Source organism: Nocardia sp. AB354 (genome assembly GCF_049538315.1).
GTDB classification, from domain to species: Bacteria; Actinomycetota; Actinomycetes; order Mycobacteriales; family Mycobacteriaceae; genus Nocardia; species Nocardia nova.
The window spans coordinates 56,234-113,904 of the sequence record NZ_JBMVFU010000002.1 but is presented as its reverse complement, the minus strand read 5'-3'; the positions used below and the strand labels follow the sequence as shown (position 1 = coordinate 113,904).

Sequence of the window (57,671 nt, the reverse complement as noted above, 5' to 3'; positions counted from 1 at the left end):
ACGGTGTAGCGGCCCATCCGGCCGAAGACGACCGCACCGACGGAATCCGCCCTCGGATCGATGGCGAACGCCGGTGTCCTGCGTAAGTCGGCCCGCTGCACGAGATCTCGCAATTGCCGCGCCAGTTCGTCGGACGACTCGGGATCCACCGGCAGCAACCGGCCACGTCGGCACCGCCACATCGGGCCCAGCACGAACAGCGCCGCGGCGAGAGCGAACACCACCGCGAGGGCCGATATCACCGTCACCGGATCGCTGTGGGAACCCACCCCGTGAGCCGCGTCGCACGAGGCGACGAATGCCGCACGCGTCATCATCGCTGCGGGTATATACGGCTCGGTCGGATCGTATCCCACTGCGAGACGGCACAACTGGAACCAGGTGTACCACTCGTCGCCCTCGCGTAACTGCACCAGGGTGGTCGACAGCAGCGTCAGGCTGTCGACCGTGACGAAGGCGAGCAGCAACGCGAACCTGACCGCGGTGCCTGCGGCGAAGAATCCGGTGTCTATAGGTACCGCGTCCGGACCCGCGGCGGCCTCCCCCTCCTCGGCACGCACGGTCAACTCGGTGTGCTCGAATCGCGGTCGGGTTCGGCCGAGGGCTCGGCGAGCTCGGGCATCGCGTCGACGACCAGACGGCCGGCCACCGAATCGGCAAGCAGCCGAGCACGATCGGCGTCCATGCCGCTGCGCAGTGCGGAATCCAGCACCCGCGCCCGCACCTCCGCGATCTGTTCGGGCTCGAGCGGAGGCAATACCGTCACGGCCTTCGCGCGGCCGAGCCGCTTGCGCAACCAGCGCCGCGCCGCCTGGCCACCGCTGCTGATCGCCCCCTCCGTGAACTGCTCCGCCGACTTGGTGAGCACGATCCACAGCACCGGGCTCGCCAGCACAGCGACCTCGTCGATGCCGAAACCGAGCAGATCACCACCACTTCTGCGGCGCGCGAGCAGACGCGCCGCGCGGTCGTCACCCAATTGCCGCAGTCGATCCACCACCGGCAGCTCGTCGGGAGCTACCTCCGCGACGACATCCCGAACCACGGCACCGATCGGAATCGAACCGACGGGCACCGTGTCCCCTACCGCGTCCATCGAATCGCCCTCCCCGCCCGCTCGAACGCGGGATTCTCCGAAATACCTTCCCCCGCAGCGGCAGAACCAAACGGAGGATCTCCGGGTGTCACGGTAACCGGTCCGCGATCTCCGCACACGAAATATCTCCAACCGCTGTGCGCGACGCCGCGCCGACCGGCAGCCGCAGCGCCGTTATTTCCCCGTGAATACCGCGAGGTCGGCGTTCTCGTCGTTCGCATCGCCGCGGGTGAAGGCGGCGATCGCGAAGCCGGGGCCGAAGGAGGCCGAGGCGACCTCGGTGCCGTCGTCCGACCATCCCCATTTCGTGCCGATGATCGCGGGAAGATGCGCGGTGCCCCAGTTCTGCGCCGTACCGTCGGCGGCGATCGGGCTCGCGGTGGCCATCCACCGCAGCATGGGCGAACCGGGATCGGTGCGTTGCTTGGCGGCGAGGAATTCGGCTACGTCCCGGGCGCTGGTGTAGGAGTCGCCCCAGAACGAACCGCGTCTGGTGTCGGCCGATCCGAACTCCGCGGCGGTGGCGTCGATGGCGTGGGGGTACTTGGTGTCCAGCTCACTGGCGGCGGCACTGTCGGAGAGCTGGATCGCGCGCTGCGCCGCCCGCCGATCCGAGCCGGAACCGTCGCCGTGGCGCAGCACGTAGTCGACCAGATACAGCTTGATGATCGACAGGGCGGGCCGGATCTCGTCGAAATTCTCTGTGCCGGCGCCGGTTCCGGGGCTCAGTGCGGCCACAGCGAACGAGGTGCGCGGGTTCATCGGAATCGGATCGGATTGCGCGGGTGCCGGACCCGCCGTCGCGACGCCGCCCGCTGTCAACAGAGCCAGCACGAGCGCCACAAGAGTTGTTCGCACGAGTGAGTTCTCCCTCTTGGTCTGGCCACCTTCGGTCCGGCCGCGGGCTTCGCCGCGTCGGCCGGGAGGTCGGTGCCGGTGGTGTCGAGCAAGATCACTTCACGTTCGGGCTGAACCGCGGGGCTGCGCATCGATTCCACTACAGTCGGCGGCGGGCTGGGGCCACGCCACGCCGGAGGCGAGTCCGCTCCGGCGCGCCTGCGGCGAATCGTCGCGCGCGAACCGCACAATCGCTGGTCATGGCGATGGGACGCAGAGCCGCACTCGCGTTGCTGGCCGGACTGCCCCTGCTGGCGCCGGGGACGGCACGAGCGCAGTCGGCGCTACCGGGGATCGGCGCCGATCCCCAGCGGGTGCCCACGCGGTACACCATGACGGCGTTTCGCACCGACAGTGACACCACCGTGGCCGTATACGAGTCGGCGGATGCGACGGTGTTCACGCCGGTCGCCGAACGCGCGTTCACACCGCGCACCGGATTGGCTCGCGATCCGAGCGTGCTGCTGCATACCGACGGCTGGTACTACCTCACCTACACCGAAGCCCCCGATGCGACCTCGATCGGCCTGGCGCGCAGCCGCGACCGGATCGCGTGGACGGAGCTGGCCTCGGTCCCGATGCTGGTGCCGGGCCGCCTGGAAGGGGCGTGGGCCCCGGAGTGGTATGCCGATGCGGCGGGCCGAGTCGGCATCATCGTGTCGCTGACCTGGGGGCACGGCTTCACCCCGCACCTGCTGATACCGGCGGGCGCGGGACTTTCCGCCTGGGCGCCGCCGATACCGCTGCTCGGCGTCGGCCCGAGCGGTCCGGGTTCACTGGGCTACATCGACACGCAGCTGGTGCGGTGGAACGGGCGGGTGTACGCGTTCGTGAAGAACGAGGACACCAAACTCGTCGAACTGGCGGTCGCGGACAACCCCTTGGGCCCGTATTCCTTTGTGGCCAAAGGTGATTGGGCCGGATGGGGCGGCCCGCGGGAAGGTCCGTCGGTGGTGCCGCTGCCCGACGGCGGGCATCGCATCTATCTCGACGCCTACACCGAGGACCGCTATCTCTACAGCGACAGCTACGACGGATTTCGCACCTGGTCGGCGCCGGCGGAGCTCCCCGGCCTCTCCGGTGTCGTCCGGCACGGCACGGTGCTGGCCGAATTCGGTTCCGCCCCATGAGATCTGCGGGCCGGCCGAATCACTCGTCGTCGTCCGGCGCCCAGTTCTCGGCGGTTTCCCCGGTGGTGAGGAAGATGGTGCGGCGTCCCACTTCCACAGCATTGTCGGCGAAGCGCTCGTAATACCGTCCCAGCAGCGTGAGATCGACCGCGGCCGTGATGCCGTGCGCCCAATCGTGGTCCAGCACCGCGGCCAGCAGTTGCTCGTGCAGATGGTCCAGCGCGTCGTCCTGGGCGTCGAGACCGGCCGCGTCGTAGGGGTCGCCGGTTTCGAGCACCGCCGCGGCGCTCGTGGCGATGGCGCAGGCGGTGGAGCCGAGACGCTCGACCAACGGCCGCACCGGTTCGGGAACGACGTGCTCGGGATGGCGCCGGCGCGCGCTGGTGGCGATATGCCCGGCCAGCGCGCCCATGCGCTGGAGATGGCCGGTGAGCTGGATAGCGGTCACCACCCGCCGCAACTCGCTGGCGACCGGGGCCTGCAAGGCCAGCAGGCGCAGCGCTTCCTGTTCGGTCTGCTGCGCCATCTCCTCGACCCGGCCGACGACGTCCAGCGCGGCCTCGGCCTGTTCGATATCGGCGTTCACCACCGCGTAGGTGGCCGCCGAAATGGCCGTCCGGTCCTGTTCACACATCGCATGCAACAACTCGGCGAGCTGCCGCAGATTCGCGTGATAGTCCGAGCGCATATCCCGATTCAACCCCAGTGGGACGCACATTGCGAATTTCGTGCCGGACCGCCCGATCGCTGCGAAATAACCGGAATTCGCGTTCCGGACATTCGATCGCAATCTGCCACTCACCCCAGCCGGTAGTTGTAACTCGCGTAGCGGTGCGAATCCGCACCCGCTTCCTCCCAGCTGTAGCTGTAGGTCCCCACATGCCCCAGTCGGAACGAGCTGTCGGCCATGATCGAGTAGCCGCTGCGCCGCGCTCGCTCACAGAACGCGTAGTCCTCGCCCAAATACCAGGTGTGCTCACCGTCGGGTACCAGCATGGGCAGGAAATACGGGACGGTCGGGCGGTCGAACCGCAGATTGCACACCGGAAGTTGTTCGTGTTCGGCGACGGTTTCGTAGACGTCGCGGTGGGTGAACAGGAATCCGGTGGCGGCGTATTTGATCTCCAGCAATCCCCCGCCCTCACCGAACAGGATGCTCCGGGTTCCGGGCAACACATGGCAGGCCAGGCCGCGCACACCCTTCTTCGCATAGATCCCGCACACGATCGGCAGATCGTGTGCGCGCAACCGGTCCACCGAATCCACATCGAACGCGATATCGGAATCGATCCACATCAGCCCTTCGAATCCGTCGCGCAACGCGTCGGTGGCCATCTGACTGCGTCCCTGATCGATCGCCGCGAATCCCGTGACGGTCCGGACCTCGTAACCACGCTGCTCCAGCCGGGCCAGATTGCGGGCGAAATCCGGTGCGATCGATCCGTGGGTCGGGACCAGGACAACACAGCGCGAGGGCTCCATGCCCGCAGCCTGCCATGCGCGCGAGGGGACCGCTCGGCGTGGGAAGCGCCCGATCGCCGGATCGCGGCCCTCGTCCCGCCCCCCTACGCGGGCAGCGGGTTCTGCCCCAGAAAGCGGTGTCCGTCGGCTGCCCCGGTGCGGACCGCGGTGAATCCGTAGTCGATCAGACGTTGTTCGTACTCGTGCAGCGCGGAACGCCGATCCTTCCCTGCCACAACGGATTCGAGAGTCTCGGCCAGGTCGGCCGCGTCGCGTAGTGCGACGCAGGCGCCGGATCCCGCCGCCGGACTCATGGCGTGCACGGCATCACCCACCAGGGTGATCGGCGTGGTCGGCCACGCCGGAATCGGCACGCTGGTTCGCAGCGGGAGGGCGAACATACCGGCCGGGTCGCAGGCGTCGACGATCGCGCGAATGCGTGGATGCCAGGTCCGGACCGCGGCGGAGACGAGATCTTTCAGGCGGCCGCCGTCGAGGTCGCGCAGGGACGTTTCCACGGCACCGAACCACTCGGCGCGAGCGCCGAACGAACAGGTCATGTAGTCCGGAACGGACGGCAGGTTCGCGGCCGGCACGAGGCGGGCCGCCGCGGTCGCCGGGTCCTCGGGGAATTCGACGGGCGCGACGCCGACGAAATTCCGGTCCGGGCCGGCGATCATGGTGAAGATGCCGAACATGCTGTCGTCGAACAAGTTCCGCGTCCGCGCGTTCAGCGCGATCGCACCGTAGAGCTGGCGCACACCGGTGTCGACGATCCGGGCATGCGGCAGATACTGCCGGCGCACAACGGAATTGATCCCATCGGCGCCGACCAGTATGTCGGCGCGAACACTGTCGCCGTCGGCCAGACGAACATCGATCCGATCGCCCTCGGTGCGGTATCCGACGACCGCCTTGCCGAAGACGACGCGGTCGTCGATACCGGTGAGCAGGATGCGGCGCAGCGTCAGGCGGTCGACCGCGTAGGCCGGTTCCGCCGAATCCTGGGCGAACCGTTCACCGAGTTCGGTGTCCAGCACCGTGAATCGGGGTTTCGGGGTGCCCGTGGTGGCGTCGAACAGTGCACACAGCGACGCGGGCAGCACCTGGTGCAGCGCACGTCGTGCCGCGGCGTCCAGATGCAGCCGGTAGCCCTGACGCCGGGTATCCACTGCGGAATCACGTTCGTACACAACGACATCGATGCCCCGGCGGCGCAACCCGTGCGCCAAGGCCAGCCCGCCCAGCCCGGCTCCGGCGACAACAACAGTGAACTTCGACATGACCGAGTCCCTTCGCATGCAACATCATCGGAAGGGACGTACAGGTCACACCTGCGGAAGGTGCGGTGTTCAACGGTTCGCGTCACCGGGACTAACCCATACCCGGCCGGGTCTTCGCACGTCCGGAAGTCAGTCTACGCGGGTGTGGCCCCGCGCAGTCCGGCATCGGCCGCCGCGGCGGTGAGCGGTTCCAGGCCGAAGGCTTCGACCGGCCCGAGGGCGCCGGTGCCGACGAGACCACCGGCGAGCGTGGTGTGCGCGCCCCAGGCGAGGATCGCGGCGGTGAAGTCGTAGGGGTCGACGCCGGCCAGGGTGGCGGAGGACAGGATTCGGCCCGTGGCGTCGCGGGTTTCGGCGACCGCCCAGGTGCGCGTCCGGGCCCGGGTGGCCGCATCGGGCCCCCCGGTCGAACCCTTGACCAGGGCATTCAAGGCACTCTCGGCCATGCGCTTCACGGGCGCCACCCGGGCGACGGTGTCCGTGACGAGGGAGGTCGCCTGCAGCACACGGGCGGCGCCGCCGGGCATGCCGAGATAGACGTCGACCTCGCGCAGGTTCGGATGGGCGCGGTGCAGAACGAGGTGTTCCGACCCCGGAATCGAGGCGCCCGTGAGCGCGCGGCCCTCCACCTCGAAGGTGTGCGTCCGGGCCCCGGTTCGCTCCGGCACGATGTCACCGTCGCGAAGGGCGAGGCCGCGCTCGAACAACATGCCGACCATGGATGCGCGGGTGCCGCCGCTGGTGCCGGGGCTGGCGATGAAGTAGCCGACGTCGACGCGGGCGGCGTCCGGCGCGTCGCGCAGCGCGAGGGCGGCGGCCAGATTGCCTGGGACGTAATCGAATCCGAAGGCCGTCAGCAGGGCGACACCCGCCTGGCGCGCGTCGGCGTCGCGATCGAAGACCCGGCGGATGAACGGGCCTTCGCCGGTCGAGTCGAAGTAGTGCGCACCCGCCTCGAGTGCCGCCTCCAGCGCCGGGCCGCCGTACCGCAGGAACGGTCCCACCGTCGTCACCAGCACGTCCCCGCGATCGAGCAGGGCGCGCACCGATGCGGGATCGGCTACGTCGGCCACCGCGGTCTCGACGCCGCCGAGATCGGCCGCGAGCTGCTGTAGCGCGGTGGCGTTACGAGCGGCCAATACCGGCTCGGCGCCGCGATCGAGCAGGGCTCGAGCGGTGAGGCGGCCGGTATATCCGGTAGCGCCGAACAACACGATCTTTGCCATTGCCATCCCCTGTGTCCTGTTGGTCGCCGGCGGTTCGTGCCGGTTCGTCTCGACGTCGGCACCGTAACCGACGATAGGGCCGTCGAGCCGCATCCGGCCACGGTGGCATATCTAGTCGCCGGGGGCGGCCTGGTCCCGGAACCGTGCCAGCGACTCCCACGACCAGGTGAGCGTCCCGTCGGCGAGGGCGGCGACAACGCCTTCCAGCCACCGTATTTCGGCCTCGGTGACCGCACGCTGATATTCGTCCTCGAGCATGGTGACACGCGGCAGGCCGAACCGCGTGGCCTGCGCGAGGCCGGTCTCGAGCTCGGAATGCTCGGCGCGCAACGCTTTCAGCCGGCGCTCCAGTTCTTCGCGGGCCGCGTCGGGACCGAGGAGCATCAGAAACGACAGGGCGGCCGGGAATTCGGGAAATTCGTTGCGGGGCACGGCGAGCATGTCCGTGAGCCAGGCCGTGCAGGCATCGCGGCCCGCGTCGGTGATCTCGTAGACCGTGCGTTCCGGATACTGCTGGTCGCGACCGGTGGTGCGAACCGCCACCAGACCGGCGTCCTGCAGGCGCGCGATCGTCTTGTACAGCTGGGCGCGCTGCCCGACATTGACGACCTTGTCCTTCCCCCACTCCTTGATGCGGCGCTGGATGGCGTACGGATGCATCGGCTCCAGGTGCAGGATGCCGAGCACCGCCATGGCGAGCGGAGATCGCTTGAACCGGTCGGAGGTGGGCATGTCACCCATCCTACTAGGTGCCGCCAGACTAGTTTTTGAAAGACTAGTTGCTTCGATACTAGTTTGTGTGTCACTATTGAGAGGCAGGCGAACCCGACCACTGAGATCCGGAAGGACCAGAACAATGACCCTCACGACCGACACCGTCCGCATTCACGCCGATCACGAAACCGCCAAGCGTCTCGGCGATTGGACCCACGCCACCGCCTTCGAGGTGAAGGCCCGCTACGCGAGCGTCGTCATCGACCTGCGCTCGCCGTGGATCGAGGGCGAGGACCCGATCGTGGTCCATGCCGACGTGGACCACGCCATGGTGAAGCTGCTGGTTCCCGACGACGCGGTCGTCGAGCACAGCGACCTGGAGTGGACCGGGCGTGGCCGGGTGAAGGATTTCGCCCGGCCGCAGGATGCCGCCGGCCGAGTCGTCCGGTTGACCGGAACCAGCACCAAGAGCGAGTTCCGCGTTCACCGCGGCGGTATCGCGATCCTCTCGGCACTGTTCAGCCGCGAGTTCTTCGACGACGCCCAGCAGGCACATCGGCAGGGACGCACCCCGACCCTCGCCGACCCGGCCAACGCGCCGCGATGACCGAGGACCGCGCCGGGCGGCGGCAAACGCCCGGCGCGGATCGTCAGCGCGTGAGCGGTTCGATCCGCGCCAATGTGCGTGCGCTGCCGTCGACTTCGAGCTGCACATGCAGCGCGCCCGCATCCCGCCACGCGCGGATCAGCACCTCGTCGGCGCCCATCACCGGCCCGGCGTGTTCGAGAATCACCCGATAGGGCGGCGCCGGTGCGTCGGGGAACCGCGCGAGCGCCTCCTCCACAGCCTCCCAATGGACCGCGTTGTTCACGTGCCCGTAGCGGTCCACATCGGTGACCCGCAGCGGAAACGGACGGAATTCGGCGTCGTCACCGGCCCCCTCCCGCAAGGCGGCCCGCCACCGCAGGCGGTGCTCGACGGTGGCGGCGCGCATCGGCGCCATGAAGCGCTCGGTCATCCGCGCCGGCCGACCGGCCTCGATATCGACGTGAATGAGGAACATCTCGGTCTCGATCAGGCCGCCGTTCTCACTGCGCACCTGGATGCGCATGTTGCACCACCGATTCGACAGGGCGGACGGCCAGCGCCGCAGATGCACCCGATCCCCGAATTCGATGGGCCGCAGCACGTCGATCACGGTCCGCCGCACGATCCACCCCGGATGCAGATCGCCGTCCTCGACCACTTGCAGGTGGTCGTAGCCGATGTCCTGCAGATACCGCGCCACCGCATCGAGCCGCAGCCGCTGGTCCCCATCGGTGTCCCCCAGCCGCACCGGCCACTGTTCGTGAAACGCCCGGCTCTCGTCCGGACACGGCGACAGCGGAAACGCGATCTCGGCCAACCGATCGACAGCGGCACCCATGAACGCTCCTTTTCCCGGGGACCGCGCCAGCGTAGCGATCGAGCCCGGACCCCCGGCGTCAACACGGCGGCACAGGCGCACGGCGACCCCACCTGATCGATCGACGCTACCGACCGGACTGCTGTGTCATCGGTCCGGCCGGGGTTCGCCGAGTTCCTCCGCGAGGATGGGTATGCCGAGGTTGCAGGCGTGGATGCCGAGGACGCTGACCATCTGGAGGACCGTCAGGATCTGTTCGGGTGGCACACCCAAGTCCAGTGCGGCGCGGATGTGGCGGCGCACGCCCGGGGCGTACATGTGGGTGCAGGACGCGTCGATCGCGATGCTCAGCAATTCGACGAATTCCGGTGCAAAGATGTGGCGCGCGATCGGTGTGTCGTTCATGGCCATGAACCGTTCGGTCCATTCCGGGTCCCATTCGTAGAGCTGATCCCACAGCGGGTTCCAGCTTCCGCCGGCCCGCATGCCGTCGACGACCGGCGTGGAAACCGGTGCGGGCGAATCGAACACGATGCCTCCTGAGATGTGGTCGAAGAATCCGGCGGACGACTACTTGGCGGGTGCGGGCTGTGCCGGGTCCTTGCAGTAGGGCAGCTCGGGCGGGCACGGCCCCAGCACCGTCGAGAAGTACTGGATGGCGGAGAACAGCGTGATGGGACCACCGGCCAGGATGAGACCGGCCATCGATCCCACGGCGCCGAGCGTGGCGGCGCCCAGGACACAGCCGGCGACGGTGGCTCCGACGAACGGCGCCAGGAGCACGATCACCGGACTGGAGATCGCCGCGCCGACGGCGCCGCCGACCAGGCAGCCGATTCCGCCGCCGATGACCGCGCCCAGGACCGCGCTGACTCCGGCCGCGATGGCGACCCGCTGACCGAACGCGCCCAGCGCCTGTGAATCGCGTGGCGTGAACGATTCCGCCGCCTGCCGGACCGAGACGACATCGCGACGCGCCTGGGTGGGCCGCCCGTCACCGCGGTCCGGGGTGAGTGTCGCGGTGGAGCCGTCGATGCGGGCTGTGATCGGATACGCGATGTCGTCGACGGCGAAGGTCAGCGGTACGGCGGCGACCGGCCGATCCGCACGGTCGGTGAGAATCAATTGATCCGCAACCACTTTCAGCTTGCCGTCCGAAGTCGTCACCAGGGCAGAATCCGCCTGGCGGCCGATCTCGTAGTGCACCGCGGTGCGGTCCGGTTCCGCATGAGCGGTGCCGGTGGTGACGGCGGCGGCGGTGATCCCGAGCGCCGTGATCAGTGCGGGTGTCGTGAATTTCATCGGTTTCCTCATCATCGGTTGTGAACAGCGGCGAGTGTGCGCAGCCCGGCCGGGTACAGGCAGCGACCGGCCACCAGCGCGGCGATCGCGACGAGATAGGCGAGCGGGGCGAGTCGTAGTGCGGCGCTCAGGCCGTAGTGGTCGGCGAGCACGCCGACGACGAAGGGGCCCAAGGCCATTCCGAGTAGACTGTTGGACAGCGTCAGCGTTCCCATCGCGGAGGCGCGGACCGACGAATGGGTCAGGTTGGCCACCATCGCGGCGGTGGGCCCGGAGGAACCGCCGGAGAACCACGCACCGACGCCGATCAGAATCAGTTGTGCCGCACCGTGTTCGATGCTGAATCCGACCGTCAGGCAGATCAGCGAGATCGAGCAGAACACGATGGCGGCGAGCCATTTGCGCGACAGGTCGCGGCGGCCGATCCGGTCGGTGACGATGCCGCAGCACACCATTCCGGCGCCGACCAGCAGGACGACACCCGCCGCGGCGACGGCTGCGGTATCCGCCGCCAAACCGTAGACCCGATTGAAGAAGCTCGGCGTCCACGCCAGCAGCACCGCGGCGGCGAACAGCTGCACGCCCCCACCGACGTAGGCGCACAGCACCGCCGGGTTGGTGAACAGCGACGAGACGGGAGCCCGGAATTCGGTGTGCGTCGCGGGTTCGACCGATTCCGCGTCGGCGTGCCGAGCGAGTTTCCGCTCGTCGACCAGCGCGGCGAACAGCGCCGCGAGCAGCAGGCCCACGACCGCCATGGTGACGAACGACCACCGCCATCCCAGGTGTACCGCGATCGCGCCGCCGGCCGCGACACCCAGCACCGAACCGAACGAACCCCCGGCCATGAAGGCACCGCTCAGCGCGGCATGCACCCGCGGCGCGAACACGCCGAGGACCACCGCGATCCCGACACTGCCGTAGGCCGCCTCCCCGACGCCGACCAGGAATCGCGCGCCGAGCATCTGGTGATAGTTCGACGCGAGCGCGCACAGCAGGGTGGCGATACTCCACAGCGTCGCCATCAGCACCAGGCTGCGCACCCGGCCCCAGCGATCGGCCAGCAGCGAGAGCGGGAACGTCAACAGGCCCACCATGAGCGCCACCACGCTGTTCAGTGATCCGAGTTGTGAATCCGTCAGGCCCCATTCGGTTTTCAGGAGCGGAAAGACCGCGCTGAGGACCTGGCGGGACATGTAGTCGGCGAGCAACAGCCCGAAGGCGAGGGCGAAGACCAGCCAGGGGTAGCGCCGCGTACGGCCGGTCGATACGGCCGAGGCCTGCGCGGCGGGAAGCTCAGGGGTGGTGCTCAACTGCATGGGTGCTCCTACGAACGCGGCGGGCGACGCCCGCCGGAGCTGGGGAAGGTGCGGGCGCTGAGGCGCCGAAACGCTCGAGCCCTGTGGCCGACCGGCAACATCGGGCGGCCACCTCGCTGTGATGGAGACAACAGTAGGGGCGCCGGTCCTATCGTGCTTTACTCTCGGGGACACGGATGCGAACAATCTGGGACAGCGAGGCGCTGATGAAACCCCTGGCGCGATACGCGGCCTTGAACGACTACGTGGATCTCGGCCGGTCTCTCGGGCTCGATCCCGCCCGGTTGCTGCGCGAGGCCGGACTCGATCCGGCCGGCCTGAGCCTGCAGGACCGGTGGGTGCCCGCCGCGGCCGTCACCGAACTCCTCGAGCGTTCGGCCGCGGAATCCGGCCGGCAGGATTTCGGACTGCTGCTCGCGGAACGGCGGCGACTGTCCAATCTGGGCCCGCTGAGTCTGGTGATTCGCGAGGAACCCGATGTGCGCAGCGCCCTCGAACTGATGGTGCGCCATCAGCACACCTACAACGAATCGCTGCACATACGCCTCACCGAACGCAACGGGATCGCCCACGTCCGTTTGAGTCTGGATATCGGCGAGCACCGCAGCACCCGCCAGGCCACCGAACTGGCGATGGGAGCGCTGCAGGGAATTCTGCGCGCATTCCTCGGAGCGGGCTGGCAACCGGCGGAAACCACCTTCACCCATTCCGCGCCGCGGGATCGCACCACGCATCTGCGATTGTTCGGACCCCAGTTGACATTCGATCACGAATTCACCGGAATCACGCTCTACACAAGCGATCTCGATACCCCGAACCCGATGTCGGACCCGCTGCTGCGCCCGTACACGCAACAATTGCTCGGCGCCGTGGACAGCGGCCACGAAGCGGCGATGCGCGACCGGGTCCAGGAACTCGTCGAAATGCTGCTACCGACCGGCCGCTGCTCCGCCGACCAGGTCGCGCGCAGTCTGGGCGTGGACCGTCGTACCGTCCACCGCCGCCTGGCGGACGAGGGCTGCACCTACTCGGAGATCGTGAACACCACCCGGCTGGATCTGGCCCGCCGGGTGGTGGGAAATCAAGGCCGTTCCCTCACCGAGATCGCGGATATGCTCGGTTTCTCCAGCCCCGCCAGTTTCACTCGCTGGTTCCGCAGCCATCACGGACGCAGCCCGAGCCAATGGCGTCGGGCTGCGTCGAAAGACAGTGGCGGACAGAGCGAAACAGGTCGATGATCCGAACTCGCGCACCATCGCGAGATCGAGAACGGTCAGTGTCCGCCGATGTCGGTGAGTACGGGCGCGCCGGTCGCGGCGACGACGTCGTCCTCGGTCACGCCCGGTGCGCATTCGCGCAACACCAGACCGGAAGCGGTGACGTCGAGGACCGCCAGATCGGTGATGACGCGATGGACCACGCCCACGCCGGTCAGCGGTAATGTGCAGCGGTCCACCAGTTTCGGGGCGCCGGATTTGTCGGTGTGCTCCATCAGCACGATCACCCGGCCGGCGCCGTGCACCAGATCCATCGCCCCGCCCATGCCCTTGACCATGTGGCCCGGCACCATCCAATTGGCGAGGTCACCGGTGGCCGAAACCTGCATGCCGCCGAGAATCGCGGTATCGATGTGACCACCCCGGATCATCCCGAAACTGGTCGCGGAATCGAAAAAAGAGGCGCCGGGAAGCACCGTGACGGTCTCCTTGCCGGCATTGATCAGATTCGCGTCGACCTCGGCCTCGACCGGATAGGGCCCGGTGCCGAGGATGCCGTTCTCCGAATGCAGGGTGACCCGGATATCGGCGGGCAGGTGGTCGGGAATCAGCGTGGGCAGGCCGATGCCGAGATTGACGTATTCACCCGGACGCAATTCTCGCGCGGCCCGCGCCGCCATCGCGGAGCGATCCCATCCGGAACGGGCGATGACGCCGCTCATTTCCTCTCCTCGCTCCGTACGGTCCGCTTCTCGATGTGCCCCCGGGCCGGGCCGGTGGGCACGATGCGATCGACGAAGATGCCGGGCAGGTGAATCCCGTCCGGGTCGAGATCGCCTGCGGGAACGATTGTTTCGACCTCGGCGATACAAATCCGGCCCGCCGCCGCGACCAGCGGATTGAAGTTGCGCGCCGATTTGTCGAAGACCAGATTGCCGGCGGTGTCGCCGATGAGCGCGTGCACCAGGGCGAAGTCGGTGGTGATCGCCTCCTCCAGCACATAGGGTTTCGGCCCGGCAGGCCCCGCGAAGGTGGCCACCGGCTTCGGCGGCGACGCGACCGCCACGCTGCCGTTCGGCCCGAAGCGCCACGGCATTCCGCCGTCGGCGATCAGCGTGCCGACGCCGGCCGGTGTGTAGAAGGCGGGGATACCCGCTCCGCCGGCGCGCAGCCGTTCGGCGAGAGTGCCCTGCGGAGTGAGCTCGACTTCGAGTTCGCCCGACAGATACTGCCGGGCGAATTCCGCGTTCTCACCGACATAGGAGGCGGTGACGCGGCGTACTCGCTTGTCCGCCAGCAGAATTCCCAAGCCGTACGCCGTCGTGCCGCAATTGTTGGACACGACGGCGAGCTCGTCGGCTCCGGCGGCGGCGACCGCCTCGATCAACGTCTCCGGGATGCCGCACAGCCCGAACCCGCCCACCGCCAGTGACGATCCGGAGGAGATGTCGGCGACCGCTGCCGCCGCCGACATGATCACCTCGGTCATCGCGCCTCCCGCCCGACCGCGGACGGGCGGGCCAGATCGACGGCCGCCCGCAGCAGTTCCCCGGCGCGGTCCCAGGTTCCGAAACCCGACGCCGGATTGAGATGTCCGACATCGCCCAGGTCGACCAGCCGGCTGCCCCATGCCTCCGCCATACCGGCCACCCGCCGGAAGGATGCCAGCGGATCGGTGGTGCTCGCCGCGACGATGCTCGGAAACGGCAGCCGGCGCCGCGGAATCGGCAACCAGCCGTCGGCGTCCAGTTGCTCGGTCGTCGGATAGCCGGGAGGAAAGGGCTTTTCGATATCGGCCGGAGTGGCCAGCAGCGCACTGTGAACATCGCGGGTCGGTTGTTGTGCCCAGTGCACGGTGATCATCACGCCTGCACTGTGGGCCACCAGTACCACCGGCCCGGCCACGTCCGACAGCACCCGATCCAGGGCTTGTACCCGCGCCGCGAGGCCGATTCCGTCCTGCTCGAGCGGTGGCACGATACGTACCCGCTCCAGCGTCGCGGCGAGTTTCGTCTGCCAGTGATCGGGAACGTGATCACGCAGGCCGGGCACGATCACCACGGTCGGGTCGAGGGCAGTGTGCACTGTGCTGCAACTCCTTTCTGCAAGTCGGTGTGGCCGAGCACGGAGGCCCGGCGAGCGGAGCCGGTGGACCGCCCGACGGAGTACGCCCACTCAGGCGTGGTGGGTGAAGCCGACCTGGCCGGGCCTGCGGTTGGGGGCGTAGCCGAGCCGGGCGAGGGTTTCGTCGGCATCGGCGTAGGTGGTGCCGATCTTGTAGATCTCACGCGCATCCTTGGCGGTGGCGACCTCGCGGCCCAGTTCACCGGCGATGCGGACAAGCTGCTGGATCTGCTGCACCGAGGTGAACTTCTCCCCCTTGCGCCCCCAGATGGTGTCCTCGTTACCGCAGCGCGTGTGCAGTCCCATGGCGAGCGCCATCGCATTGACCGGCAGCACCGAGCGCATCAGCGTCTCGAGGGTCAGGCAAGCCCCGTCGGGGACGCGCTGAATGAAATTCATGATGTTGTAGGGATTCGGTCCGTCGAAGCCGCCCCCGATGCCGACCCATGTCAGATTCAGCGGACCCGTGTACACGCCGCGACGGATCAGCCGCTCGACCGTCTCGAGCTGCGGAATGCTCGACAGCTGGAAATGCGGCTGGATCCCCGCGCCCTGCAGGCGACGCAGATGTTCGGCCACCCACGCCGGTCCGGCCGGGACGGTCATCTCCCGGTAGGCCTCGGCCAGTTCCGGCCGCTGCATCGAGGTGCCGGCGATATCGTCGGCGGTCATCAACTCCATGATGTTCATCTGGCTGGTGTTGATCGCGATCGTCACCTGATCCGGCTTCGGATCGAGTTCGGCCAGCATGTGGCGGGTGTCGTCGGACAGCCACTTCGCCTCGGCGCCTTCACCTTCCGGCGCGAACGAAATCGATCCGCCCACCTGCAGGATCATCTCGGGGACGGCCTCGCGCAGCCCGGCCAGCAGCTCGTTGAACTTCGACAGGCGCTTGGAACCCTTGCCGTCGAGTTCACGCACGTGGATGTGCAGCACGGTGGCGCCGGCCTCGTAGCAGTCGACGGCTTGCTGGATATGTTCCTCCATGGTCAGCGGCAGATCCTCGCGGAAATCGTCGGGCTCCCATTCCGGCCCGTACGGCGCGCTGGTGATGACCAGCTTCTCCTGGTTCTCCGGGAACAAGGCGTCGTCGTGGAAATGCATGGCTGTACTCCGATCGAAATAGGCTGCTGTATCGAAATAGACTGTGGTTCAGTGACTTCAGAAGGGCTTGTCGCCGATGATTCCGGCGCGCTCCATCTTGCGAACGTCGGGGAAGTAGTCCTGCACGGCGTAATGCTGGGTGCAGCGGTTGTCCCAGATGGCGAAGCTGTTCTCGGTCCACCGCCAGCGGACCTGATATTCGGGAACGCTCGCCTGCCGGACGAGGTAGTTCAGCAGTTCCGATGCGCCGGGGGCGTAGTCGATGCCGAACCGCACATTCTCCGGCGTGTGGTAATTGACGAAATGTGTGGTGAACGCGTTGACGAACAACACCTTCTCGCCGGTTTCCGGGTGTGTGCGCACGACCGGGTGTTCCGCATCCGGGAACTGTTCGTGCAGCCGCAGGCGTTCGTCGTCCGGACGCATCGCGCCGAAGCTCGCCTCGATGGAATGACGGGCGCGCAAGCCCGCGATCCGCGAGCGCACCGATTCGGGCAGGCGGCGATACGCCTCGGCCATATTCACCCAGATGGTGTCGCCGCCGACGGCCGGCGTTTCGACGCAGCGCAGCACACATCCCATGGGCGGAGCCTCCCGCCAGGTCGCGTCGCAGTGGAAGGCGTTCTCGTAGTGTTCCGGCGCGCTGTCGAGGTCCTTGTAGATGCGAACCAGGCCGGGATGTTCGGGGTCGCTGCCCAGGACGGGGTGGTCCTCCAGTGGCCCGAAACGCTCTGCGAGCGCGACATGTTCGGCGCGACTGATGTTCTGATCGCGGAAGAACAGCACCTTGTACTCGAGCAGCAATTGCTTCAGGGCGGCGAACAGAGCGTCGTCGCGCGCCACCTCGGCCAGGTCCAGATCGAACAATTCCGCGCCGATGGTGCAGGTGAGCGGACGCACTCCGAACGGCGCGGAGCGCGCCGAAAGATGCACGGGGGCAATGCTTGTCATGACTGTCCTTCCCGGCCCACGGTGAAGACCGACGAGCCGATGCTCGTGCCCTGTTCCAGATCGCGGTGCGCGGCCACCGCGTCCGCGAGTTCGTAGCGCTGATTGATGTCGATGCGGATGCGTCCCGCCGCGACGTGGGCGAACAGCTCGCCGGCCAGTTCGGCGCGCTCGGCCGGGTCGGCGATGTAATCGGCCAGGGCCGGCCGGGTCACGAACAACGACCCCTTGACGGCCAGGCTCATGGCGTCGATCGGCGGCACCGGACCCGAGGCCGTGCCGAAACACACCAGCAGCCCGCGTCGCGCCAGCGAATTCAGCGAGGAGTCGAAGGTCGTCTTGCCGATGCTGTCGTAGACGACCCGGACCCCGGCGCCGCCGGTGAGTTCACGCACGCGCTCGGCGACATCCTCGCGGGTGTACACGATCACGTGATCGCACCCGTGGTCCCGCGCGATCTCGGCCTTCCTGTCGGAGGAGACGGTGCCGATCACGGTGATACCCAACAGCTTTGCCCATTGGGTGAAGATCAGGCCGACCCCGCCCGCGGCGGCGTGCAGCAACACCGCATCGCCCGGACGCAGCGGGTGGATGCGGCGCAGCAGATACGCCGCCGTGAGGCCGCGCATGGTCATCGCCGCCGCGGTGTCGAAGCCGATGCCGTCCGGAAGTGCGATCAGATGTTCGGCCGGCATCACCCGCTCCGTGCTGTAGGCCCCCAGCGGACTGCCCGTATAGGTCACCCGGTCGCCCGGAGCGAAGTCGGTGACCCCCGGGCCCACCGACTCGATCACACCCGCGCCCTCCACGCCCATGCCCGCGGGCAGCGGCGCCGGGTACAGCCCGGTTCGGAAATAGGTGTCGGCGAAGTTCAGGCCCACGGCACGGTGGCTAATCCGCACCTCGTTCGGCCCCGGATCGCCGACTTCCACGCGCTCCCACCGCAGCACCTCGGGCGCTCCGGTCTCGTAGTAACGAAAGGCTTGTGGCACAGGACATCTCCTCTTCCGACAGGACCGGAGCATCGACGCCGCGAGGGCTCGCGATCCACGGTCCGCACTGTCTCGGTGCGTCCGGTCGGGCGGTTCGCTCGCCGCCGAGTCCGGCACCGGGTGATGCGTTCAACGGTAGGCGCAGACAGGCGCAAATACTTACCACACCGGGACTTGGAACTTAACATCTCGGGACATCAGTAGTCGGTCCACACGGTAATAGCCAGACGCAGGCGACGCCACCGCGCCGATGTCCGCGCCGCTGGTTTCGTTTGCGGGAGCGGGGAATCCTCCCATCAGAGCGACCCGGTTGCCCGAGACGACTCCGGCATCCGGCTGATTTCGATGGATCGACCGATGGGAGCCGGACCATGAATGTTCGACGCGCCGCGGCCGGAGCCGCACTCGCCGCCGCCACCCTTTCCGCGGTGCCGGCCGCCGCCTTTGCCGACGACCCCGGAGTTCCCCGCAACGGGATCCTTCCGGCCGGGACGTACCACATCACCCAGCACCCCGACAATATGATCGGCTCACCCGTGCACAACTGCGACCTGCAGGTCTTCGTCGACGGTGCGACCGTGACGCTGGTGTGCGGGAATTCCTCGAAGACCGGCCGCCAGAACGCCGCCGGCCCCGATGAGACCTACGTGACGTTCGAGGGGATGCCGACGGGTTTGGACCTGCGCGCCGTCGACGCACCGCAGGGTTATTGGGAAGGCACCGTGAATGCCGCCGCGACCTCGATCGACGCCCCGTATTCGCTCGCGGGATTCACCTTGCAGCGACGCTGATCGCACCATCGCTCCCGGCGGCATGTCACACCGCGGCCCGCCGCATCGTCACACCGGCATGGACATCGCGTATTACATCGTCGGCGCAGCGGCCGCACTGTGGATCGGCTTCTCCGGCTACTCACTGTTCAACAAGAGCGAATTCGTCGTGGAACCGCTGAATCAATACGGCGTGCCGCGAAGCTGGTGGAACTGGCTCGCCCTGGCCAAATCCGCCGGGGCGCTGGGACTCGTCGTGGGCTTCTTCGTCCCGGTGATCGGGGTGGCCGCGGCCGTGGGATTGATTCTGTATTTCCTCGGCGCGATGGCAACCACGGTACGAGCCCATTCCTCCGGAACCACGATCTTCCCGGCGCTGTATCTGATCCCGGCCGCCGCGACCCTGGCCCTGCAATTGGCCCGCTGACCCGCATTTTCGGCGCGGGTGCGGTACCGTACCCACTCACGAACATCGATGTTCGTAGAAGTGAGGAGTCGTCGTGGCGGAATTCGAGTATCAGGGGCGGCGCGTGGTGTACGACCGCGCCGGCCACGGCGATCCGGTCGTCTTCCTCCACAATGCGGGCGCCCAGCGGCGGATCTGGGACGAGCAGATGGCCGCGTTGCGGGGCGAATACGAGGTGTTCGCCTTGGACCTGCCCGGCTACGGAGAATCGGAGCAACCGCACGGGTATCGGCTCGCCGATTATGTGGCCATGGTGCGGGCCTTTCTCGACGAGTACCGGCTGAACCGGGTGATACTGGTCGGGAATTGCCTGGGCAGTGCGACGTCGCTGAGTTTCGCGATCGGTGATCCGGCGCGGGTGCGCGGATTGGTGCTGATCAATCCGCTCACCTGGAATACCGTGCGGCACGGAGATCAGGCGCCGCTGATGTGGTTCGACCGGTTCGTGCCGCTCGCGCCGTTGGCCCGGCGGTTCGCGCTGCCGAAACCCCTCGTCGCATGGATCGTCGCCACTCAGCTGGGACCGCGCGGACGCGACCGGAAGTTGCAGAACGACCCACGCCTGCAGTCACATTGGGCCGATCGCGGCCGCCTGCTCGCGCTCGACCGGCTGGTACAGGACTTTCCCGCTTTCGCCGCACTCGACGACTTCACTCCGGGCCCCGAGTTCCCGCCGATCTGCACCGTCTGGGGCCGGCGCAATCGGATCCTCTCGGCCGCCGCCGGCGCCCGGCTCGACGAAACATTGCGCCCCCGTGAGCGTCTCGTGCTCAGCGACTGCGGACATCTGCCGATGGTCGAGGATCCGGAAACGGTCACCTCGGCGATCACCACCTTCCTGGCCGGGCTTCCGGCCACGACGGAGAAACTGTCTCGCTGAGCGAGACGCCTTCGGACGCTTCCGAATCCGCCGCGCTACGGTCCGGCTCCCCGCACGTCGTGCGCGACACCGCACCCGGACCGGGGCCGGGCGTCACGAGCGCCCGGTGGATCGAGACGAGGGGGCGCCCCATGAAGATTCGGATCTCGACGACAGTGGCGATCTGCGCCGCGACACTGGCCGCGGCGGGGACCGCGGCGGCCGATCCGGCCCCGGCGGTGGTCGCCTACCGTGCCGCATCGACCGATACCGGCTCGGTGACAGTCGAATTGACCAACGGCCGCTTCGCCGTCGATCCCGACGGCACCGCGGTCACTGTCCGGGACGATGCGGGCCGCGTGCTCGATGCCCTGCCGCTCGCCTATGCGATCGGCGACCAGCGCATGCCGATCCACGCGCGGATCGGCGGGGATGCGACGACTCTCACGCTGACACCGGAGACCGCGGGCCTGCGCCGCGACGCCCCGACCCCGGTCGCCTCGCCGCTGGAGAATCAACTCGCGATGAACGACCTGGTCAACGCGGTCAGTATCGGCACCTCGGTCGGCGCGCTGATCGGCACGGCGGTGGGCGCGGTCCTCGGCATCGGGCTCGGGATCGCCCTGGCGGGTGCCTCGTGTGCGGTGTTGAGCGTCGGCTGTGTGGTCGCCGTGCTGCCGATCGTCAGCCTCGCGGGAGCCGCGGGCGGCGTCGCGGGACTGGTACTGGGCGGCGGTCCCGCCACCGCGGCGGGGCTCTACCGCTACGTCACCACGCTGCTGGCTCCTCCGGGAACCAGCGAATACGCCCCCGATCTGCGTCGCCGGCCGGGTGTGCCGGATACCGGTCGCTGAGCGTGGGAGGCGCAGATGTCCAGCCGTACGATTGCCGCGCTCACCGCGGCCACCGCGGCCTTGGCCGCATCCGTCACCGTCGCCACCGCGACCGCCGAGCCACCGGCTCCGAGCATCGAAACCACCTCTGGCGCCGTCGTTCTCAGCGGCTTCGCCGCCGGTGCGTTCAGCGCAGGTGACGACGGTTCCGTCCGCGTCACCGTGGGCGGCACTCCCGTCACGACGCTGCCGGCGAGCTTCACCTTGGACGGCACCGCCCACCGCATCGCTACCCGCGTCGGCGACGGCGGGCGCACGCTCACGATGACACCGGATATCGCGAGACGCCCTGCGGCTTCCGCGATGGAGAATCAGTTGGCGCTCGACGATTTCGCGACCGTCATGTCGCGCGGCCCCGTGATCGGGACGGTCGTCGGCACCGTGCTGGGCGCCCTCATCGGCGCCGCGGTCGGAGCGAGTACCTGCCTGGTGGTCGGCCCCGGCTGCCTGGCAACGATTCCGGCGGCCGTCCTGGCGTTCGCGGGTGCGGGCGGTGTCTTCGGGACGGTCCTGGTCGGCGGAGGTGCGCTCGCGGCGGGACTGTGGAACTACCTCACGGTGCTGCAGGCGCCGCCGGGCCGAAGCCCCTACGCCGGCCAGGGCGGAATGCTCGACCCGAACGGCACCGGCGCACCGGACGCTCAACTGCAACTGCCCAGCGGGTCCGCGAACGGCCTCGGCGCCGGATCGGCGTCCGGATCCGGCGGGTGAGCTCGGCGTACCGAATGGATAACGTGGCCCTCGCGCGGCGCGAGTGACTTCTACCATCGGTACATGTCCGAGGTAGCCGCAGCGCAGCTGCCTCTGACGATGCTCGAGCGCGCCACCTTGGTGATGGATCTGTTCCAGGCACCGGATCGCCACCTGACGCTCGGCCAGATCGCCGTCCGGACCCGGCTGCCGCGCGCCACCGTGCATCGGATCGTGCGGCAGCTCATCCAGCTGGAGTGGCTCACCCACAGTGCGGACGGTTATGCGCTGGGCCGGCGCGTCCGCACGTGGAACGCCGACACCGCGCGGCTGTCCCGGTTACGTGCCTGCGCGGCGCCGATTCTGCACGAATTGCTGCTGGCCACCGCGGCCGTCGTCCATCTCGGCGCCCTCGACGGCGGCGAGGTGCTCTACCTCGACAAACTCGGCGGCCGGGCGGCGACGGCGGTGCCCACCCGGGTCGGGACCCGGGTGGCGGCGCATCGCAGCACCCTCGGCCGGGTCGCGCTGGCCCACCTGCCGCCGGAGGACGTCGAGGCGCGGGTGACCGATATCGAGCCCGGCGTCGATCTCCCCGAACTGCACCGCAGGCTGCACCGAATCGTCTGCCACGCAACCGATTACGACGACGACGAATTCGGATCCGGGCTGGCCGCGGTGGCCGTGGCCGTCGACGCGTCGGCGGCCGTGGGTGTCGTCTGTGATCGTCCGGCGGCGCTGCGGCGCATCGCACCGCGGGTGCGGGCGGCGGCCGCCGAGATCCGCGGCGCGCTGACACCGCGGTCGCGACAGGTGAGCGAGCACCATCGCCCACGCCCGTCGCGATGACGGAGTGGTCTCGATTGCGCCGACACGCCTCACCGCCGATAACACACACCGACCGGGCGCGGATCACACGATGACGGCACCGATCGCATCAGGAGAACGCCATGCGCTCCCACACCCGACTCCCGCACAGATCCGGCCATCGGCAGATCCGAGCCACGGACATCCCCCGCGTCATCGCCGTCGCGGTCGGTGTCGCGGTCGCCGTACCCCTCGGCGCCTGCTCGACCGATTCGCCGGCCTCGGAAGGACCGAATACCGCCGAATACCCCTCGACGACGCAGACAGCCGCCGTGAACACCACCGTCGAAACCCACGACGACTCCGGCAGTGTCGAGCGGCCTTCGTCCGGCCGCGCCGAATTCCCCTCTGCCCCAACGTCCGAGCTTCCCGTCGTCTCGCCGTCCGGCCCGACCGCAGGCGACCATCCGCCGGCCGGCACCGCCTTCCCCGGCGAAGCCATCAGCGGCGATGCGGCCGCGCAGTTGCAGCAGTCGGTCGACGCCGGTCACCAGCCGTGGCGGCTGGACGAGGACGCCGTCGCACGTGCCTTCGTCTCCGGACGCTTCGGCTGGTCGCAGCCGGCGATCACCCACGGCGGCCCCTACCTGGCCGTCGCGACCGGGCCGGACGGACAGCGTGTCTCCCTGCAACTGTCCCAGCCCGCCCGCAAGAACAACGGCGGCGTATGGGTCGTCGAATCGGGCATCTGGTTGTAGGGCCCGCGCGGCCCACCACACGGATCCGGCATGCTGGAGGGATGCGTGTGCTGGTGGTCGAGGACGAGCCCCGGCTCGCCGCCACTCTGCGGCGCGGCCTGGAGCTGGAGGGTTTCGTCGTCCAGCACGCTCACACCGGCACCGACGGCCTGTGGTGGGCGAGCGAGGACGACTTCGACGTCATCGTGCTCGACATCATGCTGCCCGAACTGAGCGGCTACGAGGTGTTGCGCCGGCTGCGCGAACGCGACATCACCACCCCGGTGCTGATGCTCACCGCGAAGGACGGCGACTACGACCAGGTCGACGCGCTGGACCTGGGCGCCGACGACTACCTGACCAAACCGTTCTCCTTCGTCGTCCTCACCGCCCGCCTGCGCGCCCTGCTGCGCCGTCGCGCCCCACAGCAGCCCGAAATCCTGGCCGCGGGTGATCTGAGATTGGACCCGCGGCGGCGCTCGGTCACCCGCGCTGATTCCGAATTGTCTTTGACACCAAGGGAATTCGGACTGCTCGAATACTTGTTGCGGCACAAGGGCAGTGCCCGCACCAAAACCGAGATCTTGCGCAACGTCTGGGATGCGCACTACGACGGGCCGGAGAACGTCGTCGAGGTCTATATCGGTTATCTGCGCAAGAAGATCGATACGCCGTTCGGCAGCAACAGCATCGAAACGCTGCGCGGTGTCGGCTATCGGCTGATCGACTCGGAAGTCACCGCCGCACCGGAATGAGTCACCGGTCCGGCGGTCCCGTCACCGGCAGCTCGACAACGAATCGTGCTCCACCCCAAGGTGACTCGTCCACACGCACCACTCCCCCGTGGGCCGCCACGATTTCCGCGACGATCGCCAGCCCGAGGCCCGAACCCCCGGTCGTCCGGGACCGGTCGGCCTCGAGTCGCACGAAACGATCGAAGACCCGCGTGCGGTCGGCCGCGGGAATGCCCGGCCCGTCGTCGTCCACGACGAGGCGGGCGCCCCCCGACGCTCCCGGCGCGATATCGTCGGTGACCGCGATCCGGATCCGTGAACGGGCATGGGCGACCGCGTTGTCGACGATATTGCGCAGCGCCCGCGCCAATCGCTCCGGATCCCCGACGATACGGGTCGGGCGGATATCCGTATCGACCGTTATCCCCGCGCGCAGCCGAGCGGCGACGGCCGCCGCCTGGGCGATGTCGTCGAGATCGACATCGCCCGTACGCAATTCGAGTCCGCGTTCGTCGGCGGCGGCGAGGGTCAGCAGATCGTCGATCAGCCGGCGCATGCGCTCGGCTTCCGGCAGCAGCGTGCCGTCGATCAGCTCCGCGTCCACCGTTTCGGGCCGGTGGCGCGCCAATTCCAGTGCGGCCGTGACCGTGGCGAGCGGACTGCGCAATTCGTGGGAGGCGTCGCCGACGAAACGGCGCTGGGCCCGGTGTCCGGCCTCGACGCGCGCGAGCATATCGTTCATCGTCTCGGCCAGCCGGGCGATCTCGTCGCGCGGCGTCGGCACCGGCACCCGGTCCGAGAGCTGGGTGGCACCGATCCGGGCCACGCGCTCGCGGATCGCCTCCACCGACCGTAACGAGCGGCCGACCAGCAGGTACGTTGCCACGGCGGCGGCCAGCACCACGATCGGCGCTCCCACCGCCAGCAAGGCCCCGACCCGGCCGACCGCCCGCTCGACCGATTCGGTGTCGACCGCGACGAACACCTGGTAGCGGCCCGAGGACGTTTCGGCGACACGGCTCGCGACCCGCAAGTCCTCGTCGTATCCGGGCGAGGCGGACAGTCCGACGGCCCGTCTCGCACCTGCGGGGGCGGTGGCCAGTACTCCGTGCGGATCGTCGAAACCCCAGATCACGGTCCCATCCGGCGCGACGACCTGGGCCGCCGCGACGCGCCCGTCCTCGGCGCGCGGAAGTTCGCGCACCCGAGCCGGGTCGTGTTCGAGCGTCTCCGCGATCTCGCCGGCACGGGCCTGCGCGGCGGCGTCGAGTTCGTCGATCAGCGAACGGTGCAGCAACCAGACCATCGCACCCGCGGCGACGAGCAGCACGACACCGACCGCCAGAGCCGAAACGAGGGCAGACCGGATCCGCACACCCCACCGCGACGGATGTATCCAGCGCCGGAACCGATTCACCCACCCATCATCGACCACGACCGCGGCGAGACCGTCACGATCTCAGCGTGGTCTCAGCGACGGGCGGGCAGAATGCCGCCGTCCCTGTGTCGAGACGGTCGCCGGCTCGCGGCCCGGAAAGGACTACCACGTGACCAACCCGGCACCGGCCCGGACCGTATATAAACTTCCCCAGGTCACGGCGTTGTTCTGGGTTCTGAAGATCGCCGCGACCACCCTGGGAGAGACCGGAGGCGATCTGCTGGCGCAGACCCTGAAGCTGGGCTACGCGGCCGCTTCGCTGCTGTTCCTCGCCATCTTCGTGGTGAGCCTCATCGCCCAGTTGCGGGCCCGCCGCTTCCATCCCGCCCTGTACTGGACGGTGATCGCCGCGACCAGTACGGCCGGCACCACCATGTCCGATCTGATCAACCGCGGGCCGGGTTCGGATACCTCGACCGACGGCGGGCTCGGCTACGGCGCGGGCGCGGCGTTGCTGATCAGCGGCCTGGCGATCGTCTTCGTGATCTGGCGGTTCAGCGGGCAGACCTACGACGTCTCGAATATCCGGACGCTGCGCGGCGAGATGCTGTACTGGGCGGCGATCCTGCTGTCGAACACCCTCGGCACCTCGCTCGGCGACTACCTGTCCGACAGCTCGGGCCTCGGCTACGGCGGCGGCGCGGCGCTGATCGGCACGATCATGGTGGTCATCCTGCTGGCGCACTACTGCACGCCGATCTCGGGTGTCGTCCTGTTCTGGATGGCCTTCATCCTCACCCGGCCGCTCGGCGCCACCGCGGGCGATCTGCTCTCGAAATCGCACAGCAGCGGCGGACTGGGATTCGGAACCTACGGCACCTCGGCGGTCCTGCTGGCCATCCTGGTCGCCGGCATCGCCTACAGCCACGCGAAGGCGGCCAGGACCACACCGGAGAACTCCGTCGACGATCTGATCCGCGCCATCGAGTAAGCCCTGGGAGAACATCGCCCACGGGCTCGTAACCTGGATTCATGCCCCAGCTCGCGACCCTGCCGACCGACACCGGCCTCGATCGTGCGGTGGAGGTGCTGACGGGCCGGCGGATCGTGGTCCTGACCGGGGCCGGCATGTCGACCGACAGCGGTATCCCCGACTATCGCGGGCCGGATTCGCCGCCACGCAATCCGATGACCTATCAGCAGTTCGTCGGTGATCCGGTATTCCGGCAGCGCTACTGGGCACGCAATCACGTCGGCTGGCGGCGGATGGACGCCGCGCGGCCGAATCTCGGCCATCGCGCGCTGTCCCGGCTCGAACATGCGGGGGTGGTCAGCGGACTGATCACGCAGAATGTGGACCTGCTGCACACCAAGGCGGGGCACCGCGCCGTCATCGATCTGCACGGTACCTACGCGCGTGTGCGCTGCCTGTCGTGCCACGGACTGATCTCGCGCATGACACTCGCCGATCGGCTGGAAGCGGCCAACCCCGGCTTCGCCGAACTGGCGACCGCCACGGGTATCGAGGTGGCGCCGGACGCGGACGCCGTGGTCGGCGAGACCGACAGCTTCCGCATGGTCGACTGCACCGACTGCGGTGGCATGTTGAAGCCCGATATCGTCTACTTCGGCGAGAACGTCCCGAAAGATCGGGTGGCCGAGGCATTTTCGATGGTCGACGCGGCCGACGCGATGGTCGTCGCGGGTTCTTCGCTGACGGTCATGTCCGGGCTGCGCTTCGTCCGCCGGGCCGCGAAATCCGGTAAACCCGTCGTGATCGTGAACCGCGGCGCCACGCGAGGGGACGAATTGGCCACCGTCCGTATCGATTCCGGCTGCTCGCCCACCCTCGCGGCGCTCGCCGACGCGCTGACTCCGCCCGCCACCGTCTCGGTATAGAAACGAGTAGCCGGTGGGCCGTGGCCCACCGGCTACTCGCCTACGATGTTCAGTTCCAGCCCGGTTGGGCCTGCCGCTTGACCGACGACGAGTTGGCCAGGATCTCCAGGTCCTCGAGGAACCGTTCGATACTGTCCGACTTCGCCTCCGGTGTCGCCACCTGGTCGCGCACCTTTTCCTCGGTGATCGCCAGCATCGCGGCCGCCAGATCCGTTTCCAGATCGCGCACCATCTGGCGACGCAGCTGGGCGACCTGATCGCGACCCTGCCGTCGCACCCGTTCGACTTCCGCCGCGGCCGCTTCTCGCATCTGCGCCACGATGTACTCGGCGTCGGCGCGCGCGTCGGCGCGAATCTGCTCGAGTTCGGTGTGCGCTTCGGTGATGGCGTTCGCGTACGAGCGCTTGGCCTCTTCCAGCTGTTGCGCGGCGTGATCGCTTTCGGTGAGCTGCTTGGCGATCGCGTCCTGACTCTTCGCCATCAACCTCTTCACCGGCGGGACAACCCATTTCCAGATGATGAAGACGATGACGGCGAAGCCGAACAGCTGACTGAAGAAGACCGGCCAGTCGAAGGTGATCTCGTATCCGCCTGCGGCAAGCACACCGCCGCTGGTGTCAATCATTACGAATCCCTGCCCCTCCTACGACCGGCGGTGCCGGCGTGGCGACTGTCACCGACCACCTGGTCGGCGAGCGATTGGGCCAGCGGCTCGACCTCGAGTCGCAGCTCGGACTTGACGCGGTCGGCCTCGGCGCGCAGATGGGCAGCGGATTCGGCGACGATGCCGTCGACCTCCTGCTGAGCCTGCGTCCGCAGGTCGTCCATGATCGCCCGGCCCTGGGCCCGTGCCTCGTTGCGGATGTCGGCCGCCTCGGTACGGGCTTGTTCCAGCGCCGTCTCATATTTCGCCTGGGCGTCGGCGAAGACCTGTTTCGCCTCTTTGGCGTTGGCGGCGGTCGCCTCCACCCGCTCCTCGCGTTCGGTCAGCACCTTGCGGATCGGCGGAACGACGAAGAACCAGATGACTCCGAGCACGATCAGGAAAATGATCAGCTCGACGAAGAAGGTGCCGTTGGGGATGAGGAAGTTCCCCTCGGCCACCACATCGGTTCGCGCGGACATCTCGCCGATTACTTACCGGGAGTTGCGAATACGAACAGCGCCATGAACGCGAGGTTGATGAAGTACGCGGCCTCGACCAGACCGACGGTCAGGAAGAAGTTACCGCGCAACCGGCCCTCGGCCTCGGGCTGCCGGGTAACGCCGTTGATCAGTGCCGAACCGGCCAGACCGTCACCGATACCCGCGCCGATGGCGCCACCGGCCATGATGAGGCCGCCGCCGATGAGGGCACCCTGGACGATTGCTGGATCTGCTGCCATTTTCTCTTCCTGTTCTCCAACGTTGACCGATCGGTGAGGCCGACCGGGACTGCCGTTCAGTGGTTTTCGTGCTCCAGCGTCATGGACTGGCTGAAGTAGAGGACGGTCAAAAGCGAGAAGATGAACGCCTGAATGGCGCCGACGAACAAGTCGAACAGCTTCCAGATGGCGTTGGGGCCCCACGCGATCCAGTACGGGAACAGCGCGATCACCGCGACCATGACGCCGCCGGCGAACATGTTTCCGAACAATCGCAGCGACAGCGACAACGGCTTGGCGATCTCTTCGATGATGTTGATCAACACCATCGGTCCCCACCCCGTGTGGCCCTTCAGCAACTGTTTCACATGCGTCACCGGACCGCGGCGCCGGACACCCGCCGCGTGGTAGAAGACGAAGACGAACAATGCCAGGGCATAGACGAAATTGACATCGGAGGCCGGCGGGAAGATGAATTCGCCGCGGCCGTACTGCATCGGCAGCACCGATATCCAGTTCGACAGCAGGATGAAGGTGAAAAGCGTCACCGCCAGCGGCAATACGAACGGCGCGATACGCATTCCGATCGCGGACTCCACCTGCCCGCGCATCTGCACGGTGATGGTCTCGAAGAACAACTGCACGCCGTTCGGTACGCCCGAGGTGATCTTCATGCGAAGGAAGAGCGCCAGGGCGATGACTATCACCGCGGCGACCGCCGTCGAGAGGATGGTGTCGACGTTGAACGTCAATCCCCAGAGCTCGGTGGTGGCGTGGTGACCTACTTCGATCTTCGGCTCTTCATCGGCCAGGATCATCGTCGCGATAGTGCTGCTCATGACTGCTGACGGAGCCCTCTCCACTCGGGCACAACGGTATGCAAGACGAGGATCACCTGGAACAACGCGAGTCCGAAGAAGATGCCCACACCGTTCGGGCGCGTCAGGAACGCCACGATGATCGCCAGTACGGTGACGATGATCAGCCGCGCGGCCGTCGACAAGGCCAGCGCCTGCTTATTCGGCGATTCCGAGCGGGTGATGCCGGTGACCGACCGCAATGTCAGTTGCGCGTTCAGCCAACCCAAACCCAGCCCGATACAGATGAAAACACCCAGCATCAACCGATCCAGTGGACCGGTCACCACCAAAGCCAGCACACCGAATGCGGCTACCATGTAGCTCGCACGGCGCAGCCGGAGTTTGTCGATACTCACTGCGACACCACCATCGCCGCCATCCCACCTCGTAGTAGGTCGTGATCGAGGTCAGCTTACACAGACCAACCTTCTTGCGTAGCAACATTTTTGATCTTCATATACTTGATCTTGAATTTTGCACCGGACACTCCGGGACAATTGCCCCAGCCATCGACCGGCTATCACTTTCTACGCCGTACGACCTGCAAATGAGGGCGTATTCCGGAACATTCGGACGCCACGCGCAGCGGCGCGGCAATGGTAAATCAACGGTCAATACTCTGCCGTGAAACAGTAAATCCGTCGGCGCGTCGTAATCGCAATTTGTCTTGAATGCCCGAATTGCCGGGATTTCAATTCGGCGATCTATCGATGCCTTATATATATATGTGCGCCTCGGCGCCCGAACGCGGAGGCGCCGGCGCGGCCGTGACGCCCCGGACACCCCCGGCAGGACCGGCGACAGGGTCCGCCGCGATGTCCTACCGCTCGGTAATCCCGCCCGCGTACCCCGGCTCACTTGCACAAATTTCGCGTTCTACCAGGCATTCCCGGACATTTTACTGCCGAAGGGTTACCGTGTCTGCTGCTGGGTACATCACCCACCGGGTCGCTCCGGCCCGCCCGATGAGGGAAACCGAAGTTCCCGAGAGACGCCTGGTGGTTTCTGGTCTCTCGCCATGCTTGGTCGCAGCTTCACACGTTGAGGAGGCAGTACCATGAGCAGTAACCCGTCAGGCTCGGATTCCGCGGGCCCGTCCGGCTCCAGTCCCGTCGAGTGCGACGACTCCCTGCACTATCCGGAATCGGAGTACTCGGCCTCTTTGTCCAGCGCATCGTTGTCCGGCGCATCGCTGTCCGGCGCTTCCGCGGCCGGCGCCCTGCGCGGCACCACGTTGGAGGACGCTTCACTGGCGGACTCGGAATCCTTGATCTACCGGCTCCACGAACCCGGCGCGTCCTTACACATCGTGATGGTCGCACCGCCGTACTTCGAAGTGCCGCCTGCCGGTTACGGCGGCGTCGAAGCCGTGGTGGCTCAACTGGCGGACGCACTGGTAGCACGCGGGCACCGGGTGACCCTTTTGGGCGCCGGCCGCTCCGGGACTACTGCACGGTTCATCCGGGTATGGGACGACATCCTCGCCGAACGCCTCGGCGATCCGTTCCCGGAGGTGCTCAACGCGCTCAAGGTTCGGCGCATCATCACCGAATTGGCGCAGACCGAACGGATCGACGTCGTTCACGACCACACCTTCGCGGGGCCGCTGAACGCTCCGATGTATTCCGCTCTCGGCATTCCGACCGTCGTCACCGTGCACGGTCCGGTCGACGGGGAAGCGCAGGAGTACTACAGCTCGCTGACCGATACCGCGCAGTTCGTCGCGATCAGCGATCGGCAACGCTCCCTGGCGGAGAATCTCAACTGGGTCGGCCGCGTCTACAACACGGTCCGCCCCGCGGAATGGCCGTTCCAGACCCGCAAACAGGACTTCGGCCTGTTTCTGGGGCGCTACGCCCCCTACAAGGGTCCCGATCTGGCCCTGCACGCCGCCCACGAGGCGGGGATGCCGCTGGTGCTGGCGGCGAAGATGAACGAACCCCCGGAGAAGGCCTACTTCGAGAACGCGGTGCGGCCGCTGCTGCGCGACACCGATTTCGTCTTCGGTGAGGCCGACCAGATCGCGAAGCGGCTGCTGCTCGCCTCGGCGCGCTGCCTGTTGTTCCCGATTCGATGGGAGGAGCCGTTCGGCATCGTGATGATCGAGGCGATGGCCTGCGGCACCCCCGTGGTGGCTCTGCGCGGCGGCGCGGTCGAAGAGGTCGTCGACCACGGGGTCACGGGCATCATCTGCGACGATCCCGCCGAACTGCCGGCGGCCATCGCCGCGGCCGACGAGATCGACCCGGCCGCCTGCCGGCGCCGGGTGGTGGAGAAGTTCTCCGTCGACCAGTTGGGCGCCGGATACGAGGCCGCCTACTACGCGGCGATCGACAAACTCGCCGGCGTCCCGGTACCCGTCGCATCCGACGGCGTTCCCCTGATCCGCCCGCTCTCGGCCGTCGGAAACGGCTGACGCGCAGGCGAATCCACCCGCATCCGGTCCGCTTCGTCGTACGACCGGATGCGGGCGTCCTCGGGAGAAGCGGAGCGAGTCGTCTCGAGAGTCAGCGGGGCAGCCCGCCGAACCGTCCCTCCCACCGCACCAGCACATCGGCCAGAATGCGAGCGAGTTCGCGCTGGTCGTCGTCGGGTAGTCCGGACAGCAATCCGGCCTCGTAGGCCAGCTGTCGCGGCATCAGCCGATCGATCAGCGCGCGGCCGTCCGCGGTCAACGCGATATGGGAGACCCGCCGGTCCCTGGTGTCGGCCCGACGGCCGACCAGCCCGCGCTCTTCCAGCCCCCGCAGCCGCTTGGTCACGGCCGCGGGCGAGGCGAACGTTTCGCGCGCCAGCCGGCCCGGCGTGAGTTCACCGCCGACCCGTCGCAGCGCCAGCAGAATGTCGAATTCCGGTCGAGCCAGTTCTTCGTCGCCGAGCGGGGCGTCGGCGACCTGTTGCAGCAGGGCCGCACAGCGGGTGATGCGGCCGATCACCGCGATCGGACGCAGATCGAGTTCCGGTGCGGCCCGCGCCCACTGCCGCATCACCTCGGCGACGGCATCGTCGGCTACCGCGTTCTCGGCCGCGTTTTCTTTGGCGTCTTCGAGGCCCGGGGAGGGAGAACCGGCCGGGCTCCGGGCGGTCATCACGACACCGCCGCGAAGGTTCTGACCGGCAAGCGATCCAGGAGCTGATGTCCGGTGCGTTCCGCGGCGACGATGCGTTCATCGGGGAGCGGAGCACTCCACCATTCCCCCGCCGCGGTATCGGCGCACGTGCGAACCTCGATCAGGGCGGCGGCGAGCCGGGCCCGATCGGCCGGCGCCGCGGTGCCGGAGTCCACCGCCCGGCGGGCCCGGCCGATCGCGGCATCGAGGTCGCCCAGCGCCGCCGCCACCCGGTCGGTGACCCGGCGATTGGGGATGGCGAAGCAGATCAGGACCGCGACCACCGCACCCACACAGGTGTCGAGCCAGCGATCGAGTCCGAGCTCGGAGGCCGGTCGCGGGGTGGCGAATTCCACCATCGCCAGGGCCATCGGTGTGATGAACACCGAAGCGACCCAATAGTTCCGGGAGATGGTGGCCTCGACGATCACCTGGCAGATCAGCGCCATCACCACCAGCGCGACGGCGCTGTGCGCCCACGGCGCCACCGCCGTGAACAGCGCGACACCCACGAGATTGCCCAGCACGCGTTGCACAGTACGCTGCCACGACTGCGCGGTATTGACGACGATCAGGACCGCGGCGGTCATCACGGCCCAGTACGGACGATTCACGCCCAGCGCCAACGAGATCCAGCCCGCCGCCGCGGCGCCGAGGGTGACGCGGGTGGCGAGCGGCAGTCCGGGCGCGCCGGGCAGGAAGGCGTGGCCCACGCGCCGCAACGCCGCCCCGCGGACGGCACCGTTTCGGCCGAGGCCGATACCGCGAATCTCGGACTCTTCGGCTGCGGCGCAATGGATCCGGGGCACCTCGAGGCCGCTGCGCAGGGCGCGGGCGTACCGGTCGAGGGTGTCGGCGCCGGCGTCGGCGTCGAGTCGGGTTCGATCTCGTGCCGTGGCGAAACCCGATGCCGCGGTGTCATTCTCGGCGTCGGAGGGGTACAGCAGGTATTCGGGACCGGCGGGCCTGGTTGTGGCGGCGAGGGTTTCGGCCCGGGCGAGCAGACCGGCCAGCGCGGCGAGTTGCGCCGTGGTGCGAGCCGTCGCGGGCACCCGGGACAGCGCGGTCCATCCGGCCTGCACGGCGACCGCGGCGTCGTGCCGGGCGCGCGGTACTCCCGCATCGCCGAGTGGCACCCGCAGCAGCCGGGCGGTCGATTCCAGCGCCCGTGCCACGGCCAGGCGTTGCGGCGCGTGCGGACGGACCAGCGCCGGAGCCATACAGACACACCACGCCAGGACGCCGCCCAGCAGGATCAGAGCGAGGTGACCGGGAAGTTGTCCGGCACGCTGCGGGATGAAGGCCGCGCTGGAGACCACGAAGGTGAAGATGATGTTGCCGGGCGGTCCCATCCGGGAGGCGTCGCAGACCAGCTTGTACAGCCCGGCGAGCACCGCGATCACCAGGACCCGCACCGCCGCGGATTCGATCAGCGCCGACGCGGTCAACGCGACCGCGGTGCCGGCGAACATCCCGAGCACCACCCAGGCCAGGGTCCGGCCGCGGGCGGCATACGGCAGGCCGTGCCCGTACAGGGCGCACAGACCGCCGGCGCTGGTATAGAAGGCCAGCTGCACCTGCCCGGTCGCCAGCAGGACGACCTCCGGTCCGCCGATCGCGATCAGCGCGCACAGCGCGGACTGGTACCAGGTGTCGGCGACCGGACGCATCCGGAAGACCCCGCGCAGCGACAGCATCCGCAGCGTGGTGCGGATACCGGCAGCCGAGGAGGACGAGGCACGATGCGACACCCGAGAAGGTTAACAGGTATTTTACTAGGAAACTATATGAGGGCACTCACCCTGCCGCACGGCCGGACATGGGTAGCCGGCTGGGCACCCGACGTTTCGCCGTCGAGCTCGGCGGGGCCGGAGGGCCGGTGACCCTGAACCGAGGCGCCGAGACACAACCGAGCGGCTCGGTTTCCCCGTTGACCCGCACGCGCCCACCATCCGGCCTCGGCGCAATTCGGCGGCATTCGGTCGCCATATTGCGAATGCAGAATGTGCTCGTGAAAAAACGCGCAGCGAGTTATCCGGAACACCGTGCCACACATTGTTGCGGGCACCTTAAATCACGGATTCCCCGAAATCCGAATACGCGTCAGGACACGATTCGCTATCGATTTCGGGTCAGCGACTGCCGGTAAGCCCGCGGCGACATCCCCATCCATCGGGTGAAGGCGTGTGTGAAATTAGCCGTTTCCGCATATCCGAGCCGGCGGGCGACATCCTCGACCGTCGCCCCGGCGCGCAGCAACTCCGCCGCGGTGCTCTCGCGCACGGTGTTGAGCAGGCCGCGGAAGCTGGCACCCTCGGAGGCGAGCTGGCGGCGCAGCGTACGGACGTTGATGTGCAGCTCGGCGGCCACTTCGGCCATCGACGGCACCGAACCCGGTTCGCGCAGCAGGCGCTCGCGGACCAGTGTCGACAACTTCCAGCCGCCGTCGAGCAGGACCTGCAGCGCCTCGCGGCACTGCCGCTCGATCAGATTCGCGGTATGCGAATCGGCATGTGGCATGCGCAGATCCAGGAACGAGCGCGGCAGGACCAGCGCGGTACGCGGGCAGTCGCTGAGGATGGTGTCGATCGAGGCGAATTCGGCCAGTGCGGCGGCCCGGTCGGCGTCCAGCTCCAGTTCCAGGCGGACGGCGGGGATGGTCACGTCGAGCGCCCGGCCGGCCACGAAGATCAGCGCCACCTCGCGTTCGACGAAGAATCCACGCAGGTCGGCAGGTATTCCCGAGCCGTCGGCCACCAGCGCGACCTCGTCGCCACCGGAATCGTCGAGGTGATAGCGCGCCGCGACCGAGACGAGATCCTGATAGCGGACCGCGATGTTCAGCACGTCACGCATGGTCGCGCTGGCCAGGGCCGCGAGGCCGACCAGACCGGCCTTGCCGAGCGACGCCTGCGCGGCGGTCTGCACGCCGAGCCCGGGACGATCGCCGAGCGCGCGAATGAGATTGCGGGCGACAGCGAATTCTTGATCCGGCCAAATTCGCACCTGTTCATCGGCCAGATCCGCGGGTTCGATTCCGGTGCCCGCCAATAACAGCGGTTCATCCAATCCATGCGCGAGCCCGACACTCACCATCATGCGCACACTGACGCTGCCGTGCGGTAACACATCGGACGGCGTACCGATCTTAACCACAGTCCGAAATTACCAATATTCGGTCCGTTCGGCACATTCCGGCCCCCGAAAGTGGGGGCATAACCTCGACAGACCGACATCGGCACGGGATGGCCGAAGGTCAGGCAGGGATCGAGGAGGGCGACTACACCGTGGACATGTTCAGTACCTGTTGGATGGAACCGCTCGACCTCACCCCGCAGAAGGCCCATCAGATCATGCAGATGCACCGGGGCTGCCGCACCGACGAATGCCCGCGCCGCCGTGCCGCACTGCGTGTTCTGGTCGAGGCGGGCCGACTGATTCCGGATTCCTCACGGGTGCACTGACACCGCCCGGGTGACGGTTACCGGCCCGCCCAGCGGTCGGTCCAGTCCCGCCCGATCCGGCGCGCCCGGGCCGGCGGCATGCGATCGGGTTCGGTGAGGACGGCGAGCGTGAGACCGTCGAGCAGCGCCAGCAATTCGGCTGCGGCATCGGCGGATTCGTCGGATCGGTCCGGATTCACGGCGGCCAGCGCCCGGGCGAGCAGTTCCTCGGTGTGCTGCCACTGGGCTCGATGCAGCGCCGCGATCTCCGGGTCGTGGGCGGCGCGGGCCACCAGTGCGACCCACACCCGGGCGAGGCGATCCTCGCTGTCGGGGGCGATGAGCAGGTCGACGAGGCGGGACAGGCGCTGCGCCGGCGGAAGCTGTGCCACCGTCGCGGCGTCGAAGCGGCGGGCCGCCTCGTCCCGCACGTATTCCCACACCCGGTGCAGGAGGTCGGTTTTCGTCGAGAAGTAGTACTGCACCGTACCGATCGACACCTCGGCGCGAGCGGCCAGCGTGCGGATGCTGACGCCCTCGATCCCGTTCTCGGCGATGACGTCGGCCAGCCGATCGAGCAGCTGATCACGACGGTCCATCGCGGCACCGGCCGCCGCCCCGGCCCGCTCAACGCCCACCGCGTCGACTCCTCTCCCGCTGATCGCGAGCCTGATAGTAGTGCCGGATCTGTGCTCCCACCCGACGCGCCACCGCCACCGGTTCCCGGCGGCCGTCGCCACGGGAGGCCCGCTCCACGACGGCGGCGAAGAACAGCAGCAGCACCGCGACGCCGCTCAGGCCGAAGTAGACCGCATCCCCGAGCAGGCCGACGAGCATGCGGGCCGATTCGTGATCCGGTCCGGCCAACGCCGGTAGCAGCGCTTCGAATTGCAGCAGACGCAAACCCTCGGCAACCAGCCACAGCACCGCTGCTCCGGCCAGCGACCACCCGGCGAGGCGATAGCCGCGCGCCAATCCGACGCCGGCCACCAATGAGACCACCGCCAGCACCAGCACCGCCAGCTCGCCGGCGCCGAACACCACCTGCGCGCCGCTCATCGCGCCGGCTCCGGCCGCACCGGACGCCGCAGGATGGCGAACAGCAACAGCGCCCAGGCCAGCACCAGCAAGAGGTTGCGGACGCCGGCGCCGAACTCCATGCGCCGCGTAATGCCCTCGGCGCCACCGGAACCGAACCACATCGCCCGGCTGGTGACCAGTCCGATCACCGAGCCGATCACCGCCACCCCCGCGGCGAGTACCGCGGCGCCGAAGGCTCGCCCCAGCCGCCGCCGGTAGTACAGCGCGATCGCCGCACCCAGCAGCGGCGCGCACAGACCGAGCAGTTCCACGAGACGAAACATCGGCAGCCACCCTCTCATACGTTCGTATGAGAACTACCATACGAACGTATGAGGCCTGCGGTCAATACGACCGTATGAGATCGGTCAGGGTGTCGCGAAACTCCATTCGTCGCCGTCGGGCCAGATGACGCGGGAGCCGTCGCGCCGGCGCAGGGTTCCGGCCGGGTCGACGATCCATTCCGCGGGGTCGAAGGTCTCACCGCCATCGGCCGGATATTCGACGGCGAGGTGGTCCCGTCGCAGATAGGCTCCGTCCTCGCGCGGCGTCCACGCGTCCGGATCGAAAGTATGGAGCGCGTTGTCCGCGGTGATCACCGCCATCGGGCCGTAGCGCCGGAGACGGGAGCCGTCGGAACGGACGGTCCAGGCCGCATCGGTCATCGGCTCGGATTCGTCGGTACCGGCCCAGACGATCTCGGATGTGCCTGGCGCGTACAGATCGCCGCGCTCGCCGTGGCGCCAATATCCCGGTTCGCGCCGCGTCCACGGCCGGTCGGCGAGCAGATCGAGCACCGCGTCCAGATCCTCCGGCGCGCCGAAATGCGTTGCGGCGATAGACTTTTCCGACCGTCGCACCATGGAGGTGAGGCGGGCGCCGGGCCCCGCTTCGATCACGTACCGGACGCCGCGGGCCGTCAGTCCGGCCATCACGGCGTCCCAGCGCACGGGTGCGCAGATCTGCGCGGACAGCGAGCCGGCCGGATCCGCTTCGGCTCGCCAACTCCCGGATGTGCCGTCCACCACCGGAATTCGTGCCGTGGTGAATTCGGCGCGCGCCAGCTCCGATCGGAAGGCGGCCGCGGCCGGTGCCATCAGCGCGCAGTGAAACGGGGCGCTGACCTCGAGAGCGCGGGTGATCGCGCCGCGTTCGTCGGCGAGTCGCCGTGCCCGGACGACCGCGCCGGTGTGCCCGGAGATGACCATCTGACTCGCGCCGTTGTAGTTGGCGACCGCGACGACCTCGGATTGCGCTGCGGCAGCGCAGATCCGGTCGACCTCGTCGGCGGCCAGACCCATCACGGCCACCATCGAACCCTCCCCGGGCGGCACCGCCTCCTGCATCAGGGCACCCCGGCGGCGCACCAGGCGCACCGCGGTCTCGAAGTCGAGGGCGCCGGCGCAGACGTGGGCGGTGATCTCACCGAGGCTGTGACCGGCCACGACCACCGGATGAATGCCGGTCTCGGACACCAGAACCCGGTACGCCGCCACGCTGGTGGCCAGGATGGCGGGCTGGGCGTACTCGGTCCGGGCCAGCGCCGCCGGGTCGCCGCCGAAGCAGAGTTCGCCGAGGCCGAATTCGATCGCCGCGTCGGCACGGTCGAACACCTCGCGCGCGACCGGGTAGGTGTCGGCCAGCGCCTTGCCCATGCCGGGGAATTGCGCTCCCTGACCGGGGAATACGAATGCGAGCATGTCAGCCGATCCTCAACAGTGCGACGCCCCAGGTGCCGAACCCGTGGCTGATGGTCATGACGATCTCCCCCGGCGCGACGCCGTCCTCCAGATAGGTCTGCAGGTTGATCAGGTTGTCGGCCGAGTGCACGTGGGCGTAGTCGGCGATGTTGTCGAGATAGCACAGGTCGTGGTCGAGTCCGGCCGAATCGGCCATGAACCGCACGGCCTCCTCGTTGACGTTGTTGGCGATGATGCGTCGCACGTCGGCGCGGTCCAGGCCGGCGCGGTCGAGCATATCGGCGACCGCGCGGGACAAGCCGCGTTTGGTGAGCCCGGCCAGCGCCGGTATCTTCGCCACGCGGATCAGCTGGTTGGTGCCCTGATTCGAGCCGAGCACCTCGATGCGCGACGGTTCGGCGGAGGTGATCAGGCAGGCGGCCGCACCGTCGCTCAGCACCGAGAGCGCGTCGCGCAGGATGCGGGCGTGCGGGTCCGGGCACGCGTCGGAGGTGACGACCAGGACATTGCGGGCCGATCCGGCGGCTACCAGGCTGTGCGCGATCCGCAGGGCGCTGCCGAAATTCGCGCATTCGGCGAGGGTGACACCGATCGGCGTGGCGCGGGTGAGGCCGAAACGCTCACAGAAGCGCAGGAATTCACCACCGGCCAGGGCGCCGGTTTCGGGACTCGACGACGCGTAGACCAGCAGGTCGATCTCGGCCGCATCCACCGGGATCCGGTCGAGAGTGCTCGCGACCACCTCGGCGGCCAGTTGCAGGGGGGTCTGTTCGGTGCGGCAGTAGTGGTACAGGCCGAGGCCGTGCATATCGCGCAACATGGCGGGGTCCTCGCGCAGCGGCTCCAGGCTCGCGATGGGCTCGCGAGCGCCGACGGCATAGGAGACCCCGTGCAGATAGACGCTCATCGGGACTCCTCCTCGCGCAGGCGGCCGGACAGGTAGCGGTGCATCGCCCGCACGGTCGGATGTTCCCAGTGCACCGCGCCGGGCAGGTCGATCCCCAGGGCCGCCGACAGCCCGTTCTTGAATTCGAGCAGCGCCAGCGAACTCATGCCCAGTTCCAGAAATGGTGTGGCGGGGTCGATCTCGTCGGCATCGATGCGCAGGACCGCGGCCGTTCTGCTCAGCAGCAGCTCCCACAGCGCGGCCTCGCGCTCCTCGACCGGGAGGCGGCGCAGCTCGTCCGCCAGGGCCGAGGTGGCGCCGGAACCCATGGCGCGCAGAGGTTCGTACATCGGCACGGCGCGCGCGAAGGGATGGGCGCCGAGCCAGGCGTCGGCATCGAGACCGATGATGGCGGCGCGGGGACGACCGTCGTCGAGCAGTGTCTCCAGCAGCGTGTATGCCGTCGCCGGCGCCAGCGAGCGGATTCCGCGGCCGGCCAGATACTCCTCGGTCGCGTCGCTGCGCGCGGCGAGTCCGGTATCGCGGAACGGACCCCATGCCACCGCGGTGGCCGCCAGCCCCTGCGCACGCCGGTAGTGCGCCAAGCCGTCGAGAAACGCGTTGGCGGCTGCGTAGTTCAATTGACCGCCCGAGGGCAGCAGGGTCGCGGTGGAGGAGTACATCACGAAGTACTCGACGGGATCGCCGGTCACCGCACGGTGAATGTTCCAGGCGCCCAATGCCTTCGGACGCAGCACAGGATCGAACCGGTCCCAGCTCTGATTGGTCAGGACGGCGTCGCGCAGGACGGCCGCGAGATGGAACACCCCGCGCACCGGACCGATCCGGGAGCGCAACCGCCCCACGGCGTCGGTGACCTCGACCGCATCGGCGACATCGGCGCGTTCCACGATCACGCGCTCTCCGGCGACGTTGAGTTCGTCGATGATCGCGCGTTCGTCGGCGGTCGGCTCCCGGCGGGCGAGCAGTCCGACCTGCGTGCCGCCCCGTTCGACCAGGGTGCGGGCCAGTTCGAGACCCAGCCCGCCGAGGCCGCCGGTGATCAGGACGCAGCCGGGTTCGGCCAGCCCCTGCGCGGCACCGCGCACGATGTCGGTGGTGGCCGCGTCGTCGGTCACCAGCACCAGTTTGCCGGTGTGCGCACCGGTGCTCATCAGCCGGAACACCTCGGCCGCCGCGGCGATCGGATAGGTCTGCACCGGAAGCGGTTCCAGTTCGCCGGAGACGACGCGGTCGAGCGTGTGGTGCAGCAGTTCGGCGAAAACCGCCGGGCGCTCGCGGTGCAGGCCGGCCATATCGACGGCGGTGTAGGTGATGCGGCGTTTGAAATGTTCCAGGGGGAGCCGCCCCGAGCCGTAGATATCGCGTTTGCCGAGCTCGAGGAAGATCCCGTCGGCGGCGACCGTGCGCAGACTCGCCTCGGCGGCCGCGCCGGTGAGGGAGTTGAGCACGATATCGACCCCCGCGCCGGCGGTGACATCGAGAACCTGCTGCTCGAATTCCGTGGTGCGCGAGTCGAAGACGTGCTCGATGCCCAGCTCCCGCAGGTAGCGGCGCTTGTCCTCGGTGCCCGCGGTCGCGATGATCTCCAGTCCGTGCCGCTGTGCCACCGCGATGGCCGCCGCACCCGTGCCACCCGTAGCCGAATGGATCAGGATGCGCATGCCGGGGCGCACCCGGGCCAGATGTTCGAGTGCGTAGCAGGCGGTGGTGTAGGCGGTGGGCAGCGCCGCGGCGTCGGTGAGCGCGAACGTCTCCGGCAGGCGATAGACCAGCGCCGCGTCGGCGACGGCATGGGTCGCCAGGCAGTTCAGCGCCACCGCCACCACCCGGTCGCCGACGCGCACCGTATCGACCTCGGCGCCCACGGCGACGACGGTGCCCGCGCATTCCGATCCCAGCGGCACGTCGTCGAGATCCGCGAAAAAGCCCATGGCCCACATGACGTCGGCGAAGTTGAGGCCGGCGGCGGCCACGGCGACGACGACCTCACGGGGGCCCGGTCGCGGCCGGCCGCGACCGCGCAGCGTCAGCGTCTGCAGGCGGCCGGGCTCGTCGATATCCACCCCGAAGCCGCGAGTGCCCGCGGCGACGACGGGTGGATCCGGATTCAGCCGGACCCGGTCGAGGCGCGCGACCCAGCGAAGTCCGGAGCGCAGCGCGATATGCCGCTCGCTGCCGTCGGCGAGTTCCGCGACCAGGTCGGCCGTGTCGTCGCCGTCCACGCCCGCGTCGGCGGCCAGGTCGACGAGCGTGGTGCGCAGTTCGGGGTGTTCGGCGGCCAGGGCGGTGCCGAAACCCCACAGGGCCGCCTGCCACGGGTCCACGCACTCCTGCGCCACCGCCTGACCGCCGCGCGTGACCACCCACAGCCGGGGCGCGGAGGTCATCCGCACGGCCGCCCGCGCGAGGCCGAGCAGTGCGGCGAGATCGGCGAATGCCGTTGCGCCGTCCTCGGTTCCGGCGAGGTACAGGATGTGATCCGCGGGTTCGTCGAAGGTCGGGGCGTGCGGTTCGGTGTCGTCGGCACTCGGCGCGACCGCGACCGTGGCGGCGTCTGCGCCCGCCGCGACGAGTTCCCGGATCAGCGTTTCGGGTCCCAGCGGTGCGTCGTCGTCCGGGTCGCCGCCGACGACCACCCAGCGTCCCGAGAGCGGCCCGGTCGCGCGCGGACGCTGCTGCCAATCGACCGCGAGGACGGCGGCATCGGCGGTATCCGCGTCGACGCGGGTGGCGGTCAGCTCGCGCACCGAGGCGACGAGCGAGCCGTCGTCGGCGTAGATGTCGAGGTCGGCGGTCTGCAGGCGACCGTCGCGGGCGTAGCGGCGCACATGGGCGTGGACCTGAGGCGGAATGTGGTCGGCGACGTGCAGGGCGCCGATCGCGGACGGCAGGAACAGTTCGTCCCCGGCCAGTGCGCCGACCACCTGGAAACATCCGTCGAGCACCGCGGCGGCCGTCACCCCGTGCTCCGGGTCGCGCGCACCGGCCGCCGCGCTCACCCGTCCGAGCGCCTCACCATCGCCGACCGACAGTTCCGTCACCGTGCGGAAGGCGGGCCCGTAGCGAGTGCCGTTGCGGGTGTAGGCCGCGTAGAGATCCTGCGGGTCCACCGTGGTGAGGCAGTGCCGCCGCGCCGCGGCCAGTCCCGGGACCTCGGGGATGTTCTCGCCGGAAACGATCCGTCCGCGAGCGTGCTCGGTCCACACCGTGGCCGCGCCACCCGGCTCGGCGGCGCGGGCGCTGATGCGAAACTCGTTGTCGCGCAGTACCACCTGCACTCGACGGCCGGTGTCGGGCAGGGTGAGTACCCGCTCGAACCGGATCTCGGCGAAATGGCAGCCGGGCCCGAAACCGTGCTGCAGGCGGGCCGCGGCGGCGAGGTTGACCAGCCAGGCGCCCGCGGCGACCGGCGTATCCCCGACCGCGTGGTCGAGCAACCAGGGCGAGCGAGCGGGATCGACCACGCGCTGGAGCAGGCGTTCGCCGCTGACGGACGATTCGACCACCGCCTGACCATCGTGCTGTTCGGCCGCCACATCCCAGTCGGAGCGAGCCCAGAACCGTCTGTGCTGCCACGGATACGCCGGCAGTTCGACGATCCGGCCGCGCACCCCGGCGGCCGCCCAGTCCACGGGGACTCCGTGCACGTACAACCGGGCGATCAGTTCCAGGATGTCGCGGCGCGCGTAGCCGTTGCGTTTCAGGGATCCGGCCACCGCACCCCGGTCGTTCGACGCGTCGATGCGGGCGCGGATGCCGTCCACCAGAACGGGATTGGGCCCGATCTCGACGAAGGTCGCCGGACCCTCCGCGAGCACCCGCTCGACGGTCTCGTCGAGGCGGACCGTGCTGCGCAGATTTCGACCCCAGTAGTCGGCGGTCAGCGCATCGGTGGGGACGTAGTCGGACTCCACGGTGGACAGGAAGGCGGCCCGGCCACCCGGGATCGCGGTGATGCCGGCGATCCGCTCGACGAAGGCGTTTAGGTGCGGATCCAGCTGGCGGCTGTGCGCGGCCGACTCGATCTTCACCCGCCGAGGATCGTAACCGGCTGCGGCCAGCGCCTTTTCGAGCCGATCCAGATCGGCGACCGTCCCGGAGACGACGACCTGCGCGGGTCCGTTCACCGCGGCGAGGTCGAATTCGCCTTCGATCTGCTCCAGCCATCCGGCGAGCTCACCGGCGCTCATCGGCACCGACAACATGCCGCCGGTCCCTTCGATCGCGCGCAGCACACGATTGCGGTGGACGATGACCGCGGCGGCGTCGGCGAGGCTCAGTGCCCCCGCGACCCGGGCGGCCGCGATCTCACCGACGCTGTGACCGATCACGGCATCGGGCCGGAACCCGGTCGCCGCCAGCAATTCCGCCAATCCGATCTGCACGGCGAAGGACATGGGCTGGGCGAGATCGATACGGCCGCCGTCGGATTCGCCGGTGGCCAGCAGTTCGGCGATGTCGGCGCCCAGATGAGGTTCGAACGCCGCCGCGCACCGCCGCACCGCCTCGGCGAATACCGGATAGTCGGCCATGAGCTGGGCACCCATCCCGGTCCAGTGCCCGCCGAATCCGGCGAAGACGAAGACCAGGGCGCCCGGTTCGCCGCGGCGACCGCGAATCACGCCCGCGCGATCACGATCCTCGGCGACGGCGGTGAGTCCGCGTTGCAGTGCGGCGGCGGTTTCCCCGATCACCACGGCACGATGGTCGAGTGCGGCGCGACGCGACGCGGTGAAGCACAGGTCACGCGCCGGCGCGCCGGCCGCCAGCCGGTCCCGCCAGCGAAGCGCGGTATCCCGCAACGCTTGTTCGGTGGCCGCCGACAGCGGCAGGACCAGCAGTTCCCGAGCCGGTTCGGCGGCATCCCCGACATCCCCGGCATCTTCGGCCGCCGGTTCGATCCCCGGGGCCGTGGTGATGATCGTATGCGCGTTGGTCCCGCTGAATCCGAATGCGCTGACCCCCGCGTACACCGGCTCGGCGCCGGAGATCTCCCGCGCCGCGGCCGGGATCACGATCGGCGTGGCGTCCCAGTCGATCAGCGGATTCGGCGCGTCGAAATGCAGTGTGGGCGGGACGATCCGGTCGCGGACGACCGTGATGGCCTTGAGCAGTCCGGCGATTCCGGCGGCCGGTTCCAGATGGCCCAGATTGCCCTTGGCCGATCCGACGAGCAGTGGACGGTCTCGATCGGCGCCGAAAACCGCGGACAGCGCGCGCAATTCGATGGGGTCGCCCAGCGGTGTGCCGGTGCCGTGCGCCTCGATGTAGTCGATGCGGCCGGCCTCCAGCTTGGCCTCGCGCAGCGCATCCCGCAGCACCTGTTCCTGGGCGCGGCCGTTGGGCGCGGTGAGGCCGTTGCTGCGGCCGTCCTGATCGACGGCCGTGGCCACAATCGAGGCCAGCACTCGATCACCGGCGGCGTGGGCGGCGGACTCGCGCTTCAGCACGACGACGCCGCACCCCTCGCCGCGCACCAGTCCGTCGGCGGCGGCGGAGAAGGGCGCGCAGCGATTCCTCGGCGAGGGCGCCCGGAGTTTCGACATCGAGATCATCGACTGCGGGGACACGATCAGATTGACCCCGGCCACCAATGCCAGCTCGCACTCCCCCGACCGCAGGCTCTGCACCGCCAGATGCAGCGCGACCAGTGCGGACGAGCATGCGGTGTCGACGACCAGGGCGGGCCCCTGCAGTCCGAGGTGATAGGCGATCCGCCCCGCCGCCACCGACGGCGCCAGACCGGTGGCGGAATAGATGTCGATCGCCGCCGGATCCGTCGCCGCGGCGCCGTAATCGTTGGGGCACATGCCGACGAAGACGCCGGTCCGGCTCTCGCGCAGGGACTCCGGTGGAATCGCGGCATGCTCGAGCGCCTCCCACGCGACCTCGAGCAGCAGCCGCTGCTGCGGGTCCATGGCCTCGGCCTCGCGCGGCGAGATGCCGAAGAAGGCGGCATCGAAATCGCCGATATCGGTGAGGGCGCCCATCTTCGCGATGAAAGATCTGCCGGGTGCGTCGGCGTCGGGATCGTAATAGTGCTCGACATCCCAGCGGTCCGGTGGAATATCGACCACGCCGTCGCCGCCCGCGCGCAGGAATTCTGAGAATTCCTCCAGCGAACCCACGCCGCCGGGCAGGCGACAGCCCGCACCGATCACGGCGACCGGCTCACTGCGCTGTGCCAAGGCCCCGCGGGCCGTGCGCAGGGCGGCGATGGCGCCGCGTAAGGCCTCGCTGCTGTCGCCGCCCTCGGGCAGCGCACTCGGATTCGTCGCGGTCGGGGTCAACGCAGCACCTCTTCCAGGGCAGCCACTTCCGCGCGAGCAAGCGCGATGAGATCGGATTCGCTCAAGCCGTCGAGCGGGGTGCGGGTCGTGCTGACGGGGATGTCGAACGACACGGGGTGCGGGTCGGCCGGGTCGTGGTGCTTCGGCTGCGGCTCGATCGTGGTCGGTTCCGCCGCAGTCGCCGGTGCCGACATCGCCGGTTCGGCGGCCGGCTCGGGCGGAATCGTCGGTGCGGCGGCCAACCGCGCGGTGAGCTCGGCGATCTGCACTGTGGCCGTCGGGAATTCGAAGGCGAATGCCGCTTCGATCGGCAGCGCGAGCGCACGGCCCAATACGGTCCGCAATTCGATCGCCATGAGCGAGTCGAAGCCGAGTTCCTGCAGCGGTGTCTGCAGATCGACGGGATCGGAATCCGGCATCTGGAAGACCTGCCGGATACTCGCGACCACCACCGCGCTCACCCGTCGGCGCAGCAGGTACAGCTCCGCCTCGGACGGCGCGGGCCGCGCCGATGCGACGGCTCCCGCGGGCACGTCCGACCCGGTCGCATCGGTGCGCACAGGCGGTCCGGGAACTGCGGACCCCTGGACAGTTCCCTGACCATCGCCTGAAGCTGTCGTGGCCGATCGAGCGGCATCGAGGTTGTCCACATCGAGGGCTTCGACCTGCGGAGGCCGAGCCGCCGCAGCGGGTGCGCTCGGCTCGCCGGTCGCATGCGTGGCGCCGGACGCTTCCACCCAGTAGCGGCGGCGCTGAAAGGGATAGGTGGGGAGGGTGATCCGGGGATAGTGGGTGCCGTGCAGGTCGCGCAGATCGTCGACTGCGCCGGCCACGAACAGCCCGGCCGTGCACCGGATCACTTCGCCGCGAGTGGTTCCGGTGGTGAACCAGCGGCTCTCCGGGGCGGTGCGGCGGCTTCCCAGTTCGGTCAGCGTCGCCCCAGCGACCTCGGCGAATACCGTGCAGTCGAGTTCTCCCAGCGTGGCGAAGGCCCGGTCCAGGTGCGCGGGCCACAGCGGGCGGCTCGACCAGTAGGCGGGATCGGCCGCTTCGTGGCCGAGGCGCATCCCGGTGTGCGCGGAGACGACAGTGAGTTCGGGCTCGCCCGGCTGACCCGGATCAGGGACGGCCGTTCCCAGGTGGTCGCGCAGTTCGGCGTGCGTCGTCGCGGCGACACCGGCGGCGCGCAGGCGGTGCAGGAGCGGCTCGCGACCGCCGGGGCCCGCCTCCAGCAGATAGCGGTCGCCGGCGTGACCGCACAGGCGCGCACCGGTTTCGCGCAGTACCGCGTCGAGCAGCGCACGGTCGTCGGTGCGTGCCACCACGCGTTCGCCGAGCAGCGCCGCGGTCGAGACCGAAGCACGCAGTGCCACAGCCGGTTCCAGAATTCCGGCGATCGCGGCGGTCACGTACTCGCCCACGCCGACGCCCAGCACGGCAGCCGGACGCAGACCGAATGCCAGCAACTGGCGAGTGGTGGCGTACCGGTGCACGAAGGCAAGCGCATCCGCCAGGCCGGGGACGCGCTGCGCCTGATGCGGTGCCAGCCCGGCGAACAGAGCGGTCCGGAAACTCTCCCGCGAGGCGGTCGCCTCCAGGCATTCGTCGACGGCGGCGCGAAAGACGTCGGAGCCGGTATAGCTTTCGCGATCGAGCGGTTCCACACCGGGTCCGCGGTGCCCGATCAACAGTGCGGTACGCACGGCACGACCCCGCGGCACGTGGCCGGTCACGATCGTCGGCTGCCGCTGCCCGGCGATATGTGCGTCCAGGGCGGCCGCCATCGCTGTCGTACTACCGGCCACCACGGCGAGTCGATGTTCGAACGCGCTCCGCCCGAGATTCGCTGTCGCGCACACCGATTCGAGTCTCGACGGTTCCACGGTGCGCAGCGCGAGCGCGAACCGCCGCGCCTGCGCCCGCAACGCCTCGTCGCCGCGGGCGGACAGCGTCAGCAGGCCCGAGGGTACGACGCCGCCGGATTCGGCTGCCGCCGGCGGTTGTTCGACCAGCACGTGCGCGTTGGTCCCGCTGAAACCGAACGAACTGACACCCGCGATCCGCGATCCGGCGGGCCACGGTGTGGTCTCGGTGACCACCCGCGCCGAACCGGACGCCCAATCGATGCGTGGATTCGGTTCCCGCACATGCAGCGTCGGCGGCAGCACACCGCGCTCGACGGCCAGGGCCGCCTTGATCAGACCGGCGATCCCCGCCGCCGTCTCGGCGTGCCCGAAATTAGATTTGATCGACCCGACCCACAGCGGCGCACGCGCGCCGCCGAAGACGGAGTTCAGCGCACCGATTTCGATCGGGTCGCCCAGCGCGGTGCCCGTGCCGTGTGCCTCGATGTAGTTCACTTGCGCCGGTTCGAGATTCGCCGCCCGCAGCGCCGCCCGCACCACTGCCTCCTGGGCGCGGGCGCTCGGCACGGTGAGTCCGCCGGTCCGGCCGTCGTGGTTGACCGCGGAGCCGCGGATCACCGCGTAGATCCGGTCGCCGTCGCGCTGTGCCTGCGAGAGCCGCTTGAGCACCACCAGACCGGCGCCCTCGGCGCGACCGTATCCGTCGGCGGAGGCATCGAAGGTCTTGCAGCGGCCGTCCGGCGACAACGCCCGGATGCGGCAGCAGAACATCGTCGAGAACGGCGAGAGGATCAGGTTCACACCACCGGCCAGCGCCGTCGAGCAGTCGCCGTTGCGCAGACTCTGCACCGCCTGATGGACCGCCACCAGCGACGACGAGCACGCGGTATCCACCAGTGACACCGGTCCGTGCAGATCCAGCGTGTACGCCACCCGGCCCACCGCGATACTCGGTGTGTTCCCCAGTCCCGCATAGGCGTTCATGGCCTCGGGGATATTCGCGACGGCGATGCGGTCGTAGTCGCGCCAGCTGAATCCGACGAACAAGCCGGTATCGGATCCGCGCAGCCGCTGGGGCGCGATACCCGCGTTCTCCACCGCCTCCCACGCGATCTCCAGGAGGAGCCGTTGCTGCGGGTCCATCGCGTGCGCTTCGCGCGGTGAGATGCCGAAGAAGTCGGCGTCGAACATGTCCACCGCGTCGAGAAATCCGCCGCGGGTGGTGTAGATGGTGCCGGGTTTGTCCGGGTCCGGATCGTAGAACCGCTGCACATCCCACCGATCGCCGGGCTGTTCGCCGGTGGCGTCGACACCCCCGGCCACGACGTCCCACAGGGTGTCCGGCCCGGTGATGCCGCCGGGGAACCGGCAGCCGATGCCGACGATCGCGATCGGTTCCGCCGGACGAGGTTCGGCCAGCCGCTCCCGCGCCGCGCGCAGGGCCGCGGCGATGCGCTGCTCGCGGTCGGGTGTCACACCGGTGGTGGAGACGGATTCGGAACTTGCTGCGGACATATCCCTCACCACTGTGCGTCGCTGTGTAATGCCGCCTCCAGCAGAGCCAGCTCGGCGGCGATCGGATCCTCCGACTGGGGCGGCGCCGGCGGGGCCGATGGGGCCGATTCCGAAGCCGAACCCTCGGGCGGTACGTCGGTGACGTGCGGTGGTCTGTCCTGTGTCGTCGCGTGGTGGGGCCGAGCATGAACGGCGGCAGTGGCCGGGTCGGGCGCGTCGGGCTCCCCGGAACCGATTGCGGCCATGAGATATTCGGCCGCCTTCTCGACGGTCGGATGGTCGAATCCGAAGGTCGCGGGCAGCGCGAGTCCGAAACCGTCCTGTAGGCGTGAGCGCAGTTCGACGACCGCGAGGGAGTCCATCCCGAGCTGGGTGAATCCCTCCTCCGGGTCGATCAGATGCCCGGCGTCGAGGCCCAGCACCGCCTTCACCTCGGTGGCCGTGAGCTCGCGCACGAGGCCCGCCCGGTCGGTCCGGGCAGCCGCCAGAACCCGTTCACGCAGCGAGGCGGCCGGTCCGGCAGCGGCGGGGGTGGCGGCGATACTTCCGTACCACGGGTCACCACCCGCGGCCGCGGCCAGCTTCGGCCAGTCCAGATCCGCGGCGACGACGGTCGGACCGGCAGCGACCAGGTTGCCGGCCAGCAGACGCAGCCCCTGCTCCGGCGAGAGCGGTCGGTAGCCGCGCAGCCGGGCCCGCTCGCGCTCTTCGGCGTCGAGCCGGGCCGCCATCCCGATCTCGCCCCACGGACCCCACGCGATGCTGGTCGCGCGGATCCCCTGGCCCCGCAACAGCGACGCGTACCCGTCCAGATACGCATTGGCCGCCGCGTAATTGGCCTGTCCGCCCGCCCCGACGGTTGCGGTCAGCGACGAGAAGAACACCACGAATTCCGTATCCGCACCGATTATTTCGCGCAGCCGGTGGATACCGCCGACCTTGGGCGCCAGGACCTTCTCGAATCGGCCGGCGTCCAGCCCGGCGATCGTCGCATCGTCGAGCACACCGGCCGCATGCACGATGCCGCCGAGCGGATGCGGCGCTGCCGCCACCACGCCGGCGAGCGACTCGGCGCCGATATCGGCGGTGTGCACGGTGACCGAGCAGCCGCCGTCGCGGATCTCGTCCAGCAGCCGCGCGGTCTCCGGATCGGGTGCGGTGCGGCCGACGAGCACGAGGTGTCCCGCGCCCTGCTCGGCGAGCATGTGCGCCACGCGGGGGCCGATCCCCCGCAGCCCGCCCGTGACGAGATAGCTGCGATCGCGCCGTATCCGCACATCCGTCCCCGGCTGCGCCCGGCGGAGCCGTGCGACGTAGCGATTCCCGCCGCGATGGGCGATCCGCGTCTCCGGCGACCAGCGGTGGATCTCGGCCGCCAGCCGGATCAGCGACGAATCGTCGTCGCCATCCAGATCGACTGTGCTGCAACGCAGTTCCGGATACTCACGACGGACGACCGTGGCGATACCCCACAGCATGGTCGCCGCCGGATCGGTGACGTCGGCGTCGCCGGTCACCGGTTGGGCGCCGCGGGTGGGCCACCACACGCGGACGCGTTCGGATGCCAGCGCCGGTAGTGGTCGCACCGCCGCGGCACACCGCCGGGCGGCCTCGCCGACGAACCGCGCGCTCTCGCCGTCGGCTCTCGTCAGGCCGCGCAGGTCGACGAAGCCGCGACGGTCCGCCGCGGCGATTTCGACCGGCCACGCGCGTATTTCGGCGTCGGTGGCCGCGCTGCGCGTGATGCCCGATCCCGGCGGGGCATCCGCACCGATCAGTACCGTCTCGGCCGGAATCGCCCGCGCGCGCAGCACCCGCGCGAAACGGCTCAACCGGTCGGGTTCATCGTCGACCACCAGCAGCGAGACCGGCTCGGTGCCCGTGTCGGCCGCCTCGGTGCGCTGCCAGTGCTGCTCGTGGGTGATATCGGCCGTCTTGTGCGCGAGCGCCCGCTCCACCTGTGCCCGGCTGATGCGCCGCGATTCGAATCCGTCCACGGCGACCACCAATTCGCCGGTGGCGCTGTACATCCGGATATGCGCGGTGAACGCCTCGTCACCCGCCCCGTGCCCGCCTGCCAATCGGGCATGGATCCACAGCGGGCCCTCGGTGCGGTGACCGGAGAAGTAGTAGCGGTCGATACTGAAGGGAACGTAGATGTTCTCCTGCGCCCGCAGCAGATCGTTGTCGTATTTCCAGCAGCTGTTGAGCACCTGGAACGCGGCCTCGACCAACCCCGCGTGCAGCGGTTCCGGCCCGATCTCCACGCCCTCGGGACGGGTGGTCAGGCATAGTGCCTCGTTGTCGCCGCGCCGGATGCTCTCGATCCAGTGGAAGGAGTTTCCGGTGTCGAGCCCCGGCACCCACACATCACGATAGAACTCGAGTCCGGACAGCTCCTGCGGACAGCGGGCGAGAATATCTCCGCGCTCGGTCTCGCCGAATGTCGAATCCGATTCGGCGGGAGCGCTTTCCAGCGCGGTGCGGAACAGCGCCGGCCAGGCCGCGCCCGCACCGGATTCCTCCTCAGCGACGAGGGTCACGTCCCAGCCCGGACCGCTCGGCCGCAGCACCAGTTGTGCGCGGCGGCTGCCGCCGTCCGACACGGCGAACGGATGCAGGAACAACGTGTCCCGCAGCACGTAGGGCCCGACGATGTGGTGCGCGGCCGCGGCCAGCACCATGGCGATATGCGAGGCGCCGGGCACCACCGCGGTACCGAACAACCGGTGATCGGTCACATACGACGGTGAGTCACAGGCGAAACCGCGTTCGTAGCGAATCTCCTCCGACAACGGCAGATCCACCGGACGGCCGGGCAGCCCGGTCTCCTCGGCGGCGCTCTCGGCACGGCGGCTCGCCCGTTTCGGTTCGACCCAGAAGGTGCTGCGCTGGAATGCGTAGGTGGGCAGCGGGATTCGACGCCCCTGGGCGAACGGGCCCCACGGCGTGGGACAGATGTCCACACCGCTCGCATAGAGTTTCGCCGCCGCGACCAGCAGGCCGCGCGAGAAATCGTGCGGCCCGTCGGCCGCCGGTACCGTGTGGACGCCGTACCGATCGGCGGCCAGCCGCAGCCGGGCTCGTTCGTCGCTGCGACGGCCCAGCACCAGCATCCGATCACAGCCCACGGCCGCCACGCACGAATCGAGCGGTGCGTCGGCATTCGGTGCGTGCGATGCCAACCGCAGGTCCCGGCGTTCACCCGCCCACGCCGGTGTCCCAGCCGCGGCGGCCCGCATGGCGGTCGCCAGGTCGAGCACGCCGGAGATCGTCGCGGCCACGTATTCGCCTGTGCCGTAACCGATCACCGCATCCCAGTGCAGGCCGCACGCCCGCCACATCTGCACCAGGACGTACTGACGGGCCAGCTCCGCCTGCACTCCGGTGGGTTCGGCGCCGCCGAGTGCCGCCGACACCTCCGCGCGCGCCTTCCGCACCACCGCATCGTCGGCGTACCGGTCGAGGAATTCGTCGACACCGGCTTCGGGAGCGTCGCCCAGGACCAGGCACAGGCGGTGGTCCGCATGCTGCTCCGCCGCGGTGAACAATGCCGCCGCGGGTTCACCGCGCAGGTACGCCGCCAGCGCCGCCCGCAACTCCGGCAGCGTGGAGATCACCGCGGCAAGCCGCCGCCCATGATGCTCTCGACCGAAACCTGTCGTGTAGCAGACGTCTTCGACGGCGACATCGGCATCGGCATCGAGCCGATCGAGGTAGCGCTGCGCGAGGTCACGCAGTGCCGCATCGGAACGCGCCGACAACCGGAACAGTCCGGTCCAGCCCGCGGGTGCGGCGCTCGCGATGCGCGGCGGCGCGGCCTCCAGCACCGCGTGCGCGTTGGTGCCGCCGATGCCGAAGGCCGACACCGTGGCGATCCGCGGCCGATCCGACGGCCATGCGCGCGAGCGCGGCGACACCCGGAAAGGCGTCTCGGACCAAGGAATCCGGCTACTGGGCTGGTGCAGATCCGCGAGTCCCGGCAGGACCGCGTGGTCCAACGCCAGAACGGCTTTGACGAATCCCGCCACACCGGCGGCGGTATCGAGGTGGCCGATATTCGCCTTCACCGATCCGACCTCGCACCGGTTCGCGCGCGGACCGCCGAATGCCTCGGTGAGGGCGGCGATCTCCATCGGATCCCCCATCGGCGTGGCGGTACCGTGCGCCTCGACGTATCCGATCTCCGCCGGCGCCACCCCGGCCACGCGATGCGCCCGGCGGATGACCTCGACCTGGCCGTCGACACTCGGCGCGGTGAACCCGACCTTCGCGGACCCGTCGTTGTTGATCGCGGTGCCGCGCACCACGGCGAAGATCCGGTCACCGTCGCGCACCGCTGCGTCGAGCCGTTTGAGCACGACCACGCCCGCCCCGTTGCCGAAGACGGTGCCGCCGGCCTGCTCGTCGAAGGCGCGACAGTGCCCGTCCGGCGAGGCGACCATCCCCTCCTGATGCAGGTAGCCGACCCGATCCGGCACGCGCACCGCGACCCCGCCGGCCAAGGCGATCTCGCATTCGCCGCGGCCGATGGATTGGCAGGCCAGATGGACCGCGACCAGCGAGGTCGAACAGGCGCTCTGCACGGTGACGGCCGGTCCGTGCAGGTCGAGGCGGTAGGCGATCGAGGTGGGCAGGAAGTCGGGTTCGTTGCCGACCTTGATCTGATAGTGCTGGGTGGAGGGCAGCTGCGTGAAGTCGTCGGCGAAATAGCGGTGGAAGTAGCTGCTGGGCAGCCCGCCCACGAACACCCCGGTGCGCGGACGCTGCGGCGCACCACCGTAGCCCGCGTGTTCGAGCGCCTCGACCGCGCATTCCAGCAGCAGCCGATGCTGCGGATCGGTGACCTGGGCCTCGCGGGCGGTGAAACCGAAGTACTCGGCGTCGAATCCGGCGATATCGTCCAGGACGGCCGCTGTGCGCACGTAATTCGGCGCGGCGATGCGCTCCTCCGATTCGCCCGCGGCCCGCAACTGCTCGTCGTCGAGTTCGGTCATCGTCGTGCGCGCATCCGCGATGACATCCCAGAATTCGTCGAGATCGGCAGCGCCCGGCACCCGCACGGCCATGCCGATCACCGCGAACGGACCGCTGGGGTCGCCGGCATCGCCGACCGACTCCCGGGCAGCGACCGAACCGGCGAGGGCCGCGGCCAGTGCGGCCACGGTCGGATAGCGGAACAGGTCCGTGCGCGCGATCGAGATCCCGAGCGCCTCTTCCAGTGCCAGGTGCACCCGGGCGACGAGCAGTGAATTGCCGCCCAGATCGAAGAAATTCGCGGTGGCGGGCACCGAATCGCACTCGAGCACGTGCGCCCAGACCGCCGCTATCGCGTCGGAGAGATCGCTCGGTGAGGCGGCGGTCGAGCCGGGCACCGCGACGACGGGCGCGGGCAAACTCCTGCGATCGATCTTCCCGGCCGAGTTGCGGGGAAACTCCTCGAGCACAACGATTTTCGCGGGCACCATATACGCCGGCAGCAGAGTACGGGCATGTGCGCGCACCGCGTCGGTGTCGACACCCGCGGCGGCGGCGCTCACGTAGCCGACCAGTTCGCTCCGCTGCGGATCATCGCCGAAGACCGTGACCACGGCCTCGCGCACTCCCTCGGCGGAGCGTAACGCGGCCTCGACCTCACCGGCTTCGATCCGCAGACCACGCAATTTGAGCTGATGGTCGGCCCGGCCGAGATACTCCAGGCGTCCGTCGGGCAGCCGCCGCACACGATCACCGGTGGCGTACAGCCGTTCTCCGGTCCGCCGGTCGGCCACGAAGCGGCCGATCTCGTCGGCGGGGTCGACATAGCCACGCGCCAGGCAGACCCCGGCCAGATGCAGCTGCCCCGGAACACCCACCGGCACAAGCTGTCCCGCGGCGTCCAGGACGACGGCGCGCACATTCTCGATCGGCCGGCCGAGGGTGACCGCCGCCCCCGGAAGCACCTGTTCGCAGGTGACGTCGACGGCCGCTTCGGTCGGTCCGTAGTAGTTGTAGAGCGCGGTATCCGGCAGCAGCCGGTGGAATTCGGCGGCCACGTCGGCGGGTAGCGCCTCACCGCTGGTGGTCACGTACCGCAGCGAGGTGCACGCCTCGGCGCCGGGCTCGGCCAGCCACGTGCGCAGCATCGAGGGCACGAAGTGCGCGACGGTGATCTCCCGCGCGCGAATGACATCCAGGAGATAGCGCGAATCCCGATGCCCCTCGGCATCACACAGGACCGACTGCGCGCCGTGCACCAGCGGGTAGAACAGATCCCACACCGACACGTCGAACGTCAGCGGCGTCTTCTGTAGCACCCGGTCCGACTCGTCGATGCGAATCGCGTCGTGCAGCAGGCGATTACAAATCGCCGCATGTTCGATCAGCACACCCTTGGGCCTGCCTGTCGAACCGGAGGTGTAGATGACGTAGGCGAGATCCGTCGGCGCGCCGACGCGGGCGGGTGCGGGCTCGGTCTGGTCCAGTGCGTCCCCTACGGCGTCCAGATCGATCGCCGTGACGCCCTCGGCGGATAAGCGTTCGGCGATCTCGGCGTCGTCACACAGCACCACCGACGCCCCGGAATCCGTCAGGATCGTCGCCAGCCGCGCATCCGGATCCGCGGGATCCAGCGGCAGATAGGCCGCACCGGCCTTCATGACACCGAGCGCCAGCACCGGCACCCGCGGCGAACGCCGCAGGCACAGCGCGACGATCTGCCGGGGCCGCACCCCCGCGGCGCTCAGATATCCGGCGACCCGCGCGGCGCGGTCGTCGAGTTCGCCGTAACTCAGCGTGCCCGCCTCGGACACCACGGCGGGACTGCCGGGCCGGCTCGCCGCTCGTTCGGCGATCAGTGCGTGCAGCGTCGTCGCGGGACGGGCCGGCTGCGGCCCGGTCGACCACTCGTCGAGGGCCGCCCGGTCCTCCTCCGGCAGCATCGGCAAGGCCGCGAGCGCGGTATCCGGCTGCGCGATGAACGCGTCGATCAGCATCGCCCACTGCGCCAGCAGCCGCCGCACCGTCTGCGGTTCGAACAGCTCCGCATCGTATTCGCAGCGCAGTTCACCCGCGCCGCGATCCTCGACGAAGACCAGATCGCAGCCGACGACGGCCTCGAGCGCGTCCTCCGCCGCGTCCGGGTCGTGCTCGCCGGTGATTTCGCAGTAGGCGATCTGGAACAGCGGATGGCGATCGAATACCGGTGTGGGACAGAGCGTCGCGATCAATTCGTCGATGTCGAAGCCGGCGCGTGCGGCCGCCGCTCGCGAGCGGGCCGCATCGACCTCTGCGGCCAGCGCCCGCGCCGTGCGATCCGGCTCGACGGCCACCCGCAACGGACTCGGTGAATCATCCTCCGGCGCAATCACTCCGAGTGTGACCTCGGCGTGTTCGGAATACCGGTGGATCAGGGCGATCAACGCCGCCACTGCCGGACCCGACGAGCGGGGACGATGCTCTTCCCGGGCACGCAGGTATCGCTGCACCGGTGCGCGGCGGAAATCGGTGGCAATGACGATGACGCCGGGAAGAAAGTCGGCTTGCACAGTAACTCGATCCCACTTATCCGGCGCGAACCGGCTCTACCAGGTAATTGCCGATGGCCAGCACGTCCAGTCCGGCGGTGACGAAGGTGTCCAGGCCCTCGGCCGGCGTGCACACGATCGGCTGGCCCTTCACGTTGAACGAGGTGTTCAGCAGGATCGGTGTGCCGGTCTCCTGCCGGAAGGCGTCGATCACCGTCCAGAACCGCTCGTTGCGCTCGCGCGACACCGTCTGCACCCGAGCCGATCCGTCGACATGGGTGACCGCCGGCAGCCCCTCGCGGAATTCCGGCCGCACCGAGGTGATGAACAGCATCCAGGCGTAGGTGTCGATTTCGGCATCCTTGATGTCGAAATACGTGGTCGCGTACTCGTCGAGGACGGCGGGAGCGAAGGGGCGGAAGCCCTCCCGCTTCTTCACCTTCGCGTTGATGATGTCGCGCATGCGCGGATGGCGCGGGTCGCCGAGAATGCTGCGATTGCCCAGGGCGCGCGGACCGTATTCCAGACGTCCCTGAAACAGCGCCCCGATCTGCCCGGCGGCCAACCGGCGGCCCAA

The 57,671-nt window shown here is 68.9% G+C and carries 51 protein-coding genes (2 of these 51 running past the window's edge); 15 read left to right on the top strand and 36 right to left on the bottom strand.

Annotation, left to right across the window (positions count from 1 at the left end; all coding sequences use genetic code 11):
- The 3 genes from ACPCUW_RS03045 to ACPCUW_RS03035 all read right to left on the bottom strand — a co-directional run.
- Positions 1–560: the beginning of a M48 family metalloprotease gene (locus tag ACPCUW_RS03045; protein WP_423423598.1), read on the bottom strand. The gene continues 2,278 nt to the left of window position 1, outside the view; 560 of the gene's 2,838 nt are visible here — the first part of the coding sequence; it begins with the start codon at positions 558–560; the stop codon falls past the left edge of the window.
- 2 nt (positions 561–562) lie between these two features.
- Positions 563–1,096: a hypothetical protein gene (locus ACPCUW_RS03040; protein WP_423423597.1), complete on the bottom strand. Its 534-nt coding sequence runs from the start codon at positions 1,094–1,096 to the stop codon at positions 563–565.
- A 174-nt stretch (positions 1,097–1,270) separates the two neighbouring features.
- Positions 1,271–1,954, bottom strand: a complete 684-nt coding sequence (locus ACPCUW_RS03035; RefSeq protein WP_423423596.1) for a hypothetical protein — start codon at positions 1,952–1,954, stop codon at positions 1,271–1,273.
- Positions 1,955–2,193: 239 nt separating this feature from the next.
- Here ACPCUW_RS03035 and ACPCUW_RS03030 point away from each other — a divergent pair, with 239 nt between their 5' ends.
- Positions 2,194–3,123 carry a family 43 glycosylhydrolase gene (locus tag ACPCUW_RS03030; protein ID WP_245925231.1) on the top strand — a complete coding sequence of 310 codons (930 nt, stop codon included), beginning with the start codon at positions 2,194–2,196 and terminating at the stop codon, positions 3,121–3,123.
- Between the two features lie 19 nt (positions 3,124–3,142).
- On the opposite strand, the gene ACPCUW_RS03025 is transcribed toward ACPCUW_RS03030, so the two are convergent.
- From ACPCUW_RS03025 to ACPCUW_RS03005, 5 genes are all read right to left on the bottom strand, one after another.
- Positions 3,143–3,811, bottom strand: coding sequence for a phosphate signaling complex PhoU family protein (locus ACPCUW_RS03025; protein ID WP_063009441.1), 669 nt, complete (start codon positions 3,809–3,811; stop codon positions 3,143–3,145).
- A 110-nt stretch (positions 3,812–3,921) separates the two neighbouring features.
- On the bottom strand, positions 3,922–4,605 hold the full coding sequence (locus ACPCUW_RS03020) for a hypothetical protein (protein WP_063009209.1): 684 nt from the start codon (positions 4,603–4,605) through the stop codon (positions 3,922–3,924).
- A gap of 83 nt (positions 4,606–4,688) precedes the next feature.
- Positions 4,689–5,867, bottom strand: a complete 1,179-nt coding sequence (locus ACPCUW_RS03015; protein WP_423423595.1) for an FAD-dependent oxidoreductase — start codon at positions 5,865–5,867, stop codon at positions 4,689–4,691.
- Between the two features lie 134 nt (positions 5,868–6,001).
- The gene (locus ACPCUW_RS03010) at positions 6,002–7,093 is read right to left on the bottom strand and encodes a saccharopine dehydrogenase family protein (protein ID WP_423423594.1); all 1,092 of its coding nucleotides are present in this window, start codon (positions 7,091–7,093) and stop codon (positions 6,002–6,004) included.
- A gap of 111 nt (positions 7,094–7,204) precedes the next feature.
- Complete coding sequence (locus ACPCUW_RS03005) at positions 7,205–7,825, bottom strand: PadR family transcriptional regulator (RefSeq protein WP_063009439.1); 621 nt, start codon at positions 7,823–7,825, stop codon at positions 7,205–7,207.
- Between the two features lie 124 nt (positions 7,826–7,949).
- Here ACPCUW_RS03005 and ACPCUW_RS03000 point away from each other — a divergent pair, with 124 nt between their 5' ends.
- Complete coding sequence (locus ACPCUW_RS03000) at positions 7,950–8,414, top strand: hypothetical protein (protein ID WP_063009203.1); 465 nt, start codon at positions 7,950–7,952, stop codon at positions 8,412–8,414.
- Positions 8,415–8,457: 43 nt separating this feature from the next.
- On the opposite strand, the gene ACPCUW_RS02995 is transcribed toward ACPCUW_RS03000, so the two are convergent.
- The 4 genes from ACPCUW_RS02995 to ACPCUW_RS02980 form a co-directional block, all read right to left on the bottom strand.
- Entirely contained in the window at positions 8,458–9,234 is a 777-nt protein-coding gene (locus tag ACPCUW_RS02995) for an acyl-[acyl-carrier-protein] thioesterase (RefSeq protein ID WP_064905771.1), read from the bottom strand.
- Between the two features lie 126 nt (positions 9,235–9,360).
- Positions 9,361–9,699, bottom strand: a complete 339-nt coding sequence (locus ACPCUW_RS02990; RefSeq protein ID WP_423423784.1) for a carboxymuconolactone decarboxylase family protein — start codon at positions 9,697–9,699, stop codon at positions 9,361–9,363.
- A gap of 84 nt (positions 9,700–9,783) precedes the next feature.
- Complete coding sequence (locus ACPCUW_RS02985) at positions 9,784–10,515, bottom strand: hypothetical protein (protein ID WP_423423593.1); 732 nt, start codon at positions 10,513–10,515, stop codon at positions 9,784–9,786.
- Between the two features lie 11 nt (positions 10,516–10,526).
- Positions 10,527–11,834: an MFS transporter gene (locus tag ACPCUW_RS02980; protein ID WP_423423592.1), complete on the bottom strand. Its 1,308-nt coding sequence runs from the start codon at positions 11,832–11,834 to the stop codon at positions 10,527–10,529.
- 206 nt (positions 11,835–12,040) lie between these two features.
- On the opposite strand from ACPCUW_RS02980, the gene ACPCUW_RS02975 reads away from it, so the two are divergent.
- Entirely contained in the window at positions 12,041–13,072 is a 1,032-nt protein-coding gene (locus ACPCUW_RS02975; protein ID WP_423423783.1) for an AraC family transcriptional regulator, read from the top strand.
- Between the two features lie 35 nt (positions 13,073–13,107).
- On the opposite strand, the gene ACPCUW_RS02970 is transcribed toward ACPCUW_RS02975, so the two are convergent.
- The 6 genes from ACPCUW_RS02970 to ACPCUW_RS02945 form a co-directional block, all read right to left on the bottom strand.
- Entirely contained in the window at positions 13,108–13,773 is a 666-nt protein-coding gene (locus tag ACPCUW_RS02970) for a 3-oxoacid CoA-transferase subunit B (protein WP_104391842.1), read from the bottom strand.
- Positions 13,770–14,540 (bottom strand): CoA transferase subunit A, encoded by a 771-nt coding sequence (locus ACPCUW_RS02965; RefSeq protein ID WP_423423591.1) that lies wholly within the window; start codon positions 14,538–14,540, stop codon positions 13,770–13,772. Before ACPCUW_RS02965 ends, ACPCUW_RS02970 begins: the two co-directional genes overlap by 4 nt.
- Positions 14,537–15,136, bottom strand: coding sequence for an RBBP9/YdeN family alpha/beta hydrolase (locus ACPCUW_RS02960; protein ID WP_305780586.1), 600 nt, complete (start codon positions 15,134–15,136; stop codon positions 14,537–14,539). The genes ACPCUW_RS02965 and ACPCUW_RS02960 overlap by 4 nt, the downstream gene beginning before the upstream one ends.
- Before the next feature lie 90 nt (positions 15,137–15,226).
- Positions 15,227–16,279 carry a 3-keto-5-aminohexanoate cleavage protein gene (locus tag ACPCUW_RS02955; protein WP_305780587.1) on the bottom strand — a complete coding sequence of 351 codons (1,053 nt, stop codon included), beginning with the start codon at positions 16,277–16,279 and terminating at the stop codon, positions 15,227–15,229.
- A 57-nt stretch (positions 16,280–16,336) separates the two neighbouring features.
- Entirely contained in the window at positions 16,337–17,230 is an 894-nt protein-coding gene (locus ACPCUW_RS02950) for a TauD/TfdA dioxygenase family protein (protein WP_423423590.1), read from the bottom strand.
- Positions 17,227–18,219 (bottom strand): quinone oxidoreductase family protein, encoded by a 993-nt coding sequence (locus ACPCUW_RS02945; protein ID WP_423423589.1) that lies wholly within the window; start codon positions 18,217–18,219, stop codon positions 17,227–17,229. The genes ACPCUW_RS02950 and ACPCUW_RS02945 overlap by 4 nt, the downstream gene beginning before the upstream one ends.
- A 371-nt stretch (positions 18,220–18,590) precedes the next feature.
- Here ACPCUW_RS02945 and ACPCUW_RS02940 point away from each other — a divergent pair, with 371 nt between their 5' ends.
- From ACPCUW_RS02940 to ACPCUW_RS02905, 8 genes are all read left to right on the top strand, one after another.
- Positions 18,591–19,010, top strand: coding sequence for a hypothetical protein (locus ACPCUW_RS02940; RefSeq protein WP_305780590.1), 420 nt, complete (start codon positions 18,591–18,593; stop codon positions 19,008–19,010).
- 58 nt (positions 19,011–19,068) lie between these two features.
- Positions 19,069–19,416 (top strand): DoxX family protein, encoded by a 348-nt coding sequence (locus ACPCUW_RS02935; protein ID WP_305780591.1) that lies wholly within the window; start codon positions 19,069–19,071, stop codon positions 19,414–19,416.
- Positions 19,417–19,489: 73 nt separating this feature from the next.
- The gene (locus ACPCUW_RS02930) at positions 19,490–20,335 is read left to right on the top strand and encodes an alpha/beta fold hydrolase (protein WP_305780592.1); all 846 of its coding nucleotides are present in this window, start codon (positions 19,490–19,492) and stop codon (positions 20,333–20,335) included.
- Between the two features lie 131 nt (positions 20,336–20,466).
- The gene (locus ACPCUW_RS02925; RefSeq protein ID WP_423423588.1) at positions 20,467–21,168 is read left to right on the top strand and encodes a hypothetical protein; all 702 of its coding nucleotides are present in this window, start codon (positions 20,467–20,469) and stop codon (positions 21,166–21,168) included.
- 15 nt (positions 21,169–21,183) lie between these two features.
- On the top strand, positions 21,184–21,918 hold the full coding sequence (locus tag ACPCUW_RS02920; protein WP_423423587.1) for a hypothetical protein: 735 nt from the start codon (positions 21,184–21,186) through the stop codon (positions 21,916–21,918).
- 63 nt (positions 21,919–21,981) lie between these two features.
- Positions 21,982–22,746, top strand: coding sequence for an IclR family transcriptional regulator (locus ACPCUW_RS02915; RefSeq protein WP_305780595.1), 765 nt, complete (start codon positions 21,982–21,984; stop codon positions 22,744–22,746).
- 101 nt (positions 22,747–22,847) lie between these two features.
- Positions 22,848–23,462, top strand: a complete 615-nt coding sequence (locus ACPCUW_RS02910; RefSeq protein WP_305780596.1) for a hypothetical protein — start codon at positions 22,848–22,850, stop codon at positions 23,460–23,462.
- Positions 23,463–23,503: 41 nt separating this feature from the next.
- Complete coding sequence (locus ACPCUW_RS02905; RefSeq protein WP_063009170.1) at positions 23,504–24,196, top strand: response regulator transcription factor; 693 nt, start codon at positions 23,504–23,506, stop codon at positions 24,194–24,196.
- A 1-nt stretch (position 24,197) separates the two neighbouring features.
- Here the strand turns inward: ACPCUW_RS02905 and ACPCUW_RS02900 are convergent, their stop codons facing one another.
- Entirely contained in the window at positions 24,198–25,592 is a 1,395-nt protein-coding gene (locus ACPCUW_RS02900) for an ATP-binding protein (RefSeq protein WP_423423586.1), read from the bottom strand.
- Between the two features lie 130 nt (positions 25,593–25,722).
- Between ACPCUW_RS02900 and ACPCUW_RS02895 the strand changes: the two genes are divergently transcribed.
- Complete coding sequence (locus ACPCUW_RS02895; protein WP_423423585.1) at positions 25,723–26,544, top strand: hypothetical protein; 822 nt, start codon at positions 25,723–25,725, stop codon at positions 26,542–26,544.
- 41 nt (positions 26,545–26,585) lie between these two features.
- Positions 26,586–27,452, top strand: a complete 867-nt coding sequence (locus ACPCUW_RS02890; RefSeq protein ID WP_063009164.1) for an NAD-dependent protein deacetylase — start codon at positions 26,586–26,588, stop codon at positions 27,450–27,452.
- Between the two features lie 49 nt (positions 27,453–27,501).
- Here ACPCUW_RS02890 and ACPCUW_RS02885 read toward each other — a convergent pair whose 3' ends face one another.
- From ACPCUW_RS02885 to ACPCUW_RS02865, 5 genes are read right to left on the bottom strand one after another with little or no spacing between them, the layout of a single operon-like run.
- A complete protein-coding gene (locus ACPCUW_RS02885; protein ID WP_030515133.1) occupies positions 27,502–28,077 on the bottom strand; it encodes an ATP synthase F0F1 subunit delta in 576 nt (191 codons plus the stop codon).
- Positions 28,077–28,577, bottom strand: a complete 501-nt coding sequence (locus tag ACPCUW_RS02880) for a F0F1 ATP synthase subunit B (protein ID WP_036524281.1) — start codon at positions 28,575–28,577, stop codon at positions 28,077–28,079. Before ACPCUW_RS02880 ends, ACPCUW_RS02885 begins: the two co-directional genes overlap by 1 nt.
- 8 nt (positions 28,578–28,585) lie before the next feature.
- Positions 28,586–28,837 carry a F0F1 ATP synthase subunit C gene (locus ACPCUW_RS02875; protein WP_025352811.1) on the bottom strand — a complete coding sequence of 84 codons (252 nt, stop codon included), beginning with the start codon at positions 28,835–28,837 and terminating at the stop codon, positions 28,586–28,588.
- 56 nt (positions 28,838–28,893) lie between these two features.
- Entirely contained in the window at positions 28,894–29,655 is a 762-nt protein-coding gene (atpB, locus tag ACPCUW_RS02870; protein ID WP_030515131.1) for a F0F1 ATP synthase subunit A, read from the bottom strand.
- Positions 29,652–30,032 (bottom strand): ATP synthase subunit I, encoded by a 381-nt coding sequence (locus ACPCUW_RS02865; RefSeq protein WP_030515130.1) that lies wholly within the window; start codon positions 30,030–30,032, stop codon positions 29,652–29,654. Before ACPCUW_RS02865 ends, atpB begins: the two co-directional genes overlap by 4 nt.
- Positions 30,033–30,988: 956 nt before the next feature.
- On the opposite strand from ACPCUW_RS02865, the gene ACPCUW_RS02860 reads away from it, so the two are divergent.
- Positions 30,989–32,092 carry a glycosyltransferase family 4 protein gene (locus ACPCUW_RS02860; protein ID WP_081879462.1) on the top strand — a complete coding sequence of 368 codons (1,104 nt, stop codon included), beginning with the start codon at positions 30,989–30,991 and terminating at the stop codon, positions 32,090–32,092.
- A 91-nt stretch (positions 32,093–32,183) separates the two neighbouring features.
- Here ACPCUW_RS02860 and ACPCUW_RS02855 read toward each other — a convergent pair whose 3' ends face one another.
- The 3 genes from ACPCUW_RS02855 to ACPCUW_RS02845 form a co-directional block, all read right to left on the bottom strand.
- Complete coding sequence (locus ACPCUW_RS02855; protein ID WP_423423584.1) at positions 32,184–32,765, bottom strand: MarR family winged helix-turn-helix transcriptional regulator; 582 nt, start codon at positions 32,763–32,765, stop codon at positions 32,184–32,186.
- On the bottom strand, positions 32,765–34,537 hold the full coding sequence (locus tag ACPCUW_RS02850) for an FUSC family protein (protein ID WP_423423583.1): 1,773 nt from the start codon (positions 34,535–34,537) through the stop codon (positions 32,765–32,767). Before ACPCUW_RS02850 ends, ACPCUW_RS02855 begins: the two co-directional genes overlap by 1 nt.
- A 367-nt stretch (positions 34,538–34,904) precedes the next feature.
- On the bottom strand, positions 34,905–35,942 hold the full coding sequence (locus ACPCUW_RS02845; RefSeq protein WP_423423582.1) for an AraC family transcriptional regulator ligand-binding domain-containing protein: 1,038 nt from the start codon (positions 35,940–35,942) through the stop codon (positions 34,905–34,907).
- An 89-nt stretch (positions 35,943–36,031) separates the two neighbouring features.
- Between ACPCUW_RS02845 and ACPCUW_RS02840 the strand changes: the two genes are divergently transcribed.
- Positions 36,032–36,250: a hypothetical protein gene (locus ACPCUW_RS02840; protein ID WP_030515125.1), complete on the top strand. Its 219-nt coding sequence runs from the start codon at positions 36,032–36,034 to the stop codon at positions 36,248–36,250.
- Between the two features lie 17 nt (positions 36,251–36,267).
- Here the strand turns inward: ACPCUW_RS02840 and ACPCUW_RS02835 are convergent, their stop codons facing one another.
- The 9 genes from ACPCUW_RS02835 to ACPCUW_RS02795 form a co-directional block, all read right to left on the bottom strand.
- Entirely contained in the window at positions 36,268–36,867 is a 600-nt protein-coding gene (locus tag ACPCUW_RS02835) for a TetR/AcrR family transcriptional regulator (RefSeq protein WP_104391828.1), read from the bottom strand.
- Positions 36,857–37,288: a hypothetical protein gene (locus ACPCUW_RS02830; RefSeq protein ID WP_063009156.1), complete on the bottom strand. Its 432-nt coding sequence runs from the start codon at positions 37,286–37,288 to the stop codon at positions 36,857–36,859. The genes ACPCUW_RS02835 and ACPCUW_RS02830 overlap by 11 nt, the downstream gene beginning before the upstream one ends.
- Complete coding sequence (locus tag ACPCUW_RS02825) at positions 37,285–37,593, bottom strand: hypothetical protein (RefSeq protein WP_423423581.1); 309 nt, start codon at positions 37,591–37,593, stop codon at positions 37,285–37,287. The genes ACPCUW_RS02830 and ACPCUW_RS02825 overlap by 4 nt, the downstream gene beginning before the upstream one ends.
- A gap of 84 nt (positions 37,594–37,677) precedes the next feature.
- The gene (fabD, locus tag ACPCUW_RS02820) at positions 37,678–39,009 is read right to left on the bottom strand and encodes an ACP S-malonyltransferase (protein WP_423423580.1); all 1,332 of its coding nucleotides are present in this window, start codon (positions 39,007–39,009) and stop codon (positions 37,678–37,680) included.
- A gap of 1 nt (position 39,010) precedes the next feature.
- Positions 39,011–39,916 (bottom strand): 3-oxoacyl-[acyl-carrier-protein] synthase III C-terminal domain-containing protein, encoded by a 906-nt coding sequence (locus tag ACPCUW_RS02815; RefSeq protein WP_423423579.1) that lies wholly within the window; start codon positions 39,914–39,916, stop codon positions 39,011–39,013.
- Positions 39,913–46,209 carry a type I polyketide synthase gene (locus tag ACPCUW_RS02810; RefSeq protein ID WP_423423578.1) on the bottom strand — a complete coding sequence of 2,099 codons (6,297 nt, stop codon included), beginning with the start codon at positions 46,207–46,209 and terminating at the stop codon, positions 39,913–39,915. The genes ACPCUW_RS02815 and ACPCUW_RS02810 overlap by 4 nt, the downstream gene beginning before the upstream one ends.
- A complete protein-coding gene (locus tag ACPCUW_RS02805; RefSeq protein ID WP_423423577.1) occupies positions 46,206–49,589 on the bottom strand; it encodes a type I polyketide synthase in 3,384 nt (1,127 codons plus the stop codon). The genes ACPCUW_RS02810 and ACPCUW_RS02805 overlap by 4 nt, the downstream gene beginning before the upstream one ends.
- Before the next feature lie 5 nt (positions 49,590–49,594).
- On the bottom strand, positions 49,595–57,115 hold the full coding sequence (locus tag ACPCUW_RS02800) for an amino acid adenylation domain-containing protein (protein WP_423423576.1): 7,521 nt from the start codon (positions 57,113–57,115) through the stop codon (positions 49,595–49,597).
- Between the two features lie 16 nt (positions 57,116–57,131).
- Positions 57,132–57,671, bottom strand: partial view of a carbamoyltransferase gene (locus ACPCUW_RS02795; RefSeq protein ID WP_423423575.1) — the final stretch only. 1,257 nt of this gene lie beyond the right edge of the window; the window shows 540 of its 1,797 coding nt (coding positions 1,258–1,797); its start codon lies beyond the right edge, outside the window; the stop codon is at positions 57,132–57,134.

Coding starts and splice junctions, on each gene's coding strand:
- ACPCUW_RS03040 (WP_423423597.1), bottom strand. CDS start 1,096: ATGGACGCGGTAGGGGACACGGTGCCCGTCGGTTCGATTCCGATCGGT.
- ACPCUW_RS03030 (WP_245925231.1), top strand. CDS start 2,194: ATGGCGATGGGACGCAGAGCCGCACTCGCGTTGCTGGCCGGACTGCCC.
- ACPCUW_RS03025 (WP_063009441.1), bottom strand. CDS start 3,811: ATGCGCTCGGACTATCACGCGAATCTGCGGCAGCTCGCCGAGTTGTTG.
- ACPCUW_RS03020 (WP_063009209.1), bottom strand. CDS start 4,605: ATGGAGCCCTCGCGCTGTGTTGTCCTGGTCCCGACCCACGGATCGATC.
- ACPCUW_RS03015 (WP_423423595.1), bottom strand. CDS start 5,867: ATGTCGAAGTTCACTGTTGTTGTCGCCGGAGCCGGGCTGGGCGGGCTG.
- ACPCUW_RS03010 (WP_423423594.1), bottom strand. CDS start 7,093: ATGGCAAAGATCGTGTTGTTCGGCGCTACCGGATATACCGGCCGCCTC.
- ACPCUW_RS03005 (WP_063009439.1), bottom strand. CDS start 7,825: ATGCCCACCTCCGACCGGTTCAAGCGATCTCCGCTCGCCATGGCGGTG.
- ACPCUW_RS03000 (WP_063009203.1), top strand. CDS start 7,950: ATGACCCTCACGACCGACACCGTCCGCATTCACGCCGATCACGAAACC.
- ACPCUW_RS02995 (WP_064905771.1), bottom strand. CDS start 9,234: ATGGGTGCCGCTGTCGATCGGTTGGCCGAGATCGCGTTTCCGCTGTCG.
- ACPCUW_RS02990 (WP_423423784.1), bottom strand. CDS start 9,699: ATGCGGGCCGGCGGAAGCTGGAACCCGCTGTGGGATCAGCTCTACGAA.
- ACPCUW_RS02985 (WP_423423593.1), bottom strand. CDS start 10,515: ATGAAATTCACGACACCCGCACTGATCACGGCGCTCGGGATCACCGCC.
- ACPCUW_RS02980 (WP_423423592.1), bottom strand. CDS start 11,834: ATGCAGTTGAGCACCACCCCTGAGCTTCCCGCCGCGCAGGCCTCGGCC.
- ACPCUW_RS02975 (WP_423423783.1), top strand. CDS start 12,041: ATGAAACCCCTGGCGCGATACGCGGCCTTGAACGACTACGTGGATCTC.
- ACPCUW_RS02970 (WP_104391842.1), bottom strand. CDS start 13,773: ATGAGCGGCGTCATCGCCCGTTCCGGATGGGATCGCTCCGCGATGGCG.
- ACPCUW_RS02965 (WP_423423591.1), bottom strand. CDS start 14,540: ATGACCGAGGTGATCATGTCGGCGGCGGCAGCGGTCGCCGACATCTCC.
- ACPCUW_RS02955 (WP_305780587.1), bottom strand. CDS start 16,279: ATGCATTTCCACGACGACGCCTTGTTCCCGGAGAACCAGGAGAAGCTG.
- ACPCUW_RS02950 (WP_423423590.1), bottom strand. CDS start 17,230: ATGACAAGCATTGCCCCCGTGCATCTTTCGGCGCGCTCCGCGCCGTTC.
- ACPCUW_RS02940 (WP_305780590.1), top strand. CDS start 18,591: ATGAATGTTCGACGCGCCGCGGCCGGAGCCGCACTCGCCGCCGCCACC.
- ACPCUW_RS02935 (WP_305780591.1), top strand. CDS start 19,069: ATGGACATCGCGTATTACATCGTCGGCGCAGCGGCCGCACTGTGGATC.
- ACPCUW_RS02925 (WP_423423588.1), top strand. CDS start 20,467: ATGAAGATTCGGATCTCGACGACAGTGGCGATCTGCGCCGCGACACTG.
- ACPCUW_RS02920 (WP_423423587.1), top strand. CDS start 21,184: ATGTCCAGCCGTACGATTGCCGCGCTCACCGCGGCCACCGCGGCCTTG.
- ACPCUW_RS02915 (WP_305780595.1), top strand. CDS start 21,982: ATGTCCGAGGTAGCCGCAGCGCAGCTGCCTCTGACGATGCTCGAGCGC.
- ACPCUW_RS02910 (WP_305780596.1), top strand. CDS start 22,848: ATGCGCTCCCACACCCGACTCCCGCACAGATCCGGCCATCGGCAGATC.
- ACPCUW_RS02905 (WP_063009170.1), top strand. CDS start 23,504: ATGCGTGTGCTGGTGGTCGAGGACGAGCCCCGGCTCGCCGCCACTCTG.
- ACPCUW_RS02890 (WP_063009164.1), top strand. CDS start 26,586: ATGCCCCAGCTCGCGACCCTGCCGACCGACACCGGCCTCGATCGTGCG.
- ACPCUW_RS02885 (WP_030515133.1), bottom strand. CDS start 28,077: ATGATTGACACCAGCGGCGGTGTGCTTGCCGCAGGCGGATACGAGATC.
- ACPCUW_RS02880 (WP_036524281.1), bottom strand. CDS start 28,577: ATGTCCGCGCGAACCGATGTGGTGGCCGAGGGGAACTTCCTCATCCCC.
- ACPCUW_RS02875 (WP_025352811.1), bottom strand. CDS start 28,837: ATGGCAGCAGATCCAGCAATCGTCCAGGGTGCCCTCATCGGCGGCGGC.
- atpB (WP_030515131.1), bottom strand. CDS start 29,655: ATGAGCAGCACTATCGCGACGATGATCCTGGCCGATGAAGAGCCGAAG.
- ACPCUW_RS02860 (WP_081879462.1), top strand. CDS start 30,989: ATGGTCGCACCGCCGTACTTCGAAGTGCCGCCTGCCGGTTACGGCGGC.
- ACPCUW_RS02855 (WP_423423584.1), bottom strand. CDS start 32,765: ATGACCGCCCGGAGCCCGGCCGGTTCTCCCTCCCCGGGCCTCGAAGAC.
- ACPCUW_RS02840 (WP_030515125.1), top strand. CDS start 36,032: ATGGCCGAAGGTCAGGCAGGGATCGAGGAGGGCGACTACACCGTGGAC.
- ACPCUW_RS02830 (WP_063009156.1), bottom strand. CDS start 37,288: ATGAGCGGCGCGCAGGTGGTGTTCGGCGCCGGCGAGCTGGCGGTGCTG.
- ACPCUW_RS02825 (WP_423423581.1), bottom strand. CDS start 37,593: ATGTTTCGTCTCGTGGAACTGCTCGGTCTGTGCGCGCCGCTGCTGGGT.
- fabD (WP_423423580.1), bottom strand. CDS start 39,009: ATGCTCGCATTCGTATTCCCCGGTCAGGGAGCGCAATTCCCCGGCATG.
- ACPCUW_RS02815 (WP_423423579.1), bottom strand. CDS start 39,916: ATGAGCGTCTATCTGCACGGGGTCTCCTATGCCGTCGGCGCTCGCGAG.
- ACPCUW_RS02805 (WP_423423577.1), bottom strand. CDS start 49,589: ATGTCCGCAGCAAGTTCCGAATCCGTCTCCACCACCGGTGTGACACCC.